The sequence below is a fragment of the Paenibacillus sp. GM2 genome (assembly GCF_900069005.2).
Lineage (GTDB): Bacteria > Bacillota > Bacilli > Paenibacillales > Paenibacillaceae > Fontibacillus.
On record NZ_LN831275.1, the window covers coordinates 57,348 to 115,018 of the forward strand.

46 protein-coding genes, 2 pseudogenes and 1 riboswitch (2 of these 49 cut by a window edge) are annotated in these 57,671 nt (G+C 49.4%); of the genes and pseudogenes, 6 read left to right on the forward strand and 42 right to left on the reverse strand.

From position 1 onward, the window contains the following. The 24 genes and pseudogenes from ilvA to BN1360_RS02150 all read right to left on the reverse strand — a co-directional run. Window positions 1-1,055: the 5' portion of a threonine ammonia-lyase IlvA gene (ilvA, locus tag BN1360_RS02035; RefSeq protein WP_068778246.1), read on the reverse strand. It extends 208 nt beyond the left edge of the window; only the first 1,055 of its 1,263 coding nucleotides appear in the window; the start codon lies at window positions 1,053-1,055; its stop codon lies beyond the left edge, outside the window. 76 nt (window positions 1,056-1,131) lie between these two features. After that, window positions 1,132-2,079, reverse strand: coding sequence for a ring-cleaving dioxygenase (locus tag BN1360_RS02040; protein WP_068778247.1), 948 nt, complete (start codon window positions 2,077-2,079; stop codon window positions 1,132-1,134). A gap of 144 nt (window positions 2,080-2,223) precedes the next feature. After that, window positions 2,224-2,445 carry a hypothetical protein gene (locus BN1360_RS02045; protein ID WP_068778248.1) on the reverse strand — a complete coding sequence of 74 codons (222 nt, stop codon included), beginning with the start codon at window positions 2,443-2,445 and terminating at the stop codon, window positions 2,224-2,226. 157 nt (window positions 2,446-2,602) lie between these two features. Continuing rightward, on the reverse strand, window positions 2,603-3,214 hold the full coding sequence (locus BN1360_RS02050) for a DJ-1/PfpI family protein (protein ID WP_068778249.1): 612 nt from the start codon (window positions 3,212-3,214) through the stop codon (window positions 2,603-2,605). A 340-nt stretch (window positions 3,215-3,554) separates the two neighbouring features. Continuing rightward, the gene (gene purD / locus BN1360_RS02055) at window positions 3,555-4,826 is read right to left on the reverse strand and encodes a phosphoribosylamine--glycine ligase (protein WP_068778250.1); all 1,272 of its coding nucleotides are present in this window, start codon (window positions 4,824-4,826) and stop codon (window positions 3,555-3,557) included. Between the two features lie 133 nt (window positions 4,827-4,959). After that, on the reverse strand, window positions 4,960-6,507 hold the full coding sequence (purH, locus tag BN1360_RS02060) for a bifunctional phosphoribosylaminoimidazolecarboxamide formyltransferase/IMP cyclohydrolase (protein ID WP_068778251.1): 1,548 nt from the start codon (window positions 6,505-6,507) through the stop codon (window positions 4,960-4,962). A 116-nt stretch (window positions 6,508-6,623) separates the two neighbouring features. Beyond that, window positions 6,624-6,908 (reverse strand): annotated as a pseudogene (gene purN / locus BN1360_RS02065) (phosphoribosylglycinamide formyltransferase); the annotation flags it as partial. Beyond that, window positions 6,902-7,444: pseudogene (gene purN, locus BN1360_RS02070) on the reverse strand (phosphoribosylglycinamide formyltransferase); the annotation flags it as partial. The pseudogenes purN (BN1360_RS02070) and purN (BN1360_RS02065), both read right to left, overlap by 7 nt. Next, window positions 7,444-8,487 (reverse strand): phosphoribosylformylglycinamidine cyclo-ligase, encoded by a 1,044-nt coding sequence (gene purM, locus BN1360_RS02075; RefSeq protein ID WP_068778254.1) that lies wholly within the window; start codon window positions 8,485-8,487, stop codon window positions 7,444-7,446. The gene purM and the pseudogene purN (BN1360_RS02070), both read right to left, overlap by 1 nt. A 756-nt stretch (window positions 8,488-9,243) precedes the next feature. After that, a complete protein-coding gene (gene purF / locus BN1360_RS02080) occupies window positions 9,244-10,716 on the reverse strand; it encodes an amidophosphoribosyltransferase (protein WP_068778255.1) in 1,473 nt (490 codons plus the stop codon). After that, window positions 10,701-12,947 carry a phosphoribosylformylglycinamidine synthase subunit PurL gene (gene purL, locus BN1360_RS02085; protein ID WP_068778256.1) on the reverse strand — a complete coding sequence of 749 codons (2,247 nt, stop codon included), beginning with the start codon at window positions 12,945-12,947 and terminating at the stop codon, window positions 10,701-10,703. The genes purF and purL overlap by 16 nt, the downstream gene beginning before the upstream one ends. Then, window positions 12,925-13,614 carry a phosphoribosylformylglycinamidine synthase subunit PurQ gene (gene purQ, locus BN1360_RS02090; RefSeq protein WP_068778257.1) on the reverse strand — a complete coding sequence of 230 codons (690 nt, stop codon included), beginning with the start codon at window positions 13,612-13,614 and terminating at the stop codon, window positions 12,925-12,927. The genes purL and purQ overlap by 23 nt, the downstream gene beginning before the upstream one ends. Before the next feature lie 3 nt (window positions 13,615-13,617). Then, complete coding sequence (gene purS, locus BN1360_RS02095; RefSeq protein ID WP_068778258.1) at window positions 13,618-13,863, reverse strand: phosphoribosylformylglycinamidine synthase subunit PurS; 246 nt, start codon at window positions 13,861-13,863, stop codon at window positions 13,618-13,620. A 347-nt stretch (window positions 13,864-14,210) separates the two neighbouring features. Further along, window positions 14,211-15,107 (reverse strand): phosphoribosylaminoimidazolesuccinocarboxamide synthase, encoded by an 897-nt coding sequence (locus BN1360_RS02100; protein ID WP_068778259.1) that lies wholly within the window; start codon window positions 15,105-15,107, stop codon window positions 14,211-14,213. Window positions 15,108-15,215: 108 nt separating this feature from the next. Continuing rightward, the gene (purB, locus tag BN1360_RS02105) at window positions 15,216-16,517 is read right to left on the reverse strand and encodes an adenylosuccinate lyase (protein ID WP_068778260.1); all 1,302 of its coding nucleotides are present in this window, start codon (window positions 16,515-16,517) and stop codon (window positions 15,216-15,218) included. After that, a complete protein-coding gene (purK, locus tag BN1360_RS02110) occupies window positions 16,514-17,788 on the reverse strand; it encodes a 5-(carboxyamino)imidazole ribonucleotide synthase (protein WP_068778261.1) in 1,275 nt (424 codons plus the stop codon). The genes purB and purK overlap by 4 nt, the downstream gene beginning before the upstream one ends. Next, on the reverse strand, window positions 17,788-18,291 hold the full coding sequence (purE, locus tag BN1360_RS02115; RefSeq protein WP_068778262.1) for a 5-(carboxyamino)imidazole ribonucleotide mutase: 504 nt from the start codon (window positions 18,289-18,291) through the stop codon (window positions 17,788-17,790). The genes purK and purE overlap by 1 nt, the downstream gene beginning before the upstream one ends. 463 nt (window positions 18,292-18,754) lie before the next feature. Beyond that, window positions 18,755-18,856, reverse strand: a riboswitch (purine riboswitch). A 293-nt stretch (window positions 18,857-19,149) separates the two neighbouring features. Beyond that, window positions 19,150-20,598, reverse strand: a complete 1,449-nt coding sequence (spoIIP, locus tag BN1360_RS02120; RefSeq protein WP_068778263.1) for a stage II sporulation protein P — start codon at window positions 20,596-20,598, stop codon at window positions 19,150-19,152. A 1,280-nt stretch (window positions 20,599-21,878) separates the two neighbouring features. Then, window positions 21,879-22,313 carry a universal stress protein gene (locus BN1360_RS02125; protein ID WP_068778264.1) on the reverse strand — a complete coding sequence of 145 codons (435 nt, stop codon included), beginning with the start codon at window positions 22,311-22,313 and terminating at the stop codon, window positions 21,879-21,881. Between the two features lie 86 nt (window positions 22,314-22,399). Continuing rightward, window positions 22,400-22,663, reverse strand: coding sequence for a DUF1294 domain-containing protein (locus BN1360_RS02130; RefSeq protein WP_068778265.1), 264 nt, complete (start codon window positions 22,661-22,663; stop codon window positions 22,400-22,402). 110 nt (window positions 22,664-22,773) lie between these two features. Then, window positions 22,774-22,911, reverse strand: a complete 138-nt coding sequence (locus BN1360_RS02135) for a hypothetical protein (RefSeq protein WP_179015804.1) — start codon at window positions 22,909-22,911, stop codon at window positions 22,774-22,776. 57 nt (window positions 22,912-22,968) lie between these two features. Next, window positions 22,969-25,089: a DNA topoisomerase III gene (locus BN1360_RS02140; RefSeq protein WP_068778326.1), complete on the reverse strand. Its 2,121-nt coding sequence runs from the start codon at window positions 25,087-25,089 to the stop codon at window positions 22,969-22,971. A 76-nt stretch (window positions 25,090-25,165) separates the two neighbouring features. Beyond that, window positions 25,166-25,576: a DUF4183 domain-containing protein gene (locus BN1360_RS02145; protein WP_068778266.1), complete on the reverse strand. Its 411-nt coding sequence runs from the start codon at window positions 25,574-25,576 to the stop codon at window positions 25,166-25,168. Window positions 25,577-25,770: 194 nt separating this feature from the next. Next, window positions 25,771-26,346 carry a hypothetical protein gene (locus tag BN1360_RS02150; RefSeq protein ID WP_068778267.1) on the reverse strand — a complete coding sequence of 192 codons (576 nt, stop codon included), beginning with the start codon at window positions 26,344-26,346 and terminating at the stop codon, window positions 25,771-25,773. 417 nt (window positions 26,347-26,763) lie between these two features. On the opposite strand from BN1360_RS02150, the gene BN1360_RS02155 reads away from it, so the two are divergent. Next, complete coding sequence (locus tag BN1360_RS02155; RefSeq protein ID WP_068778268.1) at window positions 26,764-26,979, forward strand: hypothetical protein; 216 nt, start codon at window positions 26,764-26,766, stop codon at window positions 26,977-26,979. A 116-nt stretch (window positions 26,980-27,095) separates the two neighbouring features. Here BN1360_RS02155 and BN1360_RS02160 read toward each other — a convergent pair whose 3' ends face one another. From BN1360_RS02160 to BN1360_RS02170, 3 genes are all read right to left on the reverse strand, one after another. Next, window positions 27,096-27,464, reverse strand: a complete 369-nt coding sequence (locus BN1360_RS02160) for a hypothetical protein (RefSeq protein ID WP_068778269.1) — start codon at window positions 27,462-27,464, stop codon at window positions 27,096-27,098. 123 nt (window positions 27,465-27,587) lie between these two features. Then, complete coding sequence (locus tag BN1360_RS02165) at window positions 27,588-28,514, reverse strand: DMT family transporter (RefSeq protein WP_068778270.1); 927 nt, start codon at window positions 28,512-28,514, stop codon at window positions 27,588-27,590. Between the two features lie 132 nt (window positions 28,515-28,646). Continuing rightward, entirely contained in the window at window positions 28,647-29,444 is a 798-nt protein-coding gene (locus BN1360_RS02170) for a sulfite exporter TauE/SafE family protein (protein ID WP_420707866.1), read from the reverse strand. 458 nt (window positions 29,445-29,902) lie between these two features. On the opposite strand from BN1360_RS02170, the gene BN1360_RS02175 reads away from it, so the two are divergent. The 3 genes from BN1360_RS02175 to BN1360_RS02185 all read left to right on the forward strand — a co-directional run bounded on the left by BN1360_RS02175 (window position 29,903) and on the right by BN1360_RS02185 (window position 39,579). Then, entirely contained in the window at window positions 29,903-30,739 is an 837-nt protein-coding gene (locus tag BN1360_RS02175; protein WP_068778271.1) for a sulfurtransferase, read from the forward strand. Between the two features lie 405 nt (window positions 30,740-31,144). Continuing rightward, a complete protein-coding gene (locus tag BN1360_RS02180; RefSeq protein WP_068778272.1) occupies window positions 31,145-38,257 on the forward strand; it encodes an endo-1,4-beta-xylanase in 7,113 nt (2,370 codons plus the stop codon). Window positions 38,258-38,436: 179 nt separating this feature from the next. Beyond that, on the forward strand, window positions 38,437-39,579 hold the full coding sequence (locus BN1360_RS02185) for an amidohydrolase family protein (RefSeq protein ID WP_068778273.1): 1,143 nt from the start codon (window positions 38,437-38,439) through the stop codon (window positions 39,577-39,579). A gap of 91 nt (window positions 39,580-39,670) precedes the next feature. Here the strand turns inward: BN1360_RS02185 and BN1360_RS02190 are convergent, their stop codons facing one another. After that, window positions 39,671-40,435 (reverse strand): SDR family oxidoreductase, encoded by a 765-nt coding sequence (locus tag BN1360_RS02190; RefSeq protein ID WP_068778274.1) that lies wholly within the window; start codon window positions 40,433-40,435, stop codon window positions 39,671-39,673. Window positions 40,436-40,585: 150 nt separating this feature from the next. On the opposite strand from BN1360_RS02190, the gene BN1360_RS02195 reads away from it, so the two are divergent. Continuing rightward, on the forward strand, window positions 40,586-41,155 hold the full coding sequence (locus tag BN1360_RS02195) for a thymidine kinase (protein ID WP_068778275.1): 570 nt from the start codon (window positions 40,586-40,588) through the stop codon (window positions 41,153-41,155). Between the two features lie 920 nt (window positions 41,156-42,075). Here the strand turns inward: BN1360_RS02195 and BN1360_RS02200 are convergent. Continuing rightward, window positions 42,076-43,485: a deoxyguanosinetriphosphate triphosphohydrolase family protein gene (locus BN1360_RS02200; RefSeq protein WP_068778276.1), complete on the reverse strand. Its 1,410-nt coding sequence runs from the start codon at window positions 43,483-43,485 to the stop codon at window positions 42,076-42,078. Window positions 43,486-43,842: 357 nt separating this feature from the next. Between BN1360_RS02200 and aac(2')-IIb the strand changes: the two genes are divergently transcribed. Beyond that, window positions 43,843-44,562 carry a kasugamycin N-acetyltransferase AAC(2')-IIb gene (aac(2')-IIb, locus tag BN1360_RS02205; RefSeq protein WP_068778277.1) on the forward strand — a complete coding sequence of 240 codons (720 nt, stop codon included), beginning with the start codon at window positions 43,843-43,845 and terminating at the stop codon, window positions 44,560-44,562. Window positions 44,563-44,578: 16 nt separating this feature from the next. On the opposite strand, the gene BN1360_RS02210 is transcribed toward aac(2')-IIb, so the two are convergent. The 13 genes from BN1360_RS02210 to BN1360_RS02270 all read right to left on the reverse strand — a co-directional run. Further along, entirely contained in the window at window positions 44,579-45,130 is a 552-nt protein-coding gene (locus BN1360_RS02210) for a hypothetical protein (protein WP_068778278.1), read from the reverse strand. Between the two features lie 139 nt (window positions 45,131-45,269). Further along, the gene (locus BN1360_RS02215; RefSeq protein ID WP_068778279.1) at window positions 45,270-45,728 is read right to left on the reverse strand and encodes a GtrA family protein; all 459 of its coding nucleotides are present in this window, start codon (window positions 45,726-45,728) and stop codon (window positions 45,270-45,272) included. A 110-nt stretch (window positions 45,729-45,838) separates the two neighbouring features. After that, window positions 45,839-46,690: a diguanylate cyclase gene (locus BN1360_RS02220; RefSeq protein ID WP_068778280.1), complete on the reverse strand. Its 852-nt coding sequence runs from the start codon at window positions 46,688-46,690 to the stop codon at window positions 45,839-45,841. Further along, on the reverse strand, window positions 46,687-48,777 hold the full coding sequence (locus BN1360_RS02225) for a cellulose biosynthesis cyclic di-GMP-binding regulatory protein BcsB (RefSeq protein ID WP_068778281.1): 2,091 nt from the start codon (window positions 48,775-48,777) through the stop codon (window positions 46,687-46,689). The genes BN1360_RS02220 and BN1360_RS02225 overlap by 4 nt, the downstream gene beginning before the upstream one ends. A 16-nt stretch (window positions 48,778-48,793) precedes the next feature. Further along, window positions 48,794-50,044, reverse strand: a complete 1,251-nt coding sequence (locus BN1360_RS02230; protein WP_068778282.1) for a glycosyltransferase family 2 protein — start codon at window positions 50,042-50,044, stop codon at window positions 48,794-48,796. Window positions 50,045-50,054: 10 nt separating this feature from the next. Beyond that, a complete protein-coding gene (locus BN1360_RS02235) occupies window positions 50,055-51,650 on the reverse strand; it encodes a hypothetical protein (RefSeq protein WP_229520760.1) in 1,596 nt (531 codons plus the stop codon). Continuing rightward, on the reverse strand, window positions 51,640-53,139 hold the full coding sequence (wsfD, locus tag BN1360_RS02240) for a glycan biosynthesis hexose transferase WsfD (protein ID WP_195714219.1): 1,500 nt from the start codon (window positions 53,137-53,139) through the stop codon (window positions 51,640-51,642). Before wsfD ends, BN1360_RS02235 begins: the two co-directional genes overlap by 11 nt. 38 nt (window positions 53,140-53,177) lie before the next feature. After that, window positions 53,178-54,344, reverse strand: a complete 1,167-nt coding sequence (locus BN1360_RS02245) for a hypothetical protein (RefSeq protein WP_069188266.1) — start codon at window positions 54,342-54,344, stop codon at window positions 53,178-53,180. 26 nt (window positions 54,345-54,370) lie between these two features. Beyond that, on the reverse strand, window positions 54,371-55,372 hold the full coding sequence (locus BN1360_RS02250; protein ID WP_068778285.1) for a glycosyltransferase: 1,002 nt from the start codon (window positions 55,370-55,372) through the stop codon (window positions 54,371-54,373). Between the two features lie 464 nt (window positions 55,373-55,836). After that, window positions 55,837-56,283, reverse strand: coding sequence for an OsmC family protein (locus BN1360_RS02255; RefSeq protein ID WP_068778286.1), 447 nt, complete (start codon window positions 56,281-56,283; stop codon window positions 55,837-55,839). A 184-nt stretch (window positions 56,284-56,467) separates the two neighbouring features. After that, window positions 56,468-56,626, reverse strand: coding sequence for a hypothetical protein (locus BN1360_RS02260; RefSeq protein ID WP_157259333.1), 159 nt, complete (start codon window positions 56,624-56,626; stop codon window positions 56,468-56,470). A 75-nt stretch (window positions 56,627-56,701) separates the two neighbouring features. Next, window positions 56,702-57,526 carry a phosphoenolpyruvate hydrolase family protein gene (locus tag BN1360_RS02265; protein WP_068778287.1) on the reverse strand — a complete coding sequence of 275 codons (825 nt, stop codon included), beginning with the start codon at window positions 57,524-57,526 and terminating at the stop codon, window positions 56,702-56,704. An 87-nt stretch (window positions 57,527-57,613) separates the two neighbouring features. Further along, window positions 57,614-57,671, reverse strand: the end of a protein-coding gene (locus BN1360_RS02270) for a Tm-1-like ATP-binding domain-containing protein (protein ID WP_068778288.1). It continues 1,157 nt past the right edge of the window; the window shows 58 of its 1,215 coding nt (coding positions 1,158-1,215); its start codon lies off the right edge, out of view; it ends in the stop codon at window positions 57,614-57,616.

A 57,671-nucleotide genomic window follows, 5' to 3' on the forward strand; every position in this document is an offset into this window, starting at 1 on the left:
TCCCGCAGCGCTCCGGCGCGTTGCGGGAAATTGATCAGGAAGTAATGCTTCAAGCCTTCGTAAATGAGCGAGCGCTCCTTCATCTCCTGCATCCGGTCGATATCATTGTTGCCACCGCTAATGATGCAGACTACCGTCTTGCCTCGAATTTGATCGCGGTACATATCCAGTGCCGATACAGGCAATGCCCCAGCGGGCTCAACCACGATCGCACTGTCATTGTATAGCTCGAGAATAGTCGTACAAGCCTTGCCTTCTGGAACCTTGACAATGTCATCAAGAAGCTCTGCGCAAATGGCGTAGTTCAAATCTCCGACCCGCTTCACCGCGGCCCCGTCGACGAACTTGTCAATCGCCTCCAGAGTGACGACCTGCTGTTGCTTCAGCGCCTCTGACATCGATGCAGCCCCGGCTGGTTCTACACCGATCACCTTTGTCACCGGACTGACGGTCTTCATATACGTACCCACTCCGGAGACCAGCCCTCCGCCGCCAATCGTGACGAAGATATAATCCGCCGGTGCGGCAAGGCCCTCCATAATCTCCATTCCGATCGTTCCGTTGCCGGCGACGATCTTCGGATCATCAAAAGGATGAATGAACGTCATTCCGCCTTCCCGGCACGCCTTCATAGCTTCCTCATATGCATCATCATAGGTGTCGCCCGTCAGCACGATTTCTACCGCCGAACCGCCAAAGCGCTTCACTTGCTTCACTTTTTGATTTGGCGTCGTGCTTGGCATATATATTTTGCCCCGGATGCCCAGCGCATTGCAGGAGAAGGCAACTCCCTGCGCATGATTGCCTGCGCTGGCACATACGATCCCTTTAGCCAACTCGTCCTGGCTCAGGCTGCGGATCATATTGTAAGCCCCACGGATTTTAAAGGAGCGGACAACCTGTAAATCCTCACGCTTTAAGTAGACATTGCATTCATATTTGGCAGACAGCGCCGCATCTAATTGCAACGGTGTACGTTTTACAACCTCTTTCAACACATGGTGAGCGCGTACGATATCCTCCATCCCCACTGGTTGCCGTTCCGTTTGGTTCATCCTCTTCTCCTCACTTTACTTCAATCGTTTTTATTGTTTTTATAAAGTTACACCCGAACGGCTGATCGATCAAGTCCTATTTACCGGCCGGCTTTACGGCTCTGACCTGGAATGGCTTAAGCCGCTTCGCTATTCTCTCGCGCTGATCCTCATACATATCCGGCAGCATCAGCTTATTGCCCAGAGATTCCGGAGTCTCGTCGTTATCAAAGCCAGGCCCGTCCGTAGCTACCTGGAACAAAATTCCCCCCGGCTCGCGAAAGTATAAGGATTTATAGTATTGGCGATCGATGACCGGTGTCGGTTCCATGCCGCTTACTTCAAGCAGCTCGTGGTACTTCATCTGCTCTTCTTTGTCCTTCGTCCGCCAGGCCATATGGTGAACGGTCCCGGCACCGCTGCAGCCTCTTGGCAAGTTCTCCATATTCAAATCGATCACATTGCCGAGGCTATCCGCCGCTTTGAAACGCAACAGCCCTTCTTCCTCGCCAACATAATCCAGACCAAGGACCTCCTGCAGGACCTCTGCCGTTTTCTCGCTGTTGCAACTGAATAATAAAGCACCTGCCAATCCCTTAATGGCATAACCTTCCGGAATGCCACCAAATTGCCAAAGGCTGAACGGCCCTTCCCGACACTCAACCAGATCAATCAACAGTCCGGAGGGGTCGGCAAACCGAACGTATTCCTCATCAAAACGAACCAGATCCATATATGTAATCTCAAAGTCCTTCAACCGCTGCCGCCAGTAGAGCATGCTTCCCGGTGGAACCGCAAGCACGATAACGCCAACCTGGCCACCGCCAAGAATACCCTGATGGTCACTCTCCAGCGGATAGAAAGACATAATCGTTCCGGGGTCTCCATTTTCATTGCCAAAATATAGATGATATAGATCCGGGGCCTCATAATTAACTGTTCTCTTCACGAGCCTTAGACCTAAAACACCCGCGTAGAAATCAACGCTCTCTTGAACATCCCCCACAATAGCTGTAATATGATGAATCCCTGTCGTAACGCTCATCGCTTGTCCTCCCGATTAATACCTCTCCTCAGTTATCCATTATACGGAACATCCGCGATGAATTCACCCATCCGTAGTGAAAACAAATCGAACGCCCTTCCGAAAAGTGAACTCGGGGACGTTCGACTCATTCCAACCTATGAACTAATCTTCCTCTGTATCCGACTCAGGGTCTGTGCGCCCTTCAGCATGCTTGATCTGGGCCAGCTCAGTCAGCTTCCATTCTACCGTTCCATGAACCAGATCGGCGGGGAATTGCTCCCCCTTGTGCAGGTACTCCTCACGGCCAATTTCATCCGTATAGACACCCTCAACCTCCACTTGCTCACGCGATACCGGAAGCATATCCTTCTTTTCTTTACTCATCCGTTAGGTCGCCTCCCGACAATGTTGGAATAATGTAGAACTTTCTGCTTTAACATTTGTCAAAGGGGCGATAATTATCCCTGCCTGTAAGCTGAAGCACATTCTGAGAATCCGTCAAAGTATAACTAAGTACAGGCCAATTCGCTCACAGATACCGTTATTTATCAGCATCCAGAATAATATCGTATTCCATCCTGCGCGCTGTCTCCTGTGCAACCTCTTTACCAAGCAGACGATTAACCATATGAAATGCCATGTTAATTCCGGCTGATATTCCTGCCGAGGTTACAATCCGGCCTTCGTCGACATATTTGACGTTTTCCTCTACGCTGACCCCAGGGTAAGTATTACGCATTCTTTCAATGCTCGCCCAATGCGTCGTAGCGTGTTTGCCCTCAAGCAAGCCTGCTTCCGCCAGCAAGAAGGAGCCGGTGCAAACCGAAGTCATCCACTGTACTTCTGCAAATCGCTCTGCGATCCAAGCTACAACCGCTTTATTGTGCACTAGCCCTCTCGTCCCCATGCCGCCTGGAATGACCAGCAAATCATAGGCAGGTGCTGATCCGAAGCTATAATCCGGCTGCACCTTCAACCCATTCCGGGCCGTAATCATCTGACCGGTCTCTGATATAGTCGTTACTTCAAAAGGACTGTATAACTCCCCTTCATTCTGCTTTACCGATGTCACAGCAAACACCTCGAACGGCCCGGCAAAATCAAGCACCTCCGCATCGTCAAACAGCAGAATGCCTACTTTCCATCTCTTCATATGTCCTCCTCCTCTTTTCTACGAACTTCAAATAATTAATGAGCCATAAAATGTAGTAGGTATGTATTTTCTATCATGCTATAACCAGAATCTTTTTTCAAAAAACCGCCGACCGTTCAGCAAGTGCTCCGCTCCCGACATCATCCACCGCACTCAGAGGACCGATCAGAATCATACGTATCGCCAAATACATCACTTTCCCCATACATTGTACAATTGTTACTATATTTATTTTCCTTCAAAGACTTCCATACAAAAACCCGAAAGCGGACACTGTTCTTCAAGTGTTCGACTTCCGGGCTTCTGCTCCACGATTCCTAACTTATTACTTCAAGCTCTCTTATCGCAATGCCTTCATGGCAATATCACTGCGGTTATGCTTGCCTTCAAATGTAATCTGCGTTGCAGCGGCATAAGCCTTATCGCGAGCTTCGGCAATATCCTTACCTAATCCAACCACTCCCAGCACGCGGCCCCCATTCGTGACCCATGCTCCTTCGGCATTTTTTGCTGTTCCGGCATGGAACACCAGAGACTGCTCCTGCTCAGCATTCTGCAAACCTTGGATCGTCAAGCCCTTCGGATAGGAAGCAGGATAGCCGCCGGAAGCCAGCACGACACAGACTGCGGCCTGATCGCTCCATTCGATTTGCACTTGGTCCAGCGTACCGTTTACTGCGGCAAGAAAAATCTCCAGCAAATCACTCTTTAAGCGAGGCAATACGACCTGGGTCTCAGGATCGCCAAATCGTGCGTTGAATTCTATCGTCTTCGGCTTGCCGTCCGGCGTGATCATCAAACCCGCGAACAGTACGCCTCGGAACGGACGCCCTTCTGCCACCATCGCCTTAGCTGTAGGTTTAATAATCGTCTCAATCGCTTCTTCAATGATATTATCCGCGATATGCGGCAGCGGTGAATACGTCCCCATCCCGCCGGTGTTGGGTCCCTTATCATCGTCATAGACCTGCTTATGGTCCTGCGCCGCCGCCATAGGACGCACCACTTCACCGTCGACAAAAGCGAGGATCGACATTTCCTGGCCGGCCAGGAATTCTTCAATCACAACCTGACTGCCCGATTCGCCGAACACCTTGTCCACCATAATGCTCCGCAACGCCTCCTCTGCTTCCTCACGCGTAAAGGCTACGGTTACTCCTTTACCCGCTGCCAGACCGTCAGCTTTGATGACGATTGGCACAGGCTGATTATGCAAATAACTCAAGGCCGCTTCATAGCTGTCGAATTTCTCATAGGCTGCCGTAGGGATATTGTACTTATGGAGCAAATCCTTCATGAAGGTCTTGCTGCCTTCAATATGCGCCGCGTTCTTGCGCGGTCCAAATACCGGAATATGCTTCGCTTCAAAGGCATCCACGATCCCGTCCGCCAGCGGGTCATCGGGCCCGACCACGACAAGGCCAACCTTCTTTTCTTCGGCAAAAGCGACCAGGTGATCAAACTCTCCTACCTGAATCGATACAAGCTCAGCGATTTGTCCGATCCCGGCGTTCCCCGGAGCGCAATAGATCCGGTCTGCCTTCGGGCTCTTGGCCAACGCCCAGCAGATCGCATGCTCACGTCCACCGCCGCCGATCACTAAAATATCCATTAGGATTCCTCCTTTTATTTGCTTGATCATACTGCTGCTGTAATGCAACCTTAGTGGCTCTGCGCAAATGTCTATATTAGGGCTTGGGCAAAAAACGACAGGCCGCCGCAGCGGTCTGCCGTCTTCAGGTTTCTTAGTGTTTAAAATGTCTCACTCCGGTAAATACCATAGCGATACCATACTCATTGGCTACCTTAATCGACTCCTCGTCACGAATCGAGCCCCCTGGTTGAATCACCGCTGTAATGCCTGCCTTGGCCGCTTCCTCCAGGGTGTCTCCCATCGGGAAGAACGCATCGGAAGCAAGCACGCTGCCCTTGGCTTTCTCCCCTGCCTGCTCGATAGCAATTCTGGCTGAACCTACGCGGTTCATTTGTCCAGCGCCAACGCCAACCGTCATGTCATCCTTCGCCAGAACAATCGCGTTAGACTTAACATGCTTAACAACCTTCCAGCCAAACAGCAATTGCTTCAACTCTTCTTCCGTCGGTTTACGATCTGTTACAACCTGCAGGTCAGCCTCCGCCAAGGAGTGAATATCGCTCTCTTGTACAATCATACCGCCGTCGATGGAAGTAACCACGTATTGGCTCTTGCGATCCGCTGCCAGTTCCAGACCGCTGATCTTCAGAAGGCGAATATTCTTCTTCTGCGTCAGCAAGGCCAGCGCCTCATCTGTGAACCCTGGTGCAAGGACGATCTCCAGGAAAATATCCTTAAGCAAATTGGCTGTATCTTCATCGATTATGCGATTTGCCGCCACAATGCCGCCGAAGATAGAAACCGGGTCAGCATCGTAAGCCTTACGATAAGCTTCGTAGATGCTCTCGCCAATCCCTACGCCGCAAGGATTCATATGCTTCACCGCTACGACAGCCGGTTCCGTAAATTCCTTGACGATTTGCAGCGCCGCATTGGCGTCATTGATATTGTTATAGGACAACTCCTTGCCATGCAGCTGCTCCGCATTCGTCAACGAATCGACAGCAGCCAACGGCTTGCGGTAGAAAGCGGCTTTTTGATGCGGATTTTCGCCATAACGAAGGTCCTGAATTTTCTCATAGGTAACGGTAAGACGTTCCGGAAGCGGATCGCCCAGCTTGCTGGACAAGTAGTCGGAAATAAGAGCATCATAGGCCGCGGTATGACGGAATACTTTTGCCGCGAGCTGTTTACGGGTTTCCAGCGTTGTGTCCCCGCCATCGCGAATCTCATTCAACACTTGGCTGTAATCATTGGCATCAACAACAACGCTCACAAAAGCGTGGTTCTTAGCCGCAGAACGCAGCATAGTTGGGCCGCCGATATCGATATTCTCGATCGCTTCTTCATAAGCAACACCCGGCTTGGCAATCGTCTCCTGGAACGGATACAGATTTACAACGACCAGATCGATATAATCGAGTCCCAGCTCCTTCATTTGCGCCTGATGCTCTGCACTGTCCCGAATCGCCAGCAAGCCGCTGTGCACGGTCGGATGCAGCGTCTTAACGCGCCCGTCCAGAATTTCCGGGAAGCCTGTGACATCGGAAATACCGATAACAGGAACCCCTTCCTTCGACAACAGACTCTTTGTTCCTCCTGTCGAAATAATCTCTACGCCGAGCTGAGACAGCTCCCGGCAAAAATCTACGATGCCTGTCTTATCCGACACACTTACCAACGCTCTTTTGATACCCACGAATTGCTTCCTCCTCTTTAATGGCGAATATAGACACGATATTTCTCGGGAAATATCGAATTTGCATTGATCTCCTGTTGCTTGATTGAATCTGGTGACTTCTGTATGACAATAAATTATTTTTGTAAAACCGAGACCTTACGGCCTTCGACACGAATCATTCCTTTAGCGAACCATGAGACGACCTGCGGGTACAGCTCTTTTTCAGCCGCATGAATTTTCTCTTCCAGGGATTCCAGACTATCCTCGTTCCTGATCTCAACCGCTTTCTGGGCGATCACAGCTCCGGTATCCATGCCTCCGTCTACAAGATGGACGGTAATTCCGGTCGTTTTGACACCGTATTCCCAGGCTTGTTCAATTGCATCCTTACCCGGAAAAGCCGGCAGCAGCGATGGATGANTTTTTCAGCCGCATGAATTTTCTCTTCCAGGGATTCCAGACTATCCTCGTTCCTGATCTCAACCGCTTTCTGGGCGATCACAGCTCCGGTATCCATGCCTCCGTCTACAAGATGGACGGTAATTCCGGTCGTTTTGACACCGTATTCCCAGGCTTGTTCAATTGCATCCTTACCCGGAAAAGCCGGCAGCAGCGATGGATGAATATTGATCATTCTCCCTGTATAGCGATCAACCAGTACCGACGTCAGCAGCCGCATATAACCAGCAAGGACTACCAAATCGACCTGCCTTCGCTCCAATTCAGCGGCAATCTCCAGCTCATAATCTTCGCGCTTCGCATAAGCCTTCGGGTCAAACACATAGCTGTCAATGCCAGCCCGCTGGGCTCGTTCGACAACCGGCGCTTTGGCCTTATCGCTGACCAGCAACACGATCTCGGCCTCAAGCCTCCCGCTTTGCGTCGCCTCTACCAATGTTTGGAAATTGCTGCCCTGACCCGAAGCAAATATGGCAATCCGGAATAACGAAGCCATCAGACCTGGACTCCTTTGAAGGTCACTTCCCGATTTCCTTCAGTAACTCGGCCAATGGGATATGGGTGTTCTCCAGCAGCGCGAAGCGCAGCAACAGCCGCCTCTGCCTGATCCTCGACAACGACAATCACCAGCCCGATTCCCATATTAAATGTCGTGAACATATCACGGTTACTGACATCGCCTTGCTGTTGAAGCAGGGAGAATATCGGTTGAATCGGCCATGAGCCGTAATCGATCTCAACGTTAACCCCTTCCGGCAAAACACGCGGTATATTCTCAATGAAGCCACCACCGGTAATATGAGCCATGCCCTTCACCTGAACCTCATTCAGTAAAGCTAGTACTGGCTTCACATACAGCTTTGTAGGCGTCAGCAGCACATCACCCAGCTTCGCTCCGCCAAGCTCCGCCACTTCATCCTGCAGGCTATAGCCGCCATCTTCCAACAGCAGCTTGCGTACCAGCGAGAAGCCGTTGCTATGAACTCCGCTGGAAGCCAAGCCGATCACTACATCACCAGAGGCAATGGTGCTTCCGTTGACAATCTTGCTCTTATCCACGACCCCTACCGTGAATCCGGCAATATCGTATTCACCTTCACTGTACATGCCCGGCATTTCGGCTGTTTCTCCGCCGATCAGCGCACAACCGGATTCATGGCATCCTTCGGCAATTCCAGCAACGATCGCTTCAATCTTGGTCGGAACCACCTTATCGCAAGCCAGGTAATCGAGGAAGAACAACGGCTCCGCGCCTTGAACTACGATATCGTTCACGCACATGGCCACCGCATCGATGCCAATTGTGTCATGCTTGTCCATCGCAAAAGCAATCTTCAGCTTCGTTCCCACGCCATCGGTTCCCGATACTAGCACCGGATCCTCGTATTTATCCTTGTTCAAGCCGAACAAGGCACCAAACCCGCCCAGATCGGTCATGACCTCCGGACGGAACGTCCGTTTGACGTGCTTCTTCATCCGCTCTACCGCTTCATTGCCAGCCGCGATGTCCACCCCGGCGTTCTTATATGCTTCTGACACGACAGGACACTCTCCTTAACGTAAATTATAGTTAGTTCAAAAATCCCTTGAACCTATGATATTTCATATCATTAAATATACCGATCATCTTATGTGGAATATTAGCATTTGAGACGAGGTGCTCAACATCACATTAGCTGCTTAACATGAGATGCGATACTCAATATGAGATGCGATACTCAAAATGAGATGAAGTGCTCAATATGAAATGCGATGCTCAACTTTACATTAGGTACTCCACATAAGACGCAATGCTCAACTTTACACTAGGTGCTCCATATGAGACGCGATACTCGACTTTACACTAGGTGCTCCATATGAGACGCGATACTCGACTTTACACTAGGTGCTCCATATGAGACGCGATACTCAACTTTACACTAGGTGCTCCACATAAGACGCAATGCCCAACTTTACACTAGGTGCTCCACATAAGACGCAATGCTCAACTTTACACTAGGTACTCAACCTGAGACGCGATGCTCAACTTTACACTAGGTACTCAACCTGAGACGCGATGCTCAACTTTACACTAGGCACTCCACATAAGGCGCAATGCCTAACTTCTAACGAAACGTGGTATCGCTATTTGCACCAATAAGGGCATCTGAAAATTGTAACGAAACTGGGGATCGTTATTTGGCATAAATAGTGACTCACAGCCTGAATTTAGTCCAAATAGCGATATGGTGTTTCGTTAGCTTAGAATAGCCGTTGTTTTAGAGCAAATAGCGATCTGTAGTTTCGTTAGAAATATTAACTGGTGCATCCGTATTTCTCTTCACCATTAAAGTCGGTGCGTGTAGGATAGTCGTTGTCGAAGCAAGCCATACACATGCCACCTTTATAGTCATCTTTATTGTCGCCGCCGACAGCCTGGATCAGGCCATCCGCGCTTAAAAACTCCAATGAATCAGCGTTAATCTCCTGGCGAATCTCCTCGATCGAGCGGGAGGAAGCAATCAACTCGCCGCGATCGGGTGTATCGATCCCATAGAAGCATGGATTCTTGAAGGGTGGCGAGGTAATCCGAACATGCACCTCTGTCGCCCCCGCTTCCCGCAGTAAATTGACGATGCGGCGAGATGTCGTTCCGCGGACGATCGAGTCGTCGATCATAACGACGCGTTTTCCCTCCACGACGCGGCGTACGGCGCTAAGCTTCATCTTTACGCCAAGCTCACGCAGCTCCTGACTGGGCTGGATGAAAGTTCGGCCAGTATACTTGTTTTTGATCAAGCCGAGCTCATAGGGAATCCCGGTTTGCTCCGCATAACCAATCGCCGCAGAAATGCTGGAATCCGGCACGCCTGTGACAACATCCGCATTAACAAAAGACTCCTGAGCCATCACCTGGCCCATCCGCTTCCGGGCCGAATGGAGATTCGAGCCGTTCAGATCGCTATCCGGGCGAGCAAAGTAAATATACTCCATCGCGCATAGCGCTTTGCGCTGCGGTTCGGCATAGCGGTCTTCGCGGAGGCCATTTGCGTCCAGCACCAGCAATTCGCCGGGACGGATATCGCGAATGATCTCTGCCCCGACAACCTCAAAGGCACAGGTTTCGGACGAGAACAGATAAGCATCGCCAAGGCGAGCCATCGATATAGGCCGCAAGCCGTTTGGATCGCTGGCGACAAGCAGCTTATCATTCGTCATCAATAAGAACGCAAATCCGCCGACCAACTGATGAAGCGCGTCCTTCGCTGCCTCCACGAAATCTTTGGAGGAACGAGCGATCAGGTGAGCGATAACCTCCGTATCGCTAGTCGTCTGGAAGATCGAGCCGGACTGCTCCAACTCGCGGCGAATCTTCGGAGCATTGACGATATTGCCGTTCGTGGCCACCGCAAGATCTCCGTCGCGGTACTTGAAGATGAGCGGCTGAGCATTCGTCACGCGGCTATCTCCGCTTGTCGAATAACGAACATGGCCGATCGAACGATCCCCCTGCAGCGAGGACAGCTTGTCACGGTCAAACACTTCCTTGACCAGCCCCATTTCGCGGTGATAATTGAACTCCGTTCCATTCGCAACGCAGAGCCCTGCGCTCTCTTCGCCACGATGCTGCAACGCATGCAGGCCGTAATAGGATATAGAAGCGGCCTCGGGATGACCGAACACCCCGAATACGCCGCACTCCTCTTTTAATTTATCGAATATGCCGTCACGTCCGCTGCCCTCGTTGTAATAATCACCTGTCCAGAAAGGCATTATTTCATCAGACATGGAATGACATCCTCCCAGACCTGCTTCAGCTCTTGTACAGGTCTATTGACAACAGCAGCATCATTCGCATGAACGACAAGATCTCCGCCTTCCACACGTCCGATTACCTGCACAGGTACGCCATGCTGCGCGATCAACTTCACAAGTTCATCCGCTTGATTTGGCGAAGCTGAGATCAGGATGCGTGATTGGGATTCACTGAACAAGGCGATGTCCGCACGCAAGTCCGAGACAGCCAGCTCAACCTTAGCTCCCAAGCCGCCGCTGATGCACGATTCTGCCAGGGCGACAGCAAGGCCGCCTTCCGAAAGGTCATGCGCCGATTGAACGAGTCCGCTCTGAATTGCTTTGAGAACCGCATTAAGCAGCGACTTTTCTTTATTCAAATCAAGCTGCGGTGGACGCCCTTCCGTAACGCCATGAACAACAGCCTGGAACTCGCTGCCGCCCAGTTCACCATAATTGTCGCCAAGCAGGAGGATTGCATCTCCCTCCTGTTTGAAGCCTTGCGTCGTAATATGATCCGTATCATGCACCAGACCAACCATGCCGACAACCGGTGTCGGATAGATCGCGCCTTTGGAATTCTCGTTATAGAGACTCACATTACCGCCGATTACTGGAGTATCCAACACACGGCAGGCTTCCGCCATCCCATCAACCGATTTCTCCATCTGCCAGAAAATATCCGGCTTCTCCGGGCTGCCGAAATTCAGGTTATCCGTAATCGCCAGCGGCTCTGCGCCGGAGCAGACGATATTACGCGCGGCTTCACTCACCGCGATCTTGCCGCCGATCTCCGGATCGAGATAAACAAACCGTCCGTTACAATCCGTCGTCATAGCCAGCGCTTTGCGCGTTCCATGCACCGTTACGACAGCGGCGTCTGAACCCGGACGAACCGCAGTGCTTGTACGCACCATATAGTCGTATTGGTTGTAAACCCATGCCTTGCTGGCTACAGTAGGCGAAGATAACACTTTATCCAAAGCACCGTTCAAATCACGAACTTCTTCATATCTTAAAGTATCTATATTGGCATTCTTTTCATAGTAAGATGGCACGCTGGATGGCTTATTATAAATAGGACATTCATCAACGAGCGCGGTCACCGGCATATCGCCGACAACTTCGCCATGATGAATCAGCTTCAGACGCCCGTCATCCGTCACTTTACCAACCTTGGAGCAAATCACGCCCCAACGTTCAAAAATCTCCCGTGCTTGTGCCTCGTCCTTTGGCTCCACCACAAACAACATCCGTTCCTGCGACTCCGAGAGCATCATCTCATAAGCCGTCATGCCTTCCTCGCGTTGTGGAACTTCGTCCAGGTATAGCTCCAGGCCGTTGCCGGCTTTACTGGCCATTTCTGCGCTGGAGCAGGTGAGACCCGCTGCGCCCATATCCTGAATGCCAAGCACGATGCCCGTATCAATCAGCTCCAGGCAAGCCTCCATCACAAGCTTCTCCATAAACGGATCGCCAACCTGTACAGCCGTTCGCTTCGCTTCCGACTCCTCAGTCAGCTCCTCGGATGCAAAGGTCGCACCATGGATGCCGTCGCGGCCCGTTGGCGGCCCTACATAGAACACAGGGTTGCCCACGCCCTTGGCAACACCACGCTGGATTTTATCATGATCGATTAGACCGACACACATCGCATTGACCAGCGGATTGCCATCATAAGATTCGTCGAAGACCACCTCTCCGCCAACCGTTGGGATACCGATGCAGTTGCCGTAACCAGCAATCCCGGCTACCACATGCTCGAACAAATATTTAACCCGGTCGCTCTCCAGCTTGCCGAAACGCAAAGAGTTCAGAGAAGCGATCGGTCTTGCGCCCATAGAGAAAATGTCGCGAATAATGCCGCCAACCCCAGTCGCCGCACCTTGATAGGGCTCCACAGCCGAAGGGTGGTTATGACTTTCGATCTTGAACACGACCGCCTGATTATCACCGATATCGACGATCCCTGCACCTTCACCCGGACCCATCAGTACGCGTGGACCACTGGTCGGAAATCTTCTTAGAAGCGGCTTGGAGTTCTTGTATGCGCAGTGCTCAGACCACATTACGCTGAATACGCCAATCTCTGTATAGTTCGGTTTGCGACCCAGAAATCCGCAGATCAGCTCATACTCGCTATCCGAAACGCCCATCTGTTTATAAATTTGCTGCTCTGCAATTTGCTCTGCATCCGGTTCCTTAGCGGACACTTGCTGACTCATGCTGATCCCTCCAAGTCTTCAAAATCGATGTGAACATTTTCTTGCCATCCTCTGATCCAAGCAGATTGCTAACCGCACGCTCCGGATGCGGCATCATGCCGACTACATTACCGCGTTCATTGGCGATCCCGGCGATATCATCAAGCGACCCATTCGGATTATGAACATAACGGAAAATAATTTGTCCGTTCGCCTGCAGCTGCGCGAGAGTCTTCTCATCGCAATAATAGTTGCCTTCCCCATGCGCGATTGGAATGTTAATCTCCTCGCCAAGTGCATATTCGCTCGTGAATGGATTGCTGTTGTTCTCAACCCGCAGAAGCGTGTCATGACAGCGGAACTTCAGCGACATATTGCGGCGCAGTGTTCCTGGCAACAGGCCCGCCTCGGTCAAAATTTGAAATCCGTTGCAAATGCCAAGCACAAACTTGCCTGCCTCCGCCGCTTTGGCCACCTCAGCCATTACCGGGGCAAAGCGGGAAATCGCACCGCAGCGAAGATAATCACCATAAGAGAAGCCACCCGGAACCAGGATACAATCATAAGCGGATAAATCCGTAGCTGTATGCCATACATAATCAACAGGTTCACCTAATGTATCCTCCACAGCTTTGTAGCAGTCGATGTCACAGTTGGAACCGGGAAATACGAGTACTGCGAATTTCATGAATTAGCCCTCCAATTCAAAGCGGTAGTCTTCTACGACCGTATTCGCCAGAAGCTTCTCACACATTGCCTTGACACGAGCCTCGGCCTCGAAGCGATCATCCGTATCAAGCTGAAGCTCCATATACTTGCCGATACGAACGCTTCCCACTTCGTGGAAGCCCATAGAATGCAGTGCGCCTTGCACGGCAACTCCCTGCGGATCAAGTACGCTTTGTTTAATGGTGACATAGACCTTCGCTTTCAACATATCTCTCATGTTCCTCCTAAGGGTTTGTATTGCGGCGCAGCCGCGGTATAAGGTAGTTCAAAGGCTCTTTTCGGGATGAAAACCGTACCTTTTGAACACTATTAACACTTTATGAACTGCTCTATGAACACAAAAGCTTGAAGCACGGGATGAAAGAAAATCCGGTTGCTATATTGGTTGAACTAAAAATAGAAAGATGAAGGCAGCCGGGTGAAATGTTCCTTCGATCGCTACTGTTCCTAAATTTTCTTAATTCTATAGAATCCAAAAAGATAGAAATTCGTTCCACAAAGACGAACGTTACAGTTCCCCAGAATCATTTCTTCCTCTCGCCTATTCTTCAACTTCTATAGCTGCTGCCCGGAAATGCGAGAATAAATTTCTCGATAACGGCGTGAAGTTTCCTCGACTACTGGTGTCGGCAGCGGATCAGGCTGACTGTTCTGATCCCAGTCGGAATGCGCCAGATAATTGCGCACCGGCTCTTTATCCATACTGTCAATATCTACGTCAAGCGCATATTTCTCTTTGGCCCAGAAACGAGAGGCATCCGGAGTGAAAATCTCATCAATCAAAATCAGCTTGCCATCGATCAGTCCAAATTCCAGCTTGCAATCTGCCAAAATGATATCGCGCTTCTCGCAGAAATCACGAGCAAAAGCATACAGCTCAAGACTGCGGCTGCGCAGCTGCTCAGCCAGTTCGGCTCCGACATCATTCGCCATCTCCTCAAAGGAGATATCCTCATCATGGCCAACATCGTTCTTGGCGGCAGGAGTAAAGATTGGCTCCGGCAATTGATTATTCATCCGCAGGCCTTCCGGAAGCGAAATGCCGTTGATCTCACCGTTCTTCTGATATTGCCGCCAGCCTCCGCCGGTGACATAACCACGCACTACGCATTCGATATCAATCCGCTGCGCCTTGCGGGTAACCATCACTCTTTTGCGAAGAACGTCCTTATTCTCTTCGCTGATTACATCGCGAAGCCGTTCGACATCGGTATGCACAACATGATTCTCCATCAGCTCTGCAGTCTGTTCAAACCAAAAGGCACTGAGCCGATTCAGAACATTGCCTTTATCAGGCACAGCCGGTTCAAGCACGTAGTCAAAAGCGGAAATCCGGTCGGTCACGACGATTAAGTAGTGTTCACCAAGATCATACAATTCGCGAACCTTACCTTTATACAGCAATGGGGTGTTCACTAGGCCCTCTGCCGTAGAAATGGCTCTTGCTGACATAATCACTGTCCTCCTTAGTGGCGCGCCGCCCTGCCCAGACTTGAATTCAAGAGTCAATAGCCAAGCGGCGCTGCCGTATAAGCCTCCATAAGAGGCGATGAACTTCCCTTAACCTTCGATCAACCCAAGCTTGCGGAAGATTGTATCCACATGCTTCAAGTGCCAAGCCGGATTGAACGCATCGTCAATCTCTTCCTGGCTTAACACGGCTGTAATCTCCGGCGTCTCCTCGATAATGTCACGGAAGTGATGCTGCGTCTCCCAAGCCTGCATCGCTCGCGGCTGTACCGTATCATAAGCTTGTTCACGGCTGAAGCCTTTATCGATGAGCTTCGTCATCACGCGGCCGGAGAACGGCACGCCGTAAGTGCGCTCCATATTGCGCTTCATATTATCAGGGAATACCGTCAAATTCTTGACGATATTACCGAAGCGATTCAGCATGTAGTTGAGCAGCATCGTCGCATCCGGGAGAATGACCCGTTCGACCGAGGAATGCGAGATGTCGCGCTCATGCCAGAGCGTCACATTCTCGTAAGCGGAGATCATATGCCCTCGGATAACACGGGACAAGCCAGAAATATTCTCACAGCCAATCGGATTGCGTTTATGCGGCATCGCTGAGGAACCTTTTTGCCCTTTGGCGAAAGCTTCCTCTACCTCACGGAATTCACTCTTCTGTAATGCGCGGATCTCTGTAGCGAATTTATCGAGCGATGTAGCAATCAGGGCCAGCGTTGCCATGTATTCAGCATGGCGGTCGCGCTGCAGCGTCTGCGTCGAGATTGGAGCGGCCTTCGTGCCGAGCTTCTTGCAGACGAATTGTTCAACCGAAGGATCAATATTGGCGTACGTTCCGACAGCACCGGAGATTTTACCGTATTGTACATTGTCTGCCGCATGGCGGAAACGATCCAGATTGCGCTTCATCTCTTCGTGCCAGAGCGCCATTTTCAGTCCGAAGGTGGTCGGTTCGGCATGTACCCCATGCGTACGCCCCATCATCGGGGTATCTTTATAGGCCAGCGCCTTATTGTGCAAAATTTCAATAAAATTGATAATATCCCGTTCCAAGATTTCATTAGCCTGCTTCAGCAAGTAGCCAAGAGCTGTGTCAACGACGTCCGTCGAGGTCAGACCGTAGTGAACCCATTTGCGCTCTGCGCCCAATGTCTCGGAGACAGCTCGTGTAAAAGCAATGACGTCATGACGCGTCTCCTGTTCAATTTCGTAGATCCGGTCCATATCAAAAGAAGCGTTCTTCCGCAGCAGTTCCACATCTTCCTTAGGAATAATCCCCAGCTCCGACCAAGCTTCACAAGCGCACAGCTCCACCTCCAGCCATGCTTTGAATTTATTTTCCTCCGTCCAGATCGCTCTCATTTCCGGTCTGCTGTAACGTTCAATCATGAGTGTTGATTCCTCCATATTTTGGTTTTCTTTATCCAATCAAGCCCGTCCGATACCTCTTCACAGAGCAAATTGATATGCCCCATTTTCCGTTTAGGTGCCGAACCGCTCTTCCCATATAAGTGTACTTTCGGAATGACGGCAAATCCAGTCTGCCTCCCCGGAGCCAAGCGTTCGTCCGGCTGCTTCCGTCCGTTCTGGTCTTCGGAGTTCGACATTTCCCTATGCCACTGCCCCGTTGTCATTGCCAGTTCGACCTTATCTATATGTTCTCCAAGTATGTTCACCATTACGACAGGTGTTCGCAGCGAGGGATCTCCGAGCGGAAGATTGCAGATCGCCCGGACATGCTGCTCGAACTGCGAGGCATTGCAGGCCTCCATCGTGTAATGTCCGGAATTATGAGGCCGCGGAGCAAGCTCGTTAACGAACAGTTCTCCGTCCTTCGTCAGGAACATCTCCACAGCAAGTAATCCGACCGCGCCCATCGATTCAGCGATGCGAGCGGCAAGCCGCTCCGCGTCCCGCTGGATTGACTCGGCTATGCGAGCCGGGACAATCGATACATGCAGGATATTATCGACATGAATATTCTCGGCAACAGGAAATGTCTTGATCTCCCCACGTGGGCTGCGCGCGGCAATGACGGACAATTCCTTCTCAAAGTAAATAAATTGCTCCAGTACAAGCTCCGTATCGGCCTTGCTCAACTCCGCATAGGCCGCGGCGATTTCCGCTTCTGAGCGGATCACCCACTGCCCTTTGCCGTCATAACCTCCGGTCGCCGTCTTCAGAACGCTTGGCAACCCAAGCTTTGCTATGGCCGCCCTCAGTTCATCCTCACTGCCGATCTCCGCATAGGGGGCCACACGTACGCCCGCAGCTTCCACCGCCTTCTTCTCCCGCAGGCGATGCTGCGTAGTGTACAACAGGCGGCTTCCTTGCGGCACATAGGATTGCTCCGCAAGCAGAGCCGCCACCTCTGCATCGACATTCTCGAATTCGTAAGTGATGACATCCGATCGTTTGGCAAGCAGCTTCGCCGCTTCTTTGTCGCTGTATGCCGCCACGATCTGCTCGGCGACCTGACCGCACGGCGCAGCCGTTGTCGGATCAAGCGCGATGAAGCGGTATCCCAGATTGCTGCCTGCGAGTGCCATCATCCTTCCCAGCTGGCCTCCGCCAAGTACGCCAATAGTCGCGCCAGGCCGAATAATCCGTTCTGTCTCAAGACCTGTGACAGCCTTGCGCTCCGAGATCCTTTTATCCATTATTGTTGCTCCTCCAACACCAGCTCATCGCTTGTCTCAATGACCGCATCACGCAATGCTGTACGCCGCTGCTCCAGAAGCTGCGCCAGCTCGGGATCAAACGCACCAAGGATTTGCGCAGCCAGCAGGCCTGCATTGGTGGCCCCAGCCTTGCCGATTGCAACTGTGGCAACAGGAATGCCACCGGGCATTTGTACGATGGACAGCAGGGAATCAAGTCCGTTAAGCGCAGCGGATTTGACTGGCACGCCAATGACGGGAAGCGTCGTCTTCGCGGCAACCATGCCTGGCAAGTGAGCCGCGCCGCCCGCGCCAGCGATAATCACCTTAATGCCGCGCCCTGCGGCCTGCTCTGCGAATTCAAACATCAAGTCCGGAGTACGGTGAGCGGAGACAACCTTCTTTTCATATAGAATTCCAAGCTCCTCCAGAATGACGCAAGCATGGGACATCGTGCCCCAATCCGATTTGCTGCCCATGATCACTGCAACCTGTACTGACATTCTTCAACCTACTTTCTTAAGTATAAGTTTGATTACAAAACCGGGTAGTACTATTGAAGTGAATGAATGACTAGAAAAACTGTAAAATCACATTGTGTAGCTTAGCTTCATTAAGGATGTATTCCAAAAGGATTATAAGAAAAGGATGTATTCGAAAAGTCTAGAAACAAAAAAAGTCCTGGAAGCTCCGAGAAATAACAAAGTATTTCCAGAAATCCGGACCAAAAGTGAATACGCCCTCGCCCCTTTTGCCATCAGGGGAACAGAACGATCGGCTTCATGAATGTCTAATGCGGCTATATTCGTCTCAGGCTGCGCCACACCGTGGACGGCTCCCACCCCGGGCCTCGTCCAATCTTCATTAACCCATGCACACCGCTCGTCAAACAATTCAATAGACTCATTCTGCAGCACATGCATGTCGTTGTTCCAATGATCCGTAAGGAGAATGGTATGACCTATCCTAAATGACGTATTCACTCGTAGTCCGACTATTTAAGGTAATCAGGTAGAGACTCCCGGGCCATATTCCCAAGGTTATACGAGCGATTATTCCACAAAATTCTATTAGAAAAAGCGGGTTCAACAAAACAGATAATGTGAACATTCTATGAGCAAATGACCTGCTCTCTATGACTAGTTTAACAATCCCTGCTGGCCTGTGTCAACTAAAACACGAACAATATAAAAATGTTATAAATTAATGTTCGTTTTTAACCCATGCACTTATTGCCAACCCATTCCTAAAGCCTTATATCATCGTAAATTTACATAAATTCTGTATTTATAACAAGAGACCGTCCTCAGTAATAAACTGTTGTACAGGACGGTCTCTGCTTTTCTGATTATATATAATAATTATTCCTTGGAATGATAGTATTGTGAAAACACATCCGCCAAAGCTTCAGCGGCACGCTGGCTTTCCTGGAACGTATTATTGGCTCCCCCGATCTCGATCAGGATGCTGCCTGGGGATACCGATTGATTGTATTCGCCATTACCTTGCTTTGCAGTCTTCAGCAGCACGCCCCGGGACAAGCCGGGATAATTCTGCTTCAATAGCTCATTCAGCGCATCGGCAAACTGCTTGTTCTTCGCATAGTTGTTATGATTCGTTCCAATCACGAATAAAATGCGCGCATAAGACTCCCCGTTAATCGAAGCTGTTGTCGTCTGCTTCGGTACATCGCTGTCACGATGAATATCGAGGAAATAAGTCAATGAAGGATTCGTCTTCAGCGCTGTATTGATCGCTCTGCGCGATTCCTCATATGATTTGGAATAGCTGAGCCTCTGCTCCTCCAGTCGTCTTGCTATATCAATGTTATTAACGAACGTCGGCACACCTTTCTCCTGTAACACTTCACCTAGATATCTGCCAACCATCGCAATATTCATATCACGGTCATCTACCGAAGAACCCTTCACATTACGGGCCACACTTCGCCACGATTCCCGATTATGAGAGGAATAGATGAATACTTGATTCTCATAATTCACTTCAGCATTTGACTGTCCCGCAGGATCCTGTGCGCCGTTGGCGGAATCAATCTGTACCACCCAACCTGCGATATAGGCCATGCCCCCATCCTGCAATGCGACCTTGTACCAATCTCCATCACTCTCTACGATCGTATAAGATTCGCCAGGCTGCGCCTTGCCAACGATCTCGAAATCCATGCCAGGTCCGACACGCAGATTCGTCACATCAACAATTTTAACGACGGAAGCACCTTGATCGCCTGCATCAGATTCCCCGTTCGCTGCTTGATCGGGTTTATTTTGCTCCACAGATTGAGGCTTCTCCTCTTGACTACTCTGGAACTTATCCTGCTCCTGCTTAACGACCTTGGTCTCACCTTGGGTGGCTTTGGTGTCATTCTTAACAACCTTGGTCTCACCCTGGGTGGCTTTGGTGTCATTCTTAACGGTTCCTTTGTTCCCGTCTTGTACATACTCGATATAATCGCTGTGTACCCAGCCATTCGATTTCGCCAGCTTAATCTTGATCCATTTTCCCTGCTTATCCAGCACCTGATATATATTCTGCTTGCCGATCATCTGGATCACCGCTGCCTTCAGGTTAGGCTCTGTGCGCACATTCAGACGTTCCACCGTACTTCTGGCATATTCAACCTTCTTAACATGATCACTTGCCTTGGTATTGGTATCTTGCTTCTTCACAGTCTTGACCTCAGCAGCGCTCCCTTTGGCCGCATGAGCCTGACCTGGAGCATATAGACTATTAACACTTCCTAGTAAAAGAACGACACATACAGCAACTCTCCACATTTTGAAACGAGGCAAAATCATTTCTCTCCCAACATCGATAGTCTTGCTCTATTATTTCGACATAGATAGATGAAACCCTCCCCTATTCGCCGAAATGATCGGGACGGATTACTAGATTGCGAGGGTCGGTTCTACTCTAACGGAAATACAGTCCTCTATATGGCGAAAAAAGCCCCGGTTGCAAATCTAACGGAACTGGGGGGCGTTAATCGACTATAATTGGACCAAATTCCCGCTCATTTTGCCAAATAAGGTACCGTATTTCCGTTAGAATTCGCAGCAGCGGTCATTTTGGGCTAATAGCAGCTCTGATTTCCGTTAAAATGGGCAACGGACGCATTCTGCTTTAATAGCGGCTCTGATTACTAGATTGCAAGGGACGGTCCTACTCTAACGGAAATACAGACCTCTATATGGCGAAAAAAGCCCTGTTTGCAAATCTAACGGAACTGGGGGGCGTTAATCGACTATAATTGGACCAAATTCCCACTCATTGTGCCAAATAAGGTACCGTATTTCCGTTAGAATTTGCAGCAGCGGTCATTTGGGGCTAATAGCAGCTCTGATTCCGTTAAAATGGGCAACGGACACATTCTGCTTTAATAGCGGCTCTGATTACTAGATTGCAAGGGACGGTCCCACTCTAACGGAAATGCAGACCTCTATATGGCGAAAAAAGCCCCGGTTGCAAATCTAACGGAACTGGGGGGCGTTAATCGACTATAATTGGACCAAATTCCCGCTCATTTTGCCAAATAAGGTACCGTATTTCCGTTAGAATTCGCAGCAGCGCCATTCTGTTCAAATAACGGCTCTGATTTCCGTTAGAGAATATGCGGACTCACGAACTTTCGGACTCATCAGGCTTGCTGACTTGCAACTTATGAACTTATGAACTTATGGATTTATGGATTTATGGATTTATGGACCTACGAACTTGCGGACTCGCGAAATTACTAACCTACGAACTTACGAACTTACGAACTTACGAACTTACGAACTTACGAACTTACAAACCTACGAACTTACGAACTTACGAGCTTGTATACTTACAGACTTGTGGACTTACGGACTTACGGACTTACGAACCTACAAACTCGCGAACCTACGTACCCACGTACCTACAGACTTACAGCCAGGATCGCACGCGAATTTGATTTTTTGATTGTCACTGCTTGCTATTCTAAAAGCAAAGCAATGGCCGCATATCACGCAAGCCACATTTTACACAAATAAGGGCCAGCTCTTAGCAATCTTCCTTACTAAGAGCTGGCCCTTGTCTTAAGCTTTATTTTTTATTTTACGACCAGAACCGGGATTCTGGAATGCTGGACGACATTGTGGCTGACGCTGCCAAGCACGAACTCGCGTATGCCGCCAAGACCGCGGCTGCCGATTACGATCAGATCGTTATGATTCTTCTTCGTATAATCAAGTATGACCTCAGCTGGCGCACCTTGCATCAATTGAACGGTAGCATTAACCCCTGCCTCTTCCAGGCGCTTCTTCGCTTCCTCCACCGTCTTCTCTGCAAGCTCATAGAACTCCTCATTCACAGAAGCAGGCACGGGAGCGAAGCCGTCTGCTACGTAGAACCGAGGGAAATCAAACACATGGAGCACTTCAAGCGTCGTATCCGGGTTCAATTTTGCCAATTCAATCGCTTTGTCTAACGCTTTGGTACCCGCTTTGGATCCATCGTATGCTGCTACTATTTTGGAGAATAACATAACAAGCACCTCTCTCATCTAAGTATTAATACGATTAACCGTCAACTAGCCAATAGTACGATAGAATTTAATGCGCCAATCATAAATCAGGTTAGAAAATAACCATACAACACTGCGTTCAAAAGGAGTAACAGCGGAATCCCGATCCGGAAGCTCATATGCTTGGTCTTATGGCGTTTCGTATTCATAGCGATCAATACGCCTAACGCTCCGCCGATAAAGGCCAGCAGAAACAGCGTCTTCTCGGGGATTCTTTCCTTCCTCTGCCTTGCGCGCCGCTTATCGTCGGACATGACCAGATAGGCCACTAAATTAATAAAAATCAGCCAGATGACCAGGCCCATTCTCATGCCGATTGCTCCCTTCGAATTCGAGATAGAATTAACTCTATCTAATTATATTATAACGCCAATTCCCGCAATTAAAAAGCTCCCCGCAAAGGGGAGCTTCAATGCAGCAGCTAGGATTCCTGCTTCGGAATCTTGTTCAAGCTGGATGGCTTGCCCGCCTGCTTCTTAGGCTGCAGCTCATCGGCGGCTTCCATAATACTTGACTTGTTCTGCTGATTTTTAATTTTTTGCGCTTTATTATGCGGCATATGCATACCACCTCCAGGCATAGCATCCCGGGATGACCCATGATTTATGCATAACGCTTACTGATTCTTCTTTTCCATCGCCGCCTTGAGCAGCTCTCCCAGATTATTGCCGGCCGGCTCCTGCTTCGCATATTGCTTGACCAGCTTCTGCTGCTCCCGCTTATTGATATGCTTCGAATCCTTATTTATTACTTCCGTTATTCCGCAGGAGAGACACTGTACATATAGCCCCGCCTTGCCTTCCTTAAGCTCCATCTTCTTATGACATTGTGGGCAACGGCGATTGGACAATCTCTTCTCTCCGGAGCGTTTATAGCCGCAATCTTCATTCGGACAGATTAACAGCAGCCCCCGCTTCGTCTTCTTCTCCAACAATCTTGTCCCGCAATCCGGGCAATGGCTGTTCGAGACATTATGCGGCTTATAGGATGCCTCACTGTTCTTAACGCCCTTCACCAGGCTCTGCGCCATCTCGCGGATACCGCCCAGGAACGGTCCCGGTTTGCCTTGTCCGCGAGCGATCCGCTCGAGCTCCGCTTCCCAGCGCGCCGTCAGATCAGGGCTGCGCAAATCCGCCGGAGCCAGCTCAATCAATTGTTTCCCCTTGCCGGTTGGATGCAGCAAATTCCCCTGTCGCTCGATCGTATCCGAATTCACCAATTTCTCGATAATATCGGCGCGTGTCGCCGGTGTGCCAAGACCATGCTTCTCCATCTGCGTCAGGAGGGCTGCCTCGGTATAACGCTTTGGCGGCTGAGTACGTCCACTCTGAATTATGCAGCGCTTAACAGTGACGGCTTCCCCTTCCTTCAGCTCCGGAAGCGCGGCTCCGCTCTCCAGATCATCCTCGTCTTCCTCTCCGTCAAGAAGCGCCTCATCATAAGCGGCTCGCCAGCCGCTCTCCTTCATGGTAATACCCTTGGCATGCAAGGTCTCCCCGGCTACATCGATCTCTACGGCGACATTGTCATAGCGGGCAGGCGGATAAAATAAGCTGATGAACCTGCGCACGATCAGATCGTACAATCTGCGTTCCTCAGAGCTAAGGGCGTTCAGCAGCACGGTCTGCTCTGTCGGAATAATCGCATGGTGATCCGTGACCTTGCTATCATCAACAATCCGCTTCGACAAAGGCAGCGGTTTGCGAAGCAACGGCCGGGCTATCGCCGCATAAGGCCCGATGGCGACACTGATCAGTCTTTCTTTTAACGTATCAGCCATGTCTGAGGACAGATAACGTGAGTCCGTGCGTGGATAGGTAACCAGCTTATGCTGCTCATACAAGCGCTGCAATACATTGGATGTCTGTTTCGCCGAGAATCCGAGCATCCGGTTCGCATCCCGCTGCAGCTCCGTCAGATCATAAGCCAGCGGATGAGGGACATGCTTTTCCGTCTTTTTCAGCTTGACGATTTTACCGGTGCGTCCGCTTAGTTTATTTTGCAGGCTTTGTACTTTATCATTTTCGAAAATACGGGAATCGCCATTACTCCCCCGCCAAGTCGCTTCAAAATTGCCTAGGTCGGCGCGCAGAACGCTGTATTCCTCGGAACGGAACTTGAGGATCTCGTTCTCACGCTGCATGATCATCCCGAGCGTAGGAGTCTGTACACGCCCGGCCGACAAAGGCGAGCCAAATTTACAAGTCAAAGCTCTCGTGACATTCAAGCCGACCATCCAATCCGCCTCTGCACGACAGCGGGCCGAATGATACAACCGTTCGAACTGACTTCCCGGCTTGAGCGATGCGAACCCTTCCTTGATCGCCTTGTCCGTCTGCGACGATATCCACAACCGCTTGAACGGCTTGTTCCACTTCGCCATATCCATGATCCATCTCGCCAGCAGTTCTCCCTCGCGCGCCGCGTCGGTGGCGATGATCAGCTCCTCAATATCCTGCCTGCGCATAAGCTGCTGAACAGCCTTATACTGATGGCTGCTCTCTCTGAGCACTTTCAGCTTCATTTTGTCAGGGAGAATCGGCAGGTCCTCCAGCGACCAGTTGCTAAATTTTTTATCATAATCCTCAGGCTCAGCCAGTCCAACCAAATGGCCCAGCGCCCAAGTAACCACATACTTGCTTCCTTCAAAATGGCTCTTATGCTTCTCACGGCTGCCCATCACCCGCGCGATTTCACGCGCAACCGACGGTTTCTCCGCTAATACCAAAGTTTTCATATTGTAAAAGATGCACTCCCTTCCTCCCTCCATTATAGCATCTCATCCTGCCGGAATATAAATTCCCCTACCCTTTTTAATAATAGATAGACGTGGATACGGACAACCCGTTCGTGGAATTCGAGGTTGAGGAGGAATCGAGAACTACAACCTCCACAACAACGCTGGCACCAATCACCAATGCAGTGTTAATCGTTAAATTTGCCGCAGAGAGAGTACTCATGCCGCCCCGCTGCAGGACACCGTTCACATATAAATTGAAATATCCGTTCTCCGGCGGAACAACCAGTCCATTTGCAGGAACCGAGTTGCCTCCATCATCAGTGAAGCTGCTCGCCTGTACAACAGTCGTGCTTCCGATAATATTCCCCAGTACAATTCCTGCACTATAGCGATATACGGTTGGTATCGTATTCGTCGCCGTAGTGACGGTAACACCACCGCTGACAGTGCTCTGCGCCTGCAAATTCATTTTAATAACTGACATATGCTTTTCCCTCCTGCCATCTTCTGTAAATCTCCTTATTTTCGGAAAATTACTATAAAATATGATTGAATAACGTGCTTGGTTTGGACTTACGGTAAATTCATGCTTATTCCCGAGCAAAAACAGAAGACTCCTACACTAACATAGGAGTCTTCTCCGGATGGGTCACCTTGCCCGACTATTCCGGCCGTTATTTACTTCTCGAATTCAAGAAATAACAGATTCTGATACACATGTTTACTGAAAGGAAATTTGAAGCTTAAGCCAAAGCCAGTAGAATCGATACGAACTGCCTTCAATGCCGAAGACCTTACCGTGCTGCGGATGAGTGCAACTGCCAGCGGTTTATTATGACAACGAATGGCCCGGGCAAGTCGATCCGCGAAGGATCGCTGGCAAGCCAACCTGCAATAAAGAGGCAGGATTGCCCGTGTCACGGCACGGTGGGCAGCGGTCTCGAACTTGAATCGCGCGGTTCCTGGCGGGATCGTTACACCATTCGAATAGCTTGATTTGTGAATCGCAAATGAAATAAAATATCCGATCGCATTGGTTCCTAGTCCGTGTCTGCCCAACACAGGGGATACTTTGCGCAACAGCTTTGTCAGCGCATGAAGATCAGCCGAGACGACAGCCCTGCTCCAGGCGGCCGCGTATTTTCGATTACAGGCTATCGCTTCGTAGAAAGGCAGCATCTGACGTGCAATTCGCTGCAATACTGCTCCTGTCGGGGCGTGAACAGGCCGTCGCCTGCCCCTATGCTTCACCATTACATCATCTCCCTATAGTCCGATTTGGATCACGAAGTCGTTCAGAACTAACTCGACATCGAATCTTGAGTTCACCCGGGCCTAAAGCGGATAATTGCGAGATCATGTTTCCTACGGAAACACCTCAAATGCTCACGTACCCACTACAGCCGTTCGCTCCTCGCTCCCCAGTTTCATGCAACTGTAGCGTTTTGAACCAACGCACATCAGGAGCAAACCTCGGTGCTGAAAACCGGACTTTTCTAGACTGCTATATTGTATGGAAATGCCTATAAAATGGACTGGGCTCATTGCATTTAGTATGGGATTACATGCTAAATACCCTGGGCTGGACAACAGCCTATTCTGATTGCTATGCTATTTCAAGTGCTGCAGACCAGAGTATTCATTCAGGAGAGAAGAAGGAGAACGGGGATTATGCCGATAAATAGACGCCTTAACACGGATCAGGACTTCCAGGATGCGCTGGACCGCCAGCTGCGGATTCGCGTATTTCACAATAGTCATATGGTTGAGAGCGGAGCGATCATCGTCCGCTTTACCGAGGATAAGATTATTACTCAGACCAGCGTTAGCGATCTCACCTATCATTCGCGTCAAGAATGCGAGTTTTTTGAATTAAAGAAGTCATAGCGGCGGCGTAAGCCTGCGATTTGCTTTATGTAAAAAATCAGACGTCCTGGCAGGAAAAAATCCCGCCTGGACCGCCTGATGATAAGGTGTTAGCCTGTTAGCTTTTTGCTATTAAATTAAATCAATCTATAGCCAGCGGGGAGAGTGCCGCTGCTGCGGATATCGCGAATTTGCTGCAAGGTCAGACGCTGATTGGTCGATATAATCGATTCAACGTCATTCCCTGAGATCAAATCATCCAAATCGGCAATACTGCGATTGCCACGATACACACGGAAATTGCCTCTGAACCGCGTCCTAGTAAACAACACCAGAGTTGCGTTGCTGCTCGTAGAGAAAAAGCGCAGACTCTCGATCCCATCAAGGATGTTATCCGTATTACGGATGCCCAAATTTCCTGTATAAACTCGGCTGGCTCCCCGGAAGTTCTCTTCGCTGTAAACTGTTAACCTCGGATAAGTTTGCGATACATGTACTTGTTTCATGCTGATGCTCCCTTCTCTTTTTGCTAATCTATCTTATTAAGAGAAAGAAGCATTGGTATAAACCAATCCCCCGCAATCTGCAAAATGATGCAAATGAATTAGGGGATATGCATCGTATCATAACTAAGCCGCCGTCCCCGGATCCGCATGGTTCGTGAGATCAGACACCGGCTCGTCCTTCCCGAACCGAATGAATATCGCCACACCGCACAAAATAACGAATCCAGCCCCCAGCTGAAGGAAGCCAAGTCTCTCTTTCAGCAATAACCAGGCCAGCAAAGAGGCAAAAACCGGCTCCCCCAATACAGCCATGGACACAGCAGCCGCACTGATATATTTCATCAGCCAGTTGAACAGATAATGGCCGAATAAGGTCGGCACTACAGCCAGCAGGAGGAAAATTCCCCATTCTCTCGGCGCATAACCCGTAAATGGAATATGACGAACCAGGTTATACCCTGCCAGAAAAGTCGCCGCGATGGCAAAAACCCAGAAATTATACACATAAGCACTCAAGCTCTTAAGTAAGTGCTTGCCGATCAGCATATGTACGGCTACCGCGACTGTTCCCAGAAGAGATAAAATATCCCCGCGAATCGCCTTCTCCGATAGCTGGAAATCCCCAATGCCTATAGCCAGTGAGCCGATAAGAGCGAGGCCGAGACCGATCAGCATGGCCCGGTTGATCCGGGCACCAAACAGAAAAAATGATCCGAACATCACGATAATCGGTTCTAAAGTTAGAATCACCGTTGAACTGGCTACGGTTGTCAGCTGCAAGGACCCCATCCACAACAGAAAATGCAGCCCTAGCATAAGTCCCGACGAGAGCAGCGTGAGCCATTGCCTGGAAGTCAACCGGAGCAATTCTTTACGATACTTCCATAGCAAAGAAAGCATTAGCAGATTTGTAAGATACAATCTGTACATCGCAATAATAGATACCTCAGCGGTAGACCAGCGCACAAAAATAGAAGAGAACGATATCGCTATGATCCCGATGATATAGAGTACTTCATATGACACAGATGATTTAACCCTGGAGTACATTTTAGCTTCCCTCGATCCAATAATATGTATATTTTACATGTCGGCACACCGCATTAAGCGGATACCTATCCTGATCCCAGCAATGGATCTTAGTACGGCTTTCAGTCCGCCCCTTCGCTGGTCATACCCTGTTCACGCAATAATGCCCCACCAGATTTTAATGGCGGTTGCGGCGATTAGCACAGCTAATGCAACCCGAAGGTATTTTACATTCAAGTAACGACTGACATGAGCGCCGATCGGGGCTCCAATAACACTGCCGAATATCGTAAACGCCGTGGGCAGCAGCGGAATCCCTCCGCCGATGAGTTTGCCGGTTACACCGCCAATTGCCGAAATAAATACGATAGCCAGTGAAGAGGCTACCGTAACACGGATAGGGAGCTTCAGCACGGTCAGCATAATCGGAATTAAGATGAACGAGCCGCCTGCTCCTACTATCCCGGATACGATCCCGACCAAGAGAGCTGCAACCGCAGACGTAACCTGGTTATAGGAAATGGCCCGGAGGTCCGTATCTTCCCTGCTGCCCCGATTCGGCACCATCATCATCACAGCCGCCAGCACGGCCAGCACGCCGTATATGATATTAATCGTCTCGCTTGGTAAATATTTAGAGCTAACACTGCCTGCCAAGCTGCCGATCAAGATACTGATCCCCATATTGCTGATAAGCCCTCTATGCATCAACGGCTTTTCATTCCTGCTCTGCTTCTTATAGGCCAAGACACCCGCCATAGACGAGAAGAATACCTGAAACATGCTGATTTCTGACACTTCTTTTGGGGTAAAGTTACCTACATGGAGTAGATCAGGAATATACAGCAGCAGCGGATAATTAATAATCGCCCCACCGATACCCAGCAAGCCGGAAAAAAATGAACCTATCAGGCCAATCAGAAACATAATGAAATATCCTGCTGTGTCCACGTATGTATACCTCCCAAGCTGCTCATAATATTTTGCACAAACGATATACGAACGAACCATGATGCGCTATAATAAACAAAACCAAGTAAATCAATGGGATAAATGTAGACGGAGGTGTTGTTGACATGCTTAGCAAACTCAAGTCCTTATTTCAGGACCGCTGTCCGGATTGTAATGAAAAGCTTCATGTCAAATCGGACTCACTTCGCTGCATCAAAAGTTGTCCCAACCAACATTATACCGAAGAGACATACTGTCACTTAAATATTCGCATCGTGTACCGCGATTAAATCCCGGTTCATTTTAACACTCTGCGTCCTAATGATACCGCCTCTTGTTTATTATGTACAGCATACTTCGTACGGCTAATTGCTTATGCGGCCCGGTTATTTTTTCTCTAATACAAACGGTGTATACTGGCATTATCATTATTTCTAAGAAGGCGGTGTTTTTCTATTATGAGCATTACAGTAAGCAAAGCTTGGGTGTTGGCACGAATGTATGAGCCCGATGTAACGATCGTGGATTGCCGCTTTGAATTAGGGCAGCCTGACGCAGGGCGGAAAGCTTATGAAGAAGAGCATATTCCCGGCGCAGTCTACCTGGATCTTGAACAGGATCTCTCCTCTCCAATAAGCGAGCATGGCGGTCGCCATCCGCTTCCTGAACCGGAACAGCTAAGCAAAACTCTGGCCAAAATTGGCATTACGCCTGAAACGCGGGTTATCGCCTATGACGACCAAGGCGGAATGTACGCCTCCCGATTATGGTGGCTGCTAAGTTATTTAGGACATAAGCAGGCCCATGTTATGAACGAGGGCTTCACGGCCTGGAAGAATGCCGATTTTCCGGTAACTGCTGATCAGCCGATCCGCGTGCCGGCAAGCTACACCTATAGCCTGCATCCCGAATTACTTGCCAGTATAGATGAGGTGCGCAGCGCGGCTGGAAATAGCGAGGTCATTCTCATTGATTCGCGTGATCCGCGCCGTTATCAAGGGTTAGAGGAAACGATGGATAAAGCGGCCGGTCATATTCCGGGAGCGAAAAATAAGTTCTGGAAGCTGCTCATCGAACAGGACGGAAAATGGCTGGCTTCCGATCAGCTGGCGGAGCATTACAAGGAATTTCCCGCTGACAAGGAAATTATCGTCTACTGCGGTTCGGGCGTCTCGGCTTGTCCGAATTTCATTGGACTGAAGGAAGCCGGGTACGAGAAGGTAAAGCTCTATGCGGGAAGCTGGAGCGACTGGGTTAGCTATGAGGAGAATCCGATCGCGACGGGTGAGGAATAGAGCCAATAGAGGTTAACAGAGTATTTCAAATAAGATTCAAGCTGAACAGACGAAGGCTGTAACGGGTCAGGAACAAAGGACCTGTTGCAGCCTCTTTTATTTTTTATTTAACCACTTGCAGACAAGAGGGAACGTAAACTTCACAATATTTGAGAGACATAGAGCAGTTTATTAGAAGAATAATGCCAGGTGAGCAGCTATAATGAAAACGCATTCAAAGGACATGTCCCTCTCTGGGTCGCGCATTTCAAAGCAGCTGCAATAGAGAAAGGAGGAGTAATGAAGAAACTTGCAACTAGGTGACTCCCGCTGACTGAATTAGGATTAATATCCGGCGCTGATGTACGTCTACAGAGATGACTTCAAGTGAGGATAAAAAGATTAAACGTTAAAGGAGACCGATGCATGAAATCTAAACGTTTTATTTCATCGTTCCTAGTTACGATCATGTTATTTACCTTAGTTGATATGAATTTGGTGCTCGCTGACGAGAACACGCCTATTAATAAGACGAATTATACCGCGACGGCGAATGGCGAGGCGAATAAGACTGCATCAAGCTTAATTACACTGGTCTTTGAAGAACCTGTACCGGGATTAGTCGAAAGCGACATCACCATTTCAGACGGTACCGCCACTGCGGCCAAAGGAACTTTGACCGTGGTGAGCGGTTCGAACGACACCCAATATGAACTTGGGATCAGCGGGGTTACCCTGGAAGGCACCATCCATCTCAAGATTACCAAGAACGGTGTAGTCGATGCAGAAAAAATCGTTGATGTTCACGGAATCCCGATCACCTATAACGTGATAAACGTTGGTGGTGCAGCGTTCGTGAGCGACAGTACCGCCATAAGGCTAACCTTCAACAAAGCCGTAGCCAATCTAGCAACGGAAGATATTCTTCTCAGCGCTGGTACGCCTGCCACGGTATCCAACTACGCAACCTCCACGGCGGAAAAAGGCTCGTTAACGAAGATCAGCGATACCGTATACGAGCTTGGGCTCACCAACATTACCAGAACAGGTACGCTTGGTATCGAGATCCATAAAATCGGAATAGAGACTGCTAAGAAAAATGTGATTGTCAACGCAAAGGTTGATAAGACAGCCCTGCAACCTACGCCGCCCCGCGACTATTTCCAGCAGAATATCACTAACTTGCCGAAGACATCGGGCCTAAACGACCTGTTCGAGTTCCTGGATCCCAGCGCCGGCACAAACGGCCGGGTAGAATCCGAGACCGATTGGTCAGAGCGCAGGGAGGAGCTTAGAGACCTGATTCAGTACTACTACTATGGAAGAAAATACCCGACCCCCAAGAGCGCCATCACGGTAAATGCCCCTACTAACCAGGTCAATGTCACCATCAACGATAATGGAAAGAACGTAAGCGGGAGCCTTGGCAATGTTACTGTTCCTTCGGGAAATGCACCTGAAGGCGGCTGGCCAGTCATTATCGCCTTCGGGTTTAGCCAGACGGCCATGGCGACCCAAAATGGCTACGCCGTAATTAATGTATCCAACTGGGGAAGCAGCAGAACTGGAAACTATTACAACCTCTACCCATTTAACCCCTACGAATATGATTTCAACACCGGTTCCATAATGACGGCAGCATGGACTGTATCCCGCATTATTGACGCAATGGAGCTTAGCGCCGAAGCGAACGGCGGTATAAATCAATGGAAGATCAACCCATATAAGTCGATTACAACCGGCGTATCCATTAACGGCAAATATGCTCTGATGTCAGCGGCCATGGACGACCGGGTTAGTGCGGCGGCGCCGGTAGATAGCGGACAGTCGGGCGTATCCAGCTTCCGTTACATCGCCGAAGGCAAACTGTTCTACTACAATTCGCCGTTAGACCGCATCTATCGCAGGAATCAAAAAGGCCTCAACAGCATCCAGTACTCCGGCGAATCATTCTGGATGGGCCTTGGAACAGCGGCCGGATTCCATCGCCAGACAGATATGGACTATATGCCATTTGACTCGCATGCTGTTGAAGCTTTGATGGCCCCGCGGCCGCTTATCGCCTTTGCCGCAGACAACAACTTTGACTGGACGACTCCGCCCTCCTCCGTCATGGCGATAAGTGCCGCAAAGGAAGTCTACGAATTTTTGGGCAGTGACAATATTGCCGTGCGCGTGCGCGATGGCGCCCATGCCATCCAGGACAGAGACGTGCCGTTCATGATTGCCGTCATGGACAAGGAATTCAGCGACAAGCCGCTGGAAGTCAGGGATCTTTATCCGAACAGCAACCCGCCGAGCTACGGCATGGGCGTCTACGACAAAATCTCTGACATGACAGTTTATCCGTACGATATCGATAGTTCCTACCTCCGCTGGTCCCGCCCGGGCAAATATACGCTGTGGACCGACTACGAGATTGTTACCGAAGGCATCCCCGCCACAATCAAGGTTCACTCTGACGACACCAAGGTGAAACTAACGATTCTAGATGCGGCTAACAAACCGACGAACGACACCTGGACAGCGGATGTAGTGGACGGCATAGCGGAGTTTAAACTGACGGAGAACCAGGTCAAGATCGGGCGTTATGAAATTACAACCTTAGGTGCCGCGAAGGACAGCAAGACGGTATACTTCCAAGGCGTCGACTTGGCCACTGCACTGCGACATGGCACCGCCAGGAACGACAACGGCGCAGCCGTAATGTATGGCTTCACCAGCAAGATCAATAAAGATTTGATAGAAGTCTACGCCGACGGCAACAAGCTAACGCAATCCTTCCAGGAGGATACGGAGCAGGCTTGGATTCTCAATTACGGCGTAACGACCAACCCCAATGAGAACAACCGTATACCGAATAATTCCTTCAATATCATTACGCTGAAAAAGCTGCAAATGGAGGCTATGCCCGGCAGCACGTTTGAAATCTCCATCGACAAGTCTAAGCTCGCAAACAATCAGGAAACTGTCAGCTGGAATGCCTCGGCAGCGGTACAGAAGATCGGTCCTCAGCCGGACTGGCCGCCACAACCCAACAGCCAGACGGATGATGGAACACGTCCATTGCTCCCGGCGACAAAGACCAACTTTAATGCTGTTGTCGCCTTCAATTTAAATGAATCAGCGGATTTGGCTGCTGGAGATACGCTGAAGATTACTTTCAGCGAGCCGATGTCCAAGGGAGATTTCGGTATCGGCTTTGATTTCTCCGACGACTTCACGCTCAAATGGGCAGCGGACAATAAAGCAGTCGAAGTGGTATTTAACGATGTTACCAAAAATAAAGGTGAAGTTTGCAACCTATACATCATGCGGCTGAGCGATGCTGCGGGCAATATGATTGCGGCTCCCATACACCATTCATTCACCCTTGAGTCCGATTCAAATGTCATTTATCATGAGGGTTTTGAAAATGGAAACACGCTGCAGCAGAACGGCGATGCAACTGTTAGCCGGACGCAGGAATACGCCGCGGCAGGAAGCAACAGTCTGAGTGTCGCACCTACAGCGGCGAACAACTATTCTGGGGTCGCCCTGCGCAATAACTCGCTCACGACGCCGATGCTGCCCGGCGGCAAGTATAAGCTGACCGCGAAGGCGCTGAGCGCAAAAGACGCCACCTTGGGCGTTCGCGTTGAAACCAAGGATAATACGGGTAAAGATACGTATGGTACTGTTGGAAAAAGCACAGTGAATCTGCTGGCTGGCCAGTGGGCCGATGTTGCTCTTGAATTCACTGTACCGGCAGACCATCAGTCGGTTAGCGCCATTGTGTTTCATAATGACGCTCAAATCCAGGGTCTTACCTTCTATCTGGATGAGGTGAAGCTGCAAGTAATCAGCCCGCCTCCGTCTGTGGAAGAACCAGAAATCAAGGAGCTGCTGCATTACAACTTCGACAATGAAGCAGAGCAGGGAAGCCTCTTTACATCGGCTGCTTCCTCAAACATCGAGTGGATCAATCAATCCGGTATTGGGAAGAACGATGACACCGTATTGAAGGTAACGCATATTCCTGGCACAAGCTATACCAGCGCTGACAACGCTGTTCGATTGACCTTGGCCGAGCCGCTTCCTGCCGGTGGAGTTTATAATATCTCCGTCTGGATTTATGCACCGGCTGCCGGCAACGAAGGCAAAGGAGTGCTTACCGGGACTGGTGTGGTACTCAATCAGGATTACGCCAATAGTGCATACAAGCTCCCGAGTAGCCCCGGGACCCTTCCGATCGATCAATGGAAAGAAGTAAATGTCCAAACACCTCTAATGGAAAATCCGCTGCAATCAATCGATTTCCGGCTGGTTGTCAACGATGCGGCTAACCATGCCGAAGTATGGTACATCGACCAGATTGTTATTAGCCAAGTGGGCGATTTGAAGGAGATTCCTAAGTGGGATCTGACATTGCCTTCTATCGCAGATACCTATAGCCAATACTTCATGATCGGCAATGTGATGAGTGCCGGTCAGACGACAGATGCCGGGAATACGGCGATGTATGAGCATCACTACAATATCATGACACCCGAGAATGACATGAAGCCACAGTATTTAAGCTCAGCCAAGGGCGTGTATAACTATTCAAATGCCGACACTTTGGTGGAGTGGGCGGAGGCAAATAACATCTTGGTTCATGGTCATACACTGGTCTGGCATTCCCAGTCGGCGCCTTGGTTGACCACGGACACAGATAACAAACCGCTTACCCGTGCAGAGGCCCAATCTAATATGAAGGACTATATCGACCATATTGCCGGCCATTTCAAGGGCAAGCTTGCTTCTTGGGATGTGGTGAACGAAGCCTTTGACGGAGGCTTTGGCATTCCGACAGACTGGAAGACCGTGCTGCGCAAAAACTCACCGTGGTATATGGCCTATGAGAACGGTGCTGATGCAAGCAAGGGAGAGAGCGGCGTCGACTATATCTACGATGCGTTCGTGTTCGCGCGTCTGGCTGACCCCGGAGCTACTCTCTATTACAACGACTACAACGAGAATGAGCCCTGGAAGCGGGAAGCGATGGCGTTAATGGCCGAAGATCTCAACGAGAAGTGGAAGACGGATGCTCGCAATACCGAGCCTGGACGTTTGCTGGTGGAAGGCATCGGCATGCAAGCTCATTACTGGATCCAGAGCCTGAACCCTGACACGGTAGAAGCAAGTATTGCGCGCTTTGCCCAAGCGGGCGTGAAAGTTAGCATCACCGAGCTGGATATTCCTTCAACGGGAGCGCTCACGAAGGAAGATGAGGCTTTACAGGCTGAGCTATATGCGAAGCTATTCGTTATTTTCAAGAAGTACGCAAGCAGCATCGAACGCGTTACCTTCTGGGGCAAGGCAGACTCCCAGAGCTGGCGCGCTTCCGGCAGCCCCCTGCTCTTTGACAAGGCTTTGGCCGCCAAGCCGGCCTATTATGCGGTTATCGATCCCGAGAGCTACCTGCATATTATCATGCCGGCTGCTCCAACTAATGTCTCCGCGCAAGCAAAGAGCAGCAGCGAGATTGAGATCAGCTGGACGGCAGCAAATGCTGACGGCTACAATGTATACCGTTCCGATGCAGTGGATGGAGCTTACCGCAAGCTCAACTCCGTAACGGTTACCGAAGCTACCTATTTTAATACAGGTCTGGAAGCTAACACAACTTACTTCTACAAGGTGACATCGCTGAGCGGAGACTACGAATCCGAGATGTCGGAATATGCAGCAGCCACAACAGATTCAGATACTAAGGAGCCTGAAACACCTGCTGCACCAACTAATGTAAAAGCGGAGCCGAAAGGAACTAGCAGGATTGAGCTCAGTTGGACAGCGTCAGCCGATGCAGACGGCTATAACGTATACCGTTCCGATGCAGCGGATGGACCTTACCACAGACTCAATTCTCTAACGGTAACCGAAGCCACCTATGGCGACACGGGGCTGGAAGCGAGTTCAACCTACTTCTACAAGGTAACAGCTGTAAAAGGAGAACTTGAATCCGAGAAGTCAGGATATGCCATGGCAACCACAGATGGGGAAACTAAAGTACCAGAAGCACCTGCCGCACCGACTAATATCTCTGCGCAAGCAAAGAGCAGCAGCGAGATTGAGATCAGCTGGGCGGCGTCGACCAATGCCACCGGCTACAATATATATCGCTCCACTTCTGTGAACGGCAACTACAGCAAGATCAATCCGCAATCGATCACGACAACCTGGTTCCGGAACAGCGGCTTAGCGGCATCGACTACCTACTATTATAAGTTGACGGCTGTCAATGAGGCCGGGGAATCCGAGCTATCTGCCGCAGTACAAGCGACAACGAACAGCATAAGCACGAATCCGGGCTCTCCATCAACTTCAACATCTCCTTCGTCTCCAACACCATCGACAAACCCGGCTCCTGATCAATCCGGAGAGTTGAAGGCAGTGGTAGATTCAAGCGGCCATGCCAGAATCACAGTCAAAGCAGATGCTGTGAAGAAGGCGATATCCGAAGCAAAGGCTGGAACTATGGAGCTGCTTATACAAGGGGCTGAAGATGCCCGGCAGTTGACCGTCTCCATACCGATTGATCTGGTGAACATCGCCATAGAAGCCGGTATCATACGCATCGAGATTTGCCCCGGATTTGCTTCAGTGCAGCTGCCGGTGTCGTTATTTAAAGATGCTACTGGCAATGCAATGCTCGAATTGAACATGGCGAAGGTTGATAACCTTGCCCTAGCCGAAGATGTCCGCACGATCATCGGATCGAACACGGTGTATGACTGCACCTTGAACATTGACGGTGAGAAGATCAACAAGTTCAGCCAAGAACAATCCATGAGAATAGCTATACCGTACACGCTGAAGCCGGGCGAGAACCCGGTCCAGATTGTCATCTACTATCTGTCAGAGGATGGCAAGTTTGAAGTGATCAAGAACGGCCGTTATAACAAGGACACGGGCATGGTGGAATTCAACGCGAAGTACTTCGGCAGATTTACCGCCATCGTTAATCCGGTGCAATTCAACGATACAAAAGCTATCACATGGGCGAGCGACAGCATCGACGGATTAGCAGCACGCGGAATCATAAACGGTGTGACGAAGAATTCATTCGCCCCGGGCAATTCCATTACAAGAGCTGAGTTTATTCAAATGTTAATGCTGACGCTTGACCTGAACCAGGCGAATGCGATAAGCTCCTTCACGGATATTGAGCAAGAGGCATGGTATTATAACTCGGTCGCTTCAGCTCAGCAGCTCGGTATCGTGTCCGGTCTAACCGATGGATCATTTGGCATCAATGACAAGATTACTCGTCAAGAGATGGCCGTAATGGCCTACCGGGCAATTCAGACGGCGGGGATTACATTAAATGAAGGTATAGCTCCTGCCGCTTTCTATGATGCGCAAGACATTGCAACCTACGCAAAAGAAGCAGTAGATTCAATGTCACAAGCAGGCATTATTAAAGGCATCGGCAATGACAAGTTCGACCCTAAGGGGACCGCAACTCGCGCACAAGCAGCGGTTATCCTGTATGATTTGTTGATGAAGTCTCTGTAACTTTAGCTGGTACTGACCCCGTCGGGCACCCTGCGGCTTCTTGTCTGCAGGGTGCTCTCTTGTAAATGAAGTCGCTTCGATCTGTGACGACTCAACAAGGAAAAACAATCAATATAGAGAATTTATTGATTAAGATATTTTGGAGTTTATAGAAGATGTCTCTAGAGGGAGGATTCACAATGAGAAAGAGTCTGAATCCAAAGCAGGCGAGTCTAACTCTACTGATAGTTTGCTGCATCCTTGTCGTCGCCGCTATTGGGTTGCACAACAAGCATTATTGGCCTTTTAAGAGAGCAGACACAACAACGGCTGCCAACGCCCTTAATGAGGTAGCAGACCGCGTAGCGAAGCTGAAGCAGGCCGGAGATACTCCAACCCTGGAGCAGCTTGTCGATGCTTTTCAGCCCCTGGAGTTAATCGACGTACATAACCACGATGCCTCGGGCTCACGTTACTTCTCGATGCTTGAGCCCTGGAAGAGACTTCATATCAACAAAGTCGTTCTCTTCGGCGATGTATCCGAGCCCAGCGCGATCGGTACAGATGCTGTCGCCTGGTCAGCCTATCAGAGCTCTCCCGAGCAATTTCTCCCCTTCTTCTCAGGCTTCGACCTTCATGACGAAGGCAGTCTGGACGTCATTCGCAACAATCTGGAGCAGGGTTATTTCGGACTTGGCGAGATTGCCGCCGCCTCGACCTTCTCCCCCGTCGTATCCCGTGTCGCCTGGAAGGCCTCGGACCCTATGGATGGGTTCCTGCCTGACATCTATGAACTCCTTGCGACTTATAAAGCCCCCATTCTGCTTCATATTGATCCGCCCAACGGCTATCCGATTCTCAAGCTGGAAGAAGCACTGGAGGCCTACCCGAACACAACCTTTATCTTTGGTCATATGAACGCCTACAGCTCACCAGAGGAGATCGATCGTCTACTTGGCAAGCATTCGAATCTATATGCTGACTTTTTCGCCGGGTTCTCCGTCTATAATCCCGAAGGGGGAGGGCATCCCGAAAATTTTATACCGATAATGAGGAAATATCCGAAGCGCTTCATGCTCAGTACGGACTCGGGCTATGGCATTGGAAGCGAGGAACAGGCCATCGACGCGATGTATCGAATTCTGTACCTGCTGGATGACCCGGAGCTTGCCAGGAAGATTGCGCATGACAATATGATGGAACTTATTCAGGCGCAGCCAGCAACAATGACGCAGCTGGCTGCCATTCGGAAGCTGGTGGCCGATAGCGGGGAGATTTATAACTACGACAAAATGTCGAAGCTGGAAGCTGGAGAAATACTGGCTAATGCCGGGAAGCGATAATGCTATGAGAAGACCACGTTGAATGCAAGATAGAGAGCTGTAACAGGTCCTGATGGACAAGCTGTTGCAGCTCTCTTTGAGGCTTAAGCAATTACAGATGGGATCCGCCGCTGGCATCAATGAACTGACCTGTTACCCAACGGCTGTCCGATGAGGCAAGAAAAGCAGCAATATCCGCAACATCTTCAGGCTCCCCCCATCTATTGAAGGCTGAGAGACCAGCGGCATATTTCTGTCCATCCGGATTTTGTAGCGTTGCGGCATTCATCTCTGTATTAATAATGCCAGGTCGAATGGCGTTTACTGTAATATTGCGTCCTCCCAGTTGCTGTGCCAAAGCCAGCGTAAGCACGTCAATCGCCCCCTTCGACATACTGTAAGTAAAGACGCTAGGGGAGGCTACACGTGTGACAAATGAGGATACATTGATAATACGCCCTCCATCCCTCAGGTGCGGCAACACTTGTCGGGTCACAAAAAACGGCGCTTTAACATTCATGTTCATGACTTCATCATAAGATTCTTCCGTAGCCTCTTCTAAGGTCAAGATTTGACCGACTCCAGCGTTGTTTACCAGAATATCCAGCCGATTATCGCCGGTACGTTCCCGCAGGGCCTCATCCAAGGACGCATATAGATTATAAATCCCGTTAAGCGTTCTTAAGTCAGCGCCGATTGCGATTGCAGCTCCTCCCCTCTGCTTGATCTTATCAACTACTTCTTCCGCTTCATTTTGCCTGGTTCCATAGTGTACGACAACGAACGCGCCCTCCTGTGCCAGACGCAAAGCAATGCCGCGACCGATCCCCCGGCTTGCACCGGTTACTAAAGCAATTTTTCCACCTAATTTACCCATTTCCTCATCTCCTAATATCGAATTCATGTCTATTTATATCATGGGGCGATATTGGAAATGTTGCTCTCTCATTAGGCATTCATTCCGCCTATAAATATGTGGTAGAATAATCATGGTTATTGATAAGAACTAGAGAAAGGGCGACATAGATTGGCACAATTATTTTTCAAATACGGGGCAATGAATAGCGGCAAATCGATTGAAATTTTGAAGGTGGCCCATAACTACGAGGAGCAGAACAAACCTGTACTTATTTTTACTCCTGCCGTTGATGATCGGGATGAGGTCGGCTTCGTGTCCTCTCGGATCGGGCTGCGCCGGCAAGCCATTCCGATGAACAAGGATACGGACATTTTCGGCATCGTTAAAAGCCATAGCCCTCGGCTCTATTGCGTATTGGTCGATGAATGCCAATTCCTGGGTGAGGACAGTATCAAGCAACTAGTCCGGATCGTTGACGAACTGGATATTCCGGTAATGGCGTTCGGGCTGAAAAACGATTTCCAGAATCACCTGTTTGAGGGCAGCCGCCAACTGCTTATCTACGCGGATAAGATTGAAGAAATGAAGACGATCTGCTGGTTCTGTGCGCGCAAGGCAACGATGAATTTGCGGGTAGAGAACGGTAAGCCTGTCTATACCGGTGAGCAAATTCAAATCGGCGGCAACGAATCATACTATCCGGTATGCCGTAAATGCCACGCAAACCCACCGCTATAAGACTCTAGCGAAACTACGGAGCGTTATTGGCACCAGTTTCGACAACTAAAATCCTACGTAACTGCCGACCGCTATTGGTGCCATTGGCGGCAACTAAAATCTAATAAAACTACGGATCGCTATTGGCGCCAGTTGGTGGTAGCTAATTTCTTACGAAACTGCGGGCCGTTATTGTCGCCAGTTAGCGGCAACTAAATTCTAACGAAACTACAGATCGCTATTAGCGCCAATTTGGAACTAAATAAATTCTAACGAAACTACAGATCGTTATTTACAGAAAATAGGGCGTCTGGTCCACTTATGTAAACCAATAGCGATACCCAGTTTCGTTAGAATTTTAGAGAACTGTTTTGAGCACAAATAGCGATACCCAGTTTCGTTAGAGCTAGCAGGCAGGTTCAGACTATGCCGGATTCGAAAAGTCTCGCCCACTTGTCGAGAATCTAACGAAACTCCAGAGCGCTATTTGCTCGAAAATAGGGGCAGAAGATATCTAACGAAACCTCATATCGTTATTCGCGGCAAATCGAGGCTTTTCGCGCCAAAATGGACTAAATAACGATCCACAGTTTCGTTAAAATTCCGAAGGGCCTTTTTGTTCCTGAATAACGCTCCACAGTTTCGTTAGAGCTAGCAGGCAGGTTCAGACTATACCCAGATTCGAGAACGCCTTGCCCACTGTCAAGAATCTAACGAAACTCCAGAGCGCTATTTGCTCGAAAATAGGGGCAGAAGATATCTAACGAAACCTCATATCGTTATTCAGGGGAAATCGAGGCTTTTCGCGCCAAAATGGACTAAATAACGATCCACAGTTTCGTTAAAATTCCCAAGGGCCTTTTTGTTCCTGAATAACGCTCCACAGTTTCGTTAGAGCTAATAAAAGAAGGAGCAGGCTAATAAGCCTGCTCCTTCTTTTATTAATCCATATCGTAAATGGTACCTACCTTCAGTCCGTACAGCTCATTATAGATTTTTTCTGCATAAGCGTCTGTCATGCCTGCGATATAGTCGATGATCATATGCTCCCAGGTCCATATCGGCTTCTCCCTTGCCTGATCGCGGTCGAAGCGACGCAGCCAGTCGCCCGGGATGATCGACTTGGACGTCTCTGGATCGACAAACGCGTCCCATAACCGCTTGATAACCCAAGCGCTGCGCTTCTGCAGCCGCTGTACGCGCAAGTCACGGATCATCGTTACCCATGCGAAGCTTTTCAGCACGCTTACTGTACGCAGCATATCCTCATCCTCCCGTCCCTCCTTGACGAAAGTCACCTTTTGCCAATTGCCATCCGAGACAACGCCAAGGCTGGAGACGAATAAACTGACCCAATAGGCCTTCACCTCGCGACGTGTCCGGGAATAATCATGACCACAAATCGGCATTTTCTCATTCCAGACTCGCAGGAACGAATCCAGCACCTCTTCGACCTTCACCTGGATTTTCTCCGGGACCCAGCCCACCCAGAAGAAATCCTCCAGCGTCATAATCTTCTCGACAATCAGTCGTTGAATATTCGAATCCTTGAGAAAATGCTCATGCACCTCAATTTTTCCCGCTTTGATGCCGTCCTCCAGATCATGTGCCGAATAGGCGATATCGTCGCATAAATCCATCAGCTGCGCTTCGAACGTTTTTTTACCTTTGGGAATCCCCCAACGATCACGAATGTAAGAAATATACTCCCACTCGTGCAGGTAGAGGCCCTTTTTATTAACGGTGCCAGGGTAAGGGTATTTATTCGTCCCAAGCAGTACCGCGTCAGACAAGTTCAGTCCGTCGATATTCTCCCGCTTCTCCAGGAACATCATCAGCCGGAAATTGTGGGCATTCCCTTCAAAATGCTCATACTTCCGCCTTACAGCTTCCCGGACCCTTTGTTCTTCCTCAGGGCTTGGGCTGCTGTTCTTCAAGGCCTGCCCGATTTTCTCTTCCACCAGCTTCTCCAATATATGGTCCAGCACCTCTTCACCTTTGTGTCCAAAGGGAGGGTGCCCGAAATCATGGCAGATCGCCGCACACTCGACAACCTCCGGATCAATGATCAATCCGGGATGATCGGCCTGATCCAGGGCGACATCCGGGTAGGAGCGAAGCAAACTGCGCGCGGCTTCCCGAGCGATTTGCGCCACTTCCAGCGAATGTGTCAGCCGGGTCCGATAATAGTCACCGGTGCCCGCCCCAAATACCTGCGACTTGCCCTGCAGACGACGGAAGGTTGGCGAATGAATCAATCGCGAATAATCGCGTTCAAAGGTCGCGCGGCTCTTTTCCTGCCCGATATTGTCCGGGTACTGACGATGCTCCCTCATTTCCTGTATATTCATAAGTCTCGCACCCCTTCATTTCTTTGCTCTATTTATGTTATTGTAGCCACCACAGGGAGAAACTTAAAGCAAAAATTTAAAGCTATTCTACTCTCTATTTCTTCAACCCCTGTCCCTGTTCAAATCTTATCCTCTATAGTGAAATTGCGCCGAATAAACCAAGTACCCGTAACGCTCGGCCCATACGATCGGCATAGACAGGAGCCCTTTCCAGTTGAGCAGGGCCGCCATCTTAAAAACAGGAAATTTTCAATTATAGTCAACTATTCTGAAGCATCCCTCGTTCATTCTGATACTATAGAGGTGGTATTCTTTATTCTAATCAATCACCACCGTAAAGAACGGAGAGATCTAAGCATGATCATTTGGAAAGGAAATCAACCGAGCGCTCACGATCTGATGCAGCTTCATGTTGAGGCGCTTTTTACACATGACCAGCATACACGACTTCATTCCGTCAATGAGCCTTGGCCTGGGGAAGCCCCTGCCCCGCGGTTCTTCTTGGGTAGAACAACAGACGGGAAAGCGATTTGTCGCTTCCGCTATGATGTGCAGGATACGCTTATCGCGCAGTTGCAGGAGCTATGTGCCGATGAAGCCGCTGTTCAGGATTTTCAGACAAAGCCGAGGCATTTCGGGGCGTACATGAGCCTTCTGCAAGGAGAGAGCTTTTCCATGGGACCCTGCTACCTTATTCCTCCGCTTGTTCCTCCATCCATACAAGTAATCAGCCTTACCCGTTCTAATATTCTGGAATGGCTGCCCATAGATTTCGAATGGCTTATCTCTGAGATCGACTATGCGCAGCCTTGCGTAGCATGGATTCACAATAACCAGGCCGTCTCAATCTGCCGTAGCGTACGTATCACTTCGCAAGCCCATGAAGCGGGTCTCGAAACGCTGGAACCGTATCGCGGAAGAGGATATGCTGGCCCTGTCGTTGCCGGATGGGCGGCTGCAGTACGCAAGGCAGGGAATCTCCCCCTATACAGCACAGTAACGGAGAATACGGCATCTCAAAGCGTTGCTGGAAAACTCGGTTTGCCCTTCTATGGAGTTAATTTCATAATCTATTGATGATGCCTTGCCAGTACTAATCACTGCTATCTTCCGGATCCAGCATAGATAGCAGTTCCCGAATGGCAGCAGCCTGCTGATCGTTGTCGTTCATGATGCTGACGAAGACGGGAATGGCCTCTCTAAGTTGTACATAACTGAAATAATAGTAACTGAAAAAAGGACGCTGCTCATAACCCGGAGGCTCCTCAGCTTCCCATGACATCTCATCATCCTCTTCGTACTCCGGCCATAAATAGGCCTCATCCAGCAATTCCTCCATCGACTCAACCGTATTTTGCGGGTTCATGTAATCGATCAGGATAGCAGACGCGACAGCTGAATAAAGGGCGATTTCCTCTGTTGTGACCTGCTCCGGAAGCTTCTCTGCAAGCTGACCTAGAAGAATGAGCAATACCCATGGCGTTGTCTGCCATAAGGTGCTCTGATGCTCAATCAGATGGGCCAGTTCCCCGTACTGCTTCGTCTCGATCAGTCTAGGAATATCCGTGCCTCTTCCATAAGCGGTCGTCAGTCGCTGCCAGGGAATACTATCAACGGTTCGGGTCGACCATGCGCTTCTCGTCATTTCTCATCTCCTCCTCATTTCAAACCCCTATACTTCATCTACAAGATTATACCGCCAAATTCCTCTATTGATCATCAGATCAGGATATGAAAGGGGCGCCCCTTTACAGATCAGCATATCTGCAAGAGCGCCCCAATTTCTACTGCATTTCTTTACCTGTTAACTCACGAACCACGGCCTTCTCCCGATTCTGCCGAATATGCGGTTCCTTGCGAAACACCCACCAGCGGCTGCCGGCAAAGTTTAAAATTACGCCGAGAACCGTGACCGCTCCCTTGCTTATCCATAGCGGGATGCCAAGCTGCTCATGCAAGAGCAGCATGCAGGCGGAAGTAACTCCCAGCGTCAGCAGATTCAGCAAGACGAAGCGCAGCAGCCCTTTGGTCAGCGCGCCCTCCTGCTTAAATGTCCACTTCCTGTTCATCAGGAAGCTGTTCAGTACCCCGCATCCATAAGCAATGATCTGCGCTGCAAGCCAAGGCAGCTGCCACCAGGTTAACAACGCAAATACGCCGATGTCTACGCCGGTGTTTACGATCCCTACAAGGCCAAAGAGGATAAAGGAACGTAGTGAATCACGCATCGCATTAGACTTCATAGGGATCTCACCTTCCATCCAATTTTTCTAACCCAGTCAGTTCACAAAGTGCGTTTTTGATAAAAAACGGATTTTATCCGGTACTGAAAACCGTACTCATGGGAGATGCACTATACGTCATACTCCATCTTCTGCCGCGCCTTCGCGATAAAATCAAGTGGAGTCTCGACTTCTTCAGAATACTGCATCGCTCCGATCGTCAGCTTCATATCAAGCTTGTACTTGTTCGAGAACTCAATATTGTTGAACGATTCCACCTTCTCCTTCAGACGCTGCACCACGATCTTGGCGCCATCCTCATCCGTGAACAGCAGAAGTCCCCAAGTAGGATGATCTGCATTCAGCATATAAAGGGAATCATTCATGCGAATGCTCGTCTCGCTCATTCGCGAGATGTCATAGACCATATCGGTGATCTGGGCCTGACTTACCATCCGGCTCAGTTCGTCCCAATGTTTGACCGTCATGACGACCAGAGTTAACGGGATTTGATAACGCTTGGACAACGCCATGAACACGGTGGCATCGCTTTGAAAAGAGCGGGTATTCTTCAAATTGGTATGTTCATCTAAGGTAGCTAATGATGCATTCTTCGCTTGAAGCTGCTCCTTCTCCTGCTGGAGACGCCGATTAGCATAGGTCAGCAGGGCGATAACCGCCGTCAGAACCGGCATCATTACCAGCCAATAGTAATGATAGCTCTGAAGCGGCTCGCCGACAATCACTGTTTGATAAATCGTATAGGTACCATATCCGAAGATAAACACGATGTTGAGAATCAGCCCTACGGTGATGCTGGTGAAGTAAGTTATTACAGCCACCAGGAACGATATATTCAACAAAATCATGTTGATAAGATAGCGGTCCGGGTCCCCCGCCGTGAACACGATATGGATGAAACAGACTACAAACAGCAGCAGAAATGCCGCATCCGACAACAAACTGCTTTGATAGCGCCTCATGACTCTCCCCCCGCTCTCTTTCTATGCTTACGGATCATGAGAACAAGCGATACGACCACCAGGAGGAAGGTAAGTCCAGCGGCCACGATAAAGCCCATGACATCGCCTCGTTCGGTAATCTGTGCGACTAGGCCCTGATCTTTCGGCTCCGCTTGCTTCTTAAAGCGGTAAGCCTTCGTATTGCCGTCTACATCGGTGACAACACCGTCTCCATAGACCTTCCATTTGGCGCTGTCCGTTGCCAGCAGCCCCGAAGCCAGGTAACTGTATTTCGAGCTTGCCCCTGTAACCGCAAGCCAGGCATATCCCTTCGCATAAGGAGACTCCATTAACTGCAGCGTGCCGATCCGCTTACCGTAGTTCTCCTCGATACTCATCTTCTCATTGGATTGTATCCCTTCCCCATTGGACCCGTACTGGAAAAACAACTTGCTGTTGTTCTTCTGAAGCCAGGCATTATCCTTGTAGGAACCGATGGAAATGAGATTGTGCTGCTGCAGCTCGGATTCTCCCGGCAGCTTGCCGTCGGTATAGAAACTTACCTCGCCAGTATTGGCTTCCGCATACTTGCCAAGCAAATGGAACAGATTGCCGATAGTCTGATAGCCGTAGGAGTCCAACTGCTCCGGCAATAATACTGCGATCTTGTTGAAGCTCGCATCCCTCAGGAACGGATTCGGATAATTGTTGAACAACAAGTCCGTGCGATCCTTCGTATTCAATTGAAGCATAGAATCCTTGGTAATAAACGCCCAGGGCATCTGATCCTGAAGTTCAATACAGCCGGCGCTGATCAATTCCAGATCAAAGGCCACCGTAACCGAGAAATTGCCTGAAACCTCAAGATTCTTCGGAATCGTCAGTGTAAGCTGATCCTGGTTCGCCGCCTCCTTGGTCAGCTTCTTGCTGCCAATCGGCGTGTCATTAATGAGAACCGTCACGAGCGAACGGTCAAAATCCAGATTGTCCGAATAGCGGAAATCAAGGCTGATCTTGCTCGATTCAGCAATGAAGCGATTCGCTGGCAGCGAGACGAAGTAGCTCTTCTCTTGATGCATCATCCCGTTCAGCTTGTCCCCGGTCTCCGTAAGCGTTACATTGCGGCTTACGCTAATCTCCGGCGTCTCTACCCTCGTGTCGGCATCAAGCCATTTCTCCGCTCCGTCCAGTTGGTCTATCAACGTCTGATTCCCAATCAGGCGTCCCGCCTTCTTAAGCAGAGCAGGGTCCTCTGATGTCACGATCAGCGCGGTTTGCCCGCCCGACTTCACGACGCGGATCAGCGCTTTATCCGCAAGGCTGACTTGTCCCAGGGCCTGCTTCCATTGATCCGGCAAATCTTTATATAGCGATACAACCACCACTGTCTCGCGCTCAGTTAGCGTGGAGTCTCCCCACGGAAGCATCGGTATTGAATTATTCTCCGAGCGGTTGCCCTTGGCAAAGCCGGAAAGCGCATATATCGCCGCTTCAAGCTCAGCCGGGTCGCTGTCCTTGGGAACGCTAAGCGCGCTAAGCCCCTGCTCTAACGAATCCAGACCGATGAACCGTTGATTGAAATCACGAATGCTTTCTCCAATGTCTTTTTTGGAATAATTGACTGTAATATAGGAGCTCTTGTACAACTCAAGCCAATTGTCTCGCTTCTCTACAGGCACGCAGATTTGATCCGGCAAATGGGTCACAATATATCCCTCGATGGAGAGCGAGTTACTCCCTGACACCAGCAGATTCTTAGGCACAGCAACACTTATCGTCTGCCTCTTCTGTTCATCCACCACAGGGCGGAAAGAATAAAATGCCGTACCATTCATCTTGAGCGTAACACTCGATACTTCCCTTCTTGATAGCTGGGTGGCCTGATAATCGAGATTTAGAGTCAGCGTATTAACATCCCAGTAATCCTCAAGCTGAACATACAACGTTCGCGCTGCCGTAACCCCCGATAATGACACGTTCGATGAAGTCAAAGGCGCTTCATAAGTGAACTTGTCTCCACTCTGTACGGGTTCGGCATATACCTGGCCGCAGGATATTACGAATAGGATGAAGCATAAAATACCTGAGATCATAGACCTTCTTTTCACGTTTCTCCCCCTTATCTTAATAGCGTTCGGTTTTGTACCACTTTACTTCTCTTTTAAAGATCAGATCCTTGATGTAGTTATATAGGCCGTAAGCAGCTACGACCATCCACAACTGACAATAAGAAACATACATCAGCATAATAATCCATAGGTTGGAGAGCCTCATCTCTCCCTTCTCCGTAATTAACGTCACGAAGGTCCCCGTCACAAATAGGATGATAGCCAGCAGCCACAGGAATGAACTGAGGCCAGCTATCGTAGTATGAACAAGCCCCAATGCATATAAAATAAGCAGAACGTCGGACATAATGAGCGAAGTCAGCAATAAGAAGTAAATCGATAAGAAATAGAGAAGGTCAAAATGAATCCGCCTCGCTGAACGATCGAACAAGAGCGGCAAGTTTTTGACAATAACATAAATATTGCCCTTTGCCCATCTCGTCCGCTGTTTGAACCATACCTTCAACGTCTGCGGCTCCTGCTCCCAGGTGACCGACTTGGGCTGGAACTTGATGCGGTAGCCCATCATGTAAATGCGGAAGCTGATCTCCGTATCCTCGGCGATCGCCTTGACATCCCAGCCGCCAATCCGCTCAATAATTTCCCGGCGCATAATAAAGTTTGTCCCCGGGATGGTACACAGCTTGAAGAGCTTCCAACGCCCGGCCTGAGCCATCCATTGGAAGGACAGCGTCTCAACATTGATAAAGCGTGTGAGTAGGCTGGCATTGCGATTACGGGTACGAAATTTGCCGATCACCGCTCCCAGTGTCTGATCATGAGTAATTTCCCCGACAAGATAGCGCAGAGCGGTCTTCTCCGGCGTATTATCGGCATCGTAAATGGCGATATATTCCCCTTTGCTCTGTTTGAAGCCAATGTTTAGAGCATTGGACTTGCCTTTGCCGCCGGTAATATGATCCGTGTTAATGACGATCAAATTCCGTCCCGTGTACTTGTTCTGAAGCTTCGCCAGGAGTTCGCGGCTATTATCGCTCGAATTGTCATTAATCACGATGATCTCATAACAGTCATGCGGATAATCCAGGGCAAGCAAAGCCTCTACCGTCTGCGTGATCACCTTCCCCTCATTATGGGCCGGCACCATCAGCGTGACGAAGGGAATCTCCTTCGGAAGCGGCGGCACCTCGCGTCTCTCATTCTCCATGTAGTACAGGTATCCGGAAATGATCAGCACCACATTAACGAGAAGCAGCGACCATATACTGATGACAGCGATCAGCATTAAGATATCTGCAGCAGTCATGACTGCCTCCTTACTTATAAAATTTCCTTTTATACATGCGATATCCAATAATCAGGAAACCGGAAAATACGAACAAGGTGATAAAAATGATAATGATAAAAATTCTGTTCTGGACCGAAAACCAAGTTTCAAAGCTTTTTTGCTCCTGCTGCTTATATTCGTAATCAGAGCTTGTCTCTACATGGCCGGCCTGAATGCCTATATTCGTTCCGTTTAATATAAGTGAGCCACGCTCTGATCCTAATTGATTGGCCTCAGTCGCTACGGCATGCACCTCATTCTTATAGTCTTCGAAATGAATCCAGGTGTTGCGGAGTTGATCTGTCAGGCTCGCAAGCTCTTCCTCTGTCTGTACAAAATCATATGTGATCGCCAGATCCATCGGAGGCGGATCGATCATCCGCCCCTCGATCAAGTATCGCTGCAAGTACGATTGAGTCACGCTGTATAACGAGGACGGGAACGCCTGCGACCGATTAAGTTCCGCCTTGTGGACCGGGCGCTTGTCCGGGAAGAGGACAACAGAGTCGAAGAATGACATCCCTTCCTGAACAAAATGCTCGTCATACGACCAATACATTTCCGTTCCCATCCCTAGCGGCACAACGCCCGCCTCTGCCAGCACATCAATAAAATGCTCCATCTGACGATACAGGCTGCGATCCAGGTCCTGAATGGTCGTTGCGACAACAGGCGACTCGACCAGGATCGTGCCATTGCGGGACTGAACATATTTCAATGTATTGATATAGCGCTCCATAGACGGATAATCCGTATTGTTGAATACCGGATGCACACTAATGATGAAGGGAATCCCCGCCTCAAACAGCTCATCTGACATTCGTTCCAGCAAAGACAAGTTCGAAAAAGGATAAATCTCTTTGAACAGAAGATAATTATGGCCGTTTTCTCTCTGCTGAACCCAATCCTTAAGCACATAGGATACAGCCATCTCACTTAACGTATCCTTCTCCAAGAAAGGAACATAAGCGTACCCTCCCTTGCTCATCCCATAGGGATAACTGGTATCCTGTATCTTCAGCGTGCCATATTCCTGCACATTCGGTGTATTTGAATTATAGATAGATGGAAGATGAATCGACTTCTGCGAGAAAGGGCCAATCGACAAATCCGCCATTTTCTCTACGGCTTGCACTTGCAGGCCTAATGCATGAACCATTTTGGCCCGCGGCGAAGCTCCGATGTAGAGCATATCTCCCGAATAAGACTGCAAATCTCTGAAATAATCACTATTCTCTTCCGCAAGATCAGAGCGGTTCTGCACCTCGATCAGCCCGGAATACCCCTCCAACGCTCCTGCAGTATAAGTATCGAGCGACTGGACCGTGACCTGAACCTGAAATGCGGCAAGCAGCCGCTTCAAAGCTTCCACATTGCCTTCCCGCTCTGTTCCTACATCCAGGCTGTCATAGATGATAAGTACTGAGGAAGAGGAAGTCCGCGTATCCGCCAGGGCCAGGGATGGACCCAGGGGAAGAATAAGACCTATCATAAGCGGTATCAATACCGCAGTCAGCCAGCGACAATGACAAAGACGATGATGCCCCCTCAAGCAGATCCTCCTCTCCTCTTCGTTACGGCTCATGATGCACCGTCGGCTTGTTCTGCCATAGATTACGGCAAATGGCATCCGCAATCGCCGTGAATGTAACTAAATCAAATGCGGCTGTGAATAGAAATTCATGCTTTGACAAGTCCGCATCCCCGGCCCCGATAATCGAGACGAGTATTCCCGACAGCCCCATAAACATCAGCATTAACACCAGAGGAAGCCGTACCATGCCCCGCACATTTCGAGCTTTAACGGCCGCGATAAACTGCGGGGTGTATATCCCCGTAATGACCAGCATCCAGATCACAATGAAGCCGAAGGTCTTGGGTGCGAGCGCTCGCTTAAGTTCACTGTATCCGGAGAAGAATTTCGTCTGGGTCCCAAAAGGCTTGCCGGCCGCTTTCTCATAGTTGCCCATCGCGGGCGGACGAATCGTAAATGCATTTTTCGCCGCAATATCGAGCATCTTCCCCGCTTGATCCGGGTGGCTGATATAGTAAGCAAGAATGGATACGAAGCCATAATGTTTATAGAAGTTATCCTCAAGTATCGGAGAGTTTACATCTACAGTCGTGTAAGGTTCATAATAAATGCTCTCATTGAGAACCGCATACTGCCTGTCAATTCCAAAGCTCTTCAAGGTTGCCTCCGGGTCTTCAGACTGCATCAGAACACCGCGTGTCATCGCATGGTATTTGTTAATGTTTACGAACTCCTTCGGAATCAGCACATAGGTGGCGATACCAGCAAACATCAACAGAGCAAGCGATGAAGCTACCATCGCGCGAAAGGTGCGCTGTCGGCGAACGAAGATAATAATCACTCCCATGACAGCAATAATGATGCCGACAGGGGCATTTTGCTGTTTGCTGGTCGTCAGCAAGAGCCCGCTAATCAAGAAGATCATCATCATCGCATAGTCAGAGTATCGTCCACGGAATAACAGCAGCCCTGAGGCAAATAAATAAATGAGCATAATCCAGACCATACTCTCACTAAAAAACGAATTAAAAAAAGCAGTATAAGCGGTGTCCGCAAACAAGAAAACAGCTAGCACGGCTACGATATACCCGTATTTGCGCTTCATTCTCCAGGTTATGGCTTCGACGAACAGATAGACGGCAAAGGTATATAAAACAGTCAGGAGCGCCCCTTGCACCCGAATGTCGAACACCTGCTTGTCGAACCATTGATTGATCCAGACCGACAGGCAGATTAGCAGAGATTGCGATGAGGTCAAGGTCGCCCCATTCTCATTAAAATACTGAAAGATTCCAAACCCCTTATTGAAATAGCCTAAATACAAACTGTCATAATCAGGCGTATTGAAGTATAAACCATTGCTATATAACACACGGAAGTAGTCCCCATTATCAGCCATCCCGATATAGGGCGGCACGAACAAGGCAATGACGGTAATGATCAGTACTAGTGCCGCTGCGAACAGAGATGGTGAAACATAACGGCTGAACGGTGCGATTTTATATTTCAGCTTGTTCAACCCATGAGCCTTATCTGCCAAATGACTTCACCTGCCTTCTTGCCTGCCCATCCCCGGCTCTAGTGAGCATAGGCAAGCAATGCCATCAAATTATCAAATGAAAAGGCCTGCTTCGTCCCTGAGTCCCCGAAGCCGCCGTAGAACGGGCTTGTCTTATCATGAACCTGATATTTCTCCATCTGCTGAATGCTATCTCTATATAATCCATCATCCCCGACAACCGACCCGATCATCGCCGCTATGGCATATATTGCGGTGGACTGGATCTGATTTAACGGCTTGCCCTGCAGGTCATATTGGCCGTAAAGTGTTCCTCTACTCACCTGATCCTTTAAGTAAGCGATGCTCTCAGGACGCTCCAGCCCTGACTCTGCTAATGACAGGACTGCCAGCAGCGACTCTACGGTATTAATTCCTTCCGAATGATATGAATCCGTATCATACTCGTATCTTGTCTCATAGAAAGGAAAAGCATCCGATAAATATCCGTTCTGCAATATCGCTTGCATATTTTGAGTCAACGCCGTCTTCTGCTCAGCGGGAATCGGCAGCCGCTGCAAGGTCTTCAGATCGATATAACATAGAGTGACAAAGTTATTGTTATTCTTGTATTTCTCATCATAAAAATCGAACATCCTGTTATCCTTGGTGTTATAACGATAGAACAATGCTCCGTAGCTGTCGGCCAGCTCCTTATATTCCGGGGCAAACCGATCGCCCGCCTCATACAGGGCCCGAATGATCCGGAGATCATCCACCGCAGCATTAATCGTATACTTCTCACTCTGTTTGGGGCTGTACCGGTAACTAAAACCCGAAGGAAGTTCGAAGACTCGCTTGGCCCGCTCCCATTCCGCCTGAAAATCCTCCTCGCGGTTCGTTAATACGTAGTAGCGCATCATTAAACCGGCTGATTCGCTGAGCACCTCATGCCCGCTGGCAGCCGTCCCTGTCTCATTACTATCCAGATAGTTCGTATACACTCCATCAGGACCGTATAATTGGCTTAGTACAAAATGTTCGGTGCGCTGGCGATACAGCTTCAATCGCTCCCGATATGCCGCATCACGGTTAATCAATGAACGATCCGGCTGTGTATGTTCGACTGGCTCAGCCGTCTGCCCTTGTTGCAGAGGCCTATTGCCGCAAGCTGCAAGCGCACTGAACAGTACCGGCACAACGAGCAGAAATATCCCGGCTCGCTTCAACTTCTGTCTTCTATTCAAGGTCTTGCACCACAACTTTCCAATCGTTATTTGGTGATCATCTCCGAAGGGGGATAATATTGATAAGATTCATTTGAATGTGTCTCTTCATGAGGATAATGAACCGTCTCTCTGACAATATATTGAGGTCTGTTCTTGCTCTCGTCGTAGATCCGGGCAATATATTCACCCATCACTCCGAGCGATAGCATTTGAACACCACTGAACAATGTAATGGCCGTCATAATTGACGTCCAACCCCGTTCTACCTGAGGAAGGTCGAACAGCTTCGCGCACAGGGAGTACACGAGTACAATAAAGGCCAGTACCATAGTAAGCATTCCCATCCGGGTAATCAGCTTCAGCGGTTTGGACGAAAATGAGAAAATACCGTCGGAAGCAAAAGCCAGCATCTTCCTTAATGGATATTTCGTTGTACCTGCCACCCGCTCATGCCGATCATACTCAACAAAGGTCTGTTTGAATCCGATCCAACTGACGATCCCACGAATAAATTTGTTCCGCTCTGTCATTCGGTTGAATACATGCACCACTTTACGGTCAATCAAGCGAAAATCACCGGTATCGCGAGGGATATCCGTATCCGACATCCGCTGGAGGAAGCGATAGAACATCGACGCCGAAGCAAGCTTGAACCAGGTCTCCCCTTTGCGCTTCCTGCGCTTGCCATACACTACTTCATAGCCATCTTCCCATTTCTCCACCATCTGATGGATCACTTCAGGAGGGTCCTGTAAATCTGCATCAATAATAACGACGCAATCCCCTCTCGACATATTGATTCCTGCGGTTACTGCTGCTTGATGGCCGAAATTTCTGGCAAAATTAACGATCCGGATATGTTCATCCAGTCTGGCCAATTCATCAAGGATGCCCAACGTACGGTCCTGGCTCCCATCGTTTACAAAGACAAGCTCATAATCATAGCTTGTGGCGATCATCACATCGGTTAATGCATAGTAGCATTGCCGAATGACCTCCTCCTCATTGTAAGCAGGGATCACTACCGATATGCACTTGGCATTCATTTCTCCCACTCCTTAGAATTTATAAACTATAACAGCGAATATGATCATCAAGTCCCCTGTAAAAATGAAGATTCGACAAAAAACGGAAAATTCGTGCTAAAAAAACTCTTTTTCACTTTATTACTATCACTTTCAAATATTTTCATATTTTTCGATGATTTTCAATTTTAAACAGCATAAATATGGCTTTAAAAACTTATTTTGGGGAATTTTGTGGCTTTGAGGAGCTTTTTTGATCACTATATTGAGTATTATAGCAGTTCAAACTGAACAATTTCTCAACAACATTGTAATATCAAACAAATACCTACAAATACACAAAAAACCAGCTATCCCTCGTTCATCATTTAACGCTCTTCCCTCGACATTTTAATCCTTTCCCTCTCCATTGGAAATAGAAAAACCGCCGGATTTCCGGCGGCTTATATCATAAAAATTATATAATCCTTATGCACTATACTAGATTACGAATTAATGATAATGCTCCCCAATGCAAGATTCACCGGGTTGGCGATCGTATCTCCCACCGGGCATTTGCTCTCCAGGAAGCGTACAAACTCGTCAACCTTATCCTTGGGAGAATCGGTCTTGATACGGAACGTATAACGGATATCAGAATATCCAGGCCGGACTGGGGCACGGTCAAAGAATCCATCCAGATCGAGATCACCTTCAACTTCTACCTGAAAATCATCCAGCTTCACCCCGAATTTGGACGCGTACACTCGGGCTACGATCGATTGGCACGCTCCGAGCGATGCCAGCAAGGCTTCCACCGGATTCATGCCTGTATCCGTTCCTCCCAAACTTTTGGGCTCATCAATCGTCAGCTCGAAATTGCGGGCAGTCGTCTTCACCCGAACTCCGTCCTGCAAATGCGCAGTCGCTTTAAAGGTATGTACAGCAGCCATCTTTTCAACCTCTCCTTTGTCTGGATTCGTCCGTTAGGCATCACTAAAACACACTTATCCACTTGGTTTTATAAGATATTATAAATTCACGGCTGCGGACTGTCAATCTTTAAGATTATGTTCACAACAACAAGGGTGCCCTTCGGTTCTATCCGATTAGGCACCCTATATCTCACAATCCCTTTTACTTCTTATGTTTCGATTGCTCCTGCCCGAATGCCGCCTTTGCATCTTCCACCATTTCTTTGGCGAACTCTTCCCTTTGCTTGTCGGGAACCGGCATCTTGTTCAGCGGAGTTGTCTGTACTTCATATTTGCTTAGGCCTTGGGATTTTTTGCCCATCTTCCTGCACCCCCTTCAGCTGTTATAGAGTCCAACTGTAGGATGAGGCAATAGACCTTTTTTTATGCGTTTGCCTTATTTCAAGATCCCTTTGAATGCTTCGGTTTGCTGTTTGATACCTACTTCAGTTGCAAAGCGCTCGATGCTGGATGCCCCGAAGAAGCCTTCAACATTCTTCGTTCGAGCCAGTACATACTCCGCATCTGCCGGTTCGGCAATAGGACCGCCGTGACACAGCACCATAATATCCGGATTCACGGCCTTGCCTGCATCACAGATCGCCTGAATTTTATCTACACAATCATCCAGGGTTAAGGCCGTCTTGGCACCGATCGTCCCCTTTGTCGTCAGCCCCATATGAGCAACGAGAATGTCTGCCCCCGCTTCAGCCATTTGCTTGGCCTGTTCCGGATCAAATACGTACGGAGTCGTTAGCAAACCCAGCTCATGCGCTTTACGGATCATTTCCACTTCCAGACCATACCCCATCCCCGTCTCTTCCAGGTTGGCGCGGAACACGCCGTCGATCAGACCTACCGTCGGGAAGTTTTGCACTCCAGCGAAGCCCTGGTCCTTCAATTGCTTCAGGAAGATGTCCATAATCCGGAATGGATCGGTGCCGCATACCCCGGCCAGAACCGGTGTATCCTTCACGACCGGAAGCACTTCATTTCCCATGTCCACAACGATCTGGTTCGCATCGCCGTAAGCCATCAGGCCCGCCAACGATCCGCGTCCTGCCATCCGGTAGCGGCCGGAATTATAAATAATGATGAGATCAACACCGCCTGCTTCCGCACTTTTGGCAGAAATCCCGGTTCCTGCGCCAGCACCCAACAGCACATTGCCTGCGGCCACCTCTGCTTTTAATTTCGCCAAAATCTCTGCTCTCGTCTTCATCTGTATTTCCTCCTTGGTTATATGAATTTTCGTGAGCTCCCTTCGGGCCGGCTCTTTTGAACTTTCGTCTCTCAGACCGCCATCCGCTTATTTACCCTGTTCCATCAGTTCCACTAGCTTCCTGGCAGCGGCCACTGCAAATGCC

Excerpts from the sequence above, each read along its gene's own strand:
- BN1360_RS02130 (WP_068778265.1), bottom strand. The coding sequence starts at position 22,663 with ATGAGAATGGGCCTGGTCATCTGGCTGATTTTTATTAATTTAGTGGCC.
- BN1360_RS02135 (WP_179015804.1), bottom strand. The coding sequence starts at position 22,911 with ATGCCGCATAATAAAGCGCAAAAAATTAAAAATCAGCAGAACAAGTCA.
- BN1360_RS02150 (WP_068778267.1), bottom strand. The coding sequence starts at position 26,346 with ATGGTGAAGCATAGGGGCAGGCGACGGCCTGTTCACGCCCCGACAGGA.
- BN1360_RS02230 (WP_068778282.1), bottom strand. The coding sequence starts at position 50,044 with ATGACTGCTGCAGATATCTTAATGCTGATCGCTGTCATCAGTATATGG.
- BN1360_RS02265 (WP_068778287.1), bottom strand. The coding sequence starts at position 57,526 with ATGAAGACGAGAGCAGAGATTTTGGCGAAATTAAAAGCAGAGGTGGCC.
- BN1360_RS02260 (WP_157259333.1), bottom strand. The coding sequence starts at position 56,626 with ATGGGCAAAAAATCCCAAGGCCTAAGCAAATATGAAGTACAGACAACT.
- purS (WP_068778258.1), bottom strand. The coding sequence starts at position 13,863 with ATGTTGAAAGCGAAGGTCTATGTCACCATTAAACAAAGCGTACTTGAT.
- BN1360_RS02190 (WP_068778274.1), bottom strand. The coding sequence starts at position 40,435 with ATGGGTAAATTAGGTGGAAAAATTGCTTTAGTAACCGGTGCAAGCCGG.
- BN1360_RS02155 (WP_068778268.1), top strand. The coding sequence starts at position 26,764 with ATGCCGATAAATAGACGCCTTAACACGGATCAGGACTTCCAGGATGCG.
- purD (WP_068778250.1), bottom strand. The coding sequence starts at position 4,826 with ATGGATATTTTAGTGATCGGCGGCGGTGGACGTGAGCATGCGATCTGC.
- BN1360_RS02165 (WP_068778270.1), bottom strand. The coding sequence starts at position 28,514 with ATGTACTCCAGGGTTAAATCATCTGTGTCATATGAAGTACTCTATATC.
- BN1360_RS02040 (WP_068778247.1), bottom strand. The coding sequence starts at position 2,079 with ATGAGCGTTACGACAGGGATTCATCATATTACAGCTATTGTGGGGGAT.
- BN1360_RS02250 (WP_068778285.1), bottom strand. The coding sequence starts at position 55,372 with ATGAATGCCAAGTGCATATCGGTAGTGATCCCTGCTTACAATGAGGAG.
- purF (WP_068778255.1), bottom strand. The coding sequence starts at position 10,716 with ATGTCTGATGAAATAATGCCTTTCTGGACAGGTGATTATTACAACGAG.
- BN1360_RS02045 (WP_068778248.1), bottom strand. The coding sequence starts at position 2,445 with ATGAGTAAAGAAAAGAAGGATATGCTTCCGGTATCGCGTGAGCAAGTG.
- BN1360_RS02235 (WP_229520760.1), bottom strand. The coding sequence starts at position 51,650 with ATGAGCCGTAACGAAGAGGAGAGGAGGATCTGCTTGAGGGGGCATCAT.
- BN1360_RS02175 (WP_068778271.1), top strand. The coding sequence starts at position 29,903 with ATGAGCATTACAGTAAGCAAAGCTTGGGTGTTGGCACGAATGTATGAG.
- BN1360_RS02210 (WP_068778278.1), bottom strand. The coding sequence starts at position 45,130 with ATGACGAGAAGCGCATGGTCGACCCGAACCGTTGATAGTATTCCCTGG.
- BN1360_RS02255 (WP_068778286.1), bottom strand. The coding sequence starts at position 56,283 with ATGGCTGCTGTACATACCTTTAAAGCGACTGCGCATTTGCAGGACGGA.
- BN1360_RS02100 (WP_068778259.1), bottom strand. The coding sequence starts at position 15,107 with ATGTCAGCAAGAGCCATTTCTACGGCAGAGGGCCTAGTGAACACCCCA.
- purK (WP_068778261.1), bottom strand. The coding sequence starts at position 17,788 with ATGGATAAAAGGATCTCGGAGCGCAAGGCTGTCACAGGTCTTGAGACA.
- purQ (WP_068778257.1), bottom strand. The coding sequence starts at position 13,614 with ATGAAATTCGCAGTACTCGTATTTCCCGGTTCCAACTGTGACATCGAC.
- BN1360_RS02125 (WP_068778264.1), bottom strand. The coding sequence starts at position 22,313 with ATGTTATTCTCCAAAATAGTAGCAGCATACGATGGATCCAAAGCGGGT.
- BN1360_RS02185 (WP_068778273.1), top strand. The coding sequence starts at position 38,437 with ATGAGAAAGAGTCTGAATCCAAAGCAGGCGAGTCTAACTCTACTGATA.
- purB (WP_068778260.1), bottom strand. The coding sequence starts at position 16,517 with ATGATTGAACGTTACAGCAGACCGGAAATGAGAGCGATCTGGACGGAG.
- BN1360_RS02140 (WP_068778326.1), bottom strand. The coding sequence starts at position 25,089 with ATGAAAACTTTGGTATTAGCGGAGAAACCGTCGGTTGCGCGTGAAATC.
- purE (WP_068778262.1), bottom strand. The coding sequence starts at position 18,291 with ATGTCAGTACAGGTTGCAGTGATCATGGGCAGCAAATCGGATTGGGGC.
- BN1360_RS02180 (WP_068778272.1), top strand. The coding sequence starts at position 31,145 with ATGAAATCTAAACGTTTTATTTCATCGTTCCTAGTTACGATCATGTTA.
- BN1360_RS02220 (WP_068778280.1), bottom strand. The coding sequence starts at position 46,690 with ATGAGGCGCTATCAAAGCAGTTTGTTGTCGGATGCGGCATTTCTGCTG.
- BN1360_RS02050 (WP_068778249.1), bottom strand. The coding sequence starts at position 3,214 with ATGAAGAGATGGAAAGTAGGCATTCTGCTGTTTGACGATGCGGAGGTG.
- BN1360_RS02200 (WP_068778276.1), bottom strand. The coding sequence starts at position 43,485 with ATGAATATACAGGAAATGAGGGAGCATCGTCAGTACCCGGACAATATC.
- BN1360_RS02215 (WP_068778279.1), bottom strand. The coding sequence starts at position 45,728 with ATGAAGTCTAATGCGATGCGTGATTCACTACGTTCCTTTATCCTCTTT.
- BN1360_RS02160 (WP_068778269.1), bottom strand. The coding sequence starts at position 27,464 with ATGAAACAAGTACATGTATCGCAAACTTATCCGAGGTTAACAGTTTAC.
- BN1360_RS02145 (WP_068778266.1), bottom strand. The coding sequence starts at position 25,576 with ATGTCAGTTATTAAAATGAATTTGCAGGCGCAGAGCACTGTCAGCGGT.
- purL (WP_068778256.1), bottom strand. The coding sequence starts at position 12,947 with ATGAGTCAGCAAGTGTCCGCTAAGGAACCGGATGCAGAGCAAATTGCA.